Source organism: Mesorhizobium ciceri biovar biserrulae, from assembly GCF_001618845.1.
GTDB classification, from domain to species: Bacteria; Pseudomonadota; Alphaproteobacteria; order Rhizobiales; family Rhizobiaceae; genus Mesorhizobium; species Mesorhizobium ciceri.
On sequence record NZ_CP015064.1, the window covers coordinates 6,175,921 to 6,231,282 of the forward strand.

The 55,362-nt window shown below is 63.6% G+C and carries 56 protein-coding genes (2 of these 56 cut by a window edge); 29 read left to right on the forward strand and 27 right to left on the reverse strand.

The genetic code is table 11. The features are described 5' to 3' along the window. The 5 genes from A4R29_RS29205 to tauA form a co-directional block, all read right to left on the reverse strand. On the reverse strand, nt 1-601 hold the 5' portion of the coding sequence (locus A4R29_RS29205; RefSeq protein WP_145923790.1) for a sulfonate ABC transporter substrate-binding protein. The gene continues 353 nt to the left of window position 1, outside the view; 601 of the gene's 954 nt are visible here — the first part of the coding sequence; its start codon is at nt 599-601; the stop codon falls past the left edge of the window. A 242-nt stretch (nt 602-843) separates the two neighbouring features. Continuing rightward, a complete protein-coding gene (locus A4R29_RS29210; RefSeq protein WP_013528709.1) occupies nt 844-1,029 on the reverse strand; it encodes a hypothetical protein in 186 nt (61 codons plus the stop codon). A gap of 31 nt (nt 1,030-1,060) precedes the next feature. Continuing rightward, the gene (locus tag A4R29_RS29215; RefSeq protein ID WP_063173429.1) at nt 1,061-1,921 is read right to left on the reverse strand and encodes an ABC transporter permease subunit; all 861 of its coding nucleotides are present in this window, start codon (nt 1,919-1,921) and stop codon (nt 1,061-1,063) included. Then, nucleotides 1,918-2,709, reverse strand: a complete 792-nt coding sequence (locus A4R29_RS29220) for a taurine ABC transporter ATP-binding protein (RefSeq protein ID WP_013528707.1) — start codon at nt 2,707-2,709, stop codon at nt 1,918-1,920. The genes A4R29_RS29215 and A4R29_RS29220 overlap by 4 nt, the downstream gene beginning before the upstream one ends. A gap of 159 nt (nt 2,710-2,868) precedes the next feature. Next, nucleotides 2,869-3,882, reverse strand: coding sequence for a taurine ABC transporter substrate-binding protein (gene tauA / locus A4R29_RS29225; RefSeq protein ID WP_063173430.1), 1,014 nt, complete (start codon nt 3,880-3,882; stop codon nt 2,869-2,871). A 643-nt stretch (nt 3,883-4,525) separates the two neighbouring features. On the opposite strand from tauA, the gene A4R29_RS29230 reads away from it, so the two are divergent. The 9 genes from A4R29_RS29230 to A4R29_RS29270 all read left to right on the forward strand — a co-directional run bounded on the left by A4R29_RS29230 (nt 4,526) and on the right by A4R29_RS29270 (nt 15,817). Further along, nucleotides 4,526-4,996, forward strand: coding sequence for an RrF2 family transcriptional regulator (locus tag A4R29_RS29230; RefSeq protein WP_013528705.1), 471 nt, complete (start codon nt 4,526-4,528; stop codon nt 4,994-4,996). 31 nt (nt 4,997-5,027) lie between these two features. After that, nucleotides 5,028-6,362 (forward strand): FAD/NAD(P)-binding protein, encoded by a 1,335-nt coding sequence (locus A4R29_RS29235; RefSeq protein WP_063173431.1) that lies wholly within the window; start codon nt 5,028-5,030, stop codon nt 6,360-6,362. A gap of 286 nt (nt 6,363-6,648) precedes the next feature. Next, on the forward strand, nt 6,649-8,088 hold the full coding sequence (locus A4R29_RS29240) for a pyridoxal-phosphate dependent enzyme (RefSeq protein WP_063173432.1): 1,440 nt from the start codon (nt 6,649-6,651) through the stop codon (nt 8,086-8,088). Next, complete coding sequence (locus A4R29_RS29245) at nt 8,085-9,266, forward strand: trans-sulfuration enzyme family protein (protein WP_063173433.1); 1,182 nt, start codon at nt 8,085-8,087, stop codon at nt 9,264-9,266. Before A4R29_RS29240 ends, A4R29_RS29245 begins: the two co-directional genes overlap by 4 nt. Nucleotides 9,267-9,601: 335 nt before the next feature. Then, nucleotides 9,602-10,570 carry a GlxA family transcriptional regulator gene (locus A4R29_RS29250; RefSeq protein WP_024504110.1) on the forward strand — a complete coding sequence of 323 codons (969 nt, stop codon included), beginning with the start codon at nt 9,602-9,604 and terminating at the stop codon, nt 10,568-10,570. Nucleotides 10,571-10,715: 145 nt separating this feature from the next. Continuing rightward, nucleotides 10,716-12,020, forward strand: a complete 1,305-nt coding sequence (locus A4R29_RS29255) for a M24 family metallopeptidase (protein WP_027161258.1) — start codon at nt 10,716-10,718, stop codon at nt 12,018-12,020. Between the two features lie 103 nt (nt 12,021-12,123). Next, nucleotides 12,124-12,804 carry an isochorismatase family protein gene (locus A4R29_RS29260; RefSeq protein ID WP_063173434.1) on the forward strand — a complete coding sequence of 227 codons (681 nt, stop codon included), beginning with the start codon at nt 12,124-12,126 and terminating at the stop codon, nt 12,802-12,804. Continuing rightward, on the forward strand, nt 12,801-13,748 hold the full coding sequence (locus tag A4R29_RS29265; protein ID WP_063173435.1) for an alpha/beta hydrolase: 948 nt from the start codon (nt 12,801-12,803) through the stop codon (nt 13,746-13,748). The genes A4R29_RS29260 and A4R29_RS29265 overlap by 4 nt, the downstream gene beginning before the upstream one ends. A 428-nt stretch (nt 13,749-14,176) precedes the next feature. Then, entirely contained in the window at nt 14,177-15,817 is a 1,641-nt protein-coding gene (locus A4R29_RS29270) for an ABC transporter substrate-binding protein (protein WP_063173436.1), read from the forward strand. A 511-nt stretch (nt 15,818-16,328) separates the two neighbouring features. Here the strand turns inward: A4R29_RS29270 and A4R29_RS34710 are convergent. The 3 genes from A4R29_RS34710 to A4R29_RS34335 form a co-directional block, all read right to left on the reverse strand. Further along, on the reverse strand, nt 16,329-16,841 hold the full coding sequence (locus A4R29_RS34710; RefSeq protein WP_063173437.1) for a hypothetical protein: 513 nt from the start codon (nt 16,839-16,841) through the stop codon (nt 16,329-16,331). A gap of 338 nt (nt 16,842-17,179) precedes the next feature. Then, nucleotides 17,180-18,046, reverse strand: coding sequence for a DUF3800 domain-containing protein (locus A4R29_RS29280; protein WP_063173438.1), 867 nt, complete (start codon nt 18,044-18,046; stop codon nt 17,180-17,182). Nucleotides 18,047-18,212: 166 nt separating this feature from the next. Beyond that, complete coding sequence (locus A4R29_RS34335) at nt 18,213-18,440, reverse strand: hypothetical protein (RefSeq protein WP_127296913.1); 228 nt, start codon at nt 18,438-18,440, stop codon at nt 18,213-18,215. A gap of 14 nt (nt 18,441-18,454) precedes the next feature. Between A4R29_RS34335 and A4R29_RS29285 the strand changes: the two genes are divergently transcribed. After that, nucleotides 18,455-19,174: a hypothetical protein gene (locus A4R29_RS29285; protein WP_145923791.1), complete on the forward strand. Its 720-nt coding sequence runs from the start codon at nt 18,455-18,457 to the stop codon at nt 19,172-19,174. Nucleotides 19,175-19,358: 184 nt separating this feature from the next. Here A4R29_RS29285 and lepA read toward each other — a convergent pair whose 3' ends face one another. Further along, nucleotides 19,359-21,164 (reverse strand): translation elongation factor 4, encoded by a 1,806-nt coding sequence (gene lepA, locus A4R29_RS29290; protein ID WP_063169622.1) that lies wholly within the window; start codon nt 21,162-21,164, stop codon nt 19,359-19,361. Between the two features lie 187 nt (nt 21,165-21,351). Between lepA and A4R29_RS29295 the strand changes: the two genes are divergently transcribed. The 5 genes from A4R29_RS29295 to msrA all read left to right on the forward strand — a co-directional run bounded on the left by A4R29_RS29295 (nt 21,352) and on the right by msrA (nt 25,148). Then, nucleotides 21,352-22,431 carry a TadE/TadG family type IV pilus assembly protein gene (locus A4R29_RS29295; protein ID WP_063173439.1) on the forward strand — a complete coding sequence of 360 codons (1,080 nt, stop codon included), beginning with the start codon at nt 21,352-21,354 and terminating at the stop codon, nt 22,429-22,431. A 108-nt stretch (nt 22,432-22,539) separates the two neighbouring features. Further along, entirely contained in the window at nt 22,540-22,911 is a 372-nt protein-coding gene (locus A4R29_RS29300; protein ID WP_063173440.1) for an endonuclease domain-containing protein, read from the forward strand. Nucleotides 22,912-23,183: 272 nt separating this feature from the next. Next, complete coding sequence (locus tag A4R29_RS29305; protein ID WP_063173441.1) at nt 23,184-23,882, forward strand: DUF1223 domain-containing protein; 699 nt, start codon at nt 23,184-23,186, stop codon at nt 23,880-23,882. Nucleotides 23,883-23,989: 107 nt separating this feature from the next. Beyond that, entirely contained in the window at nt 23,990-24,268 is a 279-nt protein-coding gene (locus A4R29_RS29310; RefSeq protein ID WP_063173834.1) for a hypothetical protein, read from the forward strand. A gap of 142 nt (nt 24,269-24,410) precedes the next feature. Further along, on the forward strand, nt 24,411-25,148 hold the full coding sequence (gene msrA, locus A4R29_RS29315; protein ID WP_063173442.1) for a peptide-methionine (S)-S-oxide reductase MsrA: 738 nt from the start codon (nt 24,411-24,413) through the stop codon (nt 25,146-25,148). Nucleotides 25,149-25,209: 61 nt separating this feature from the next. Here the strand turns inward: msrA and A4R29_RS29320 are convergent, their stop codons facing one another. From A4R29_RS29320 to A4R29_RS29325, 3 genes are all read right to left on the reverse strand, one after another. Next, nucleotides 25,210-25,710 (reverse strand): hypothetical protein, encoded by a 501-nt coding sequence (locus tag A4R29_RS29320; RefSeq protein WP_063173443.1) that lies wholly within the window; start codon nt 25,708-25,710, stop codon nt 25,210-25,212. 72 nt (nt 25,711-25,782) lie between these two features. Beyond that, the gene (locus A4R29_RS33515) at nt 25,783-26,070 is read right to left on the reverse strand and encodes a hypothetical protein (RefSeq protein WP_082827512.1); all 288 of its coding nucleotides are present in this window, start codon (nt 26,068-26,070) and stop codon (nt 25,783-25,785) included. Continuing rightward, complete coding sequence (locus tag A4R29_RS29325) at nt 26,048-26,320, reverse strand: DUF4242 domain-containing protein (RefSeq protein WP_063169628.1); 273 nt, start codon at nt 26,318-26,320, stop codon at nt 26,048-26,050. Before A4R29_RS29325 ends, A4R29_RS33515 begins: the two co-directional genes overlap by 23 nt. A gap of 222 nt (nt 26,321-26,542) precedes the next feature. Here A4R29_RS29325 and A4R29_RS29330 point away from each other — a divergent pair, with 222 nt between their 5' ends. Continuing rightward, nucleotides 26,543-29,131, forward strand: coding sequence for a helix-turn-helix transcriptional regulator (locus A4R29_RS29330; protein WP_063173444.1), 2,589 nt, complete (start codon nt 26,543-26,545; stop codon nt 29,129-29,131). Nucleotides 29,132-29,186: 55 nt separating this feature from the next. Here the strand turns inward: A4R29_RS29330 and A4R29_RS29335 are convergent, their stop codons facing one another. After that, nucleotides 29,187-30,191, reverse strand: a complete 1,005-nt coding sequence (locus A4R29_RS29335) for a cytochrome d ubiquinol oxidase subunit II (RefSeq protein ID WP_013528683.1) — start codon at nt 30,189-30,191, stop codon at nt 29,187-29,189. Between the two features lie 9 nt (nt 30,192-30,200). Further along, nucleotides 30,201-31,562, reverse strand: a complete 1,362-nt coding sequence (locus tag A4R29_RS29340; protein WP_063173445.1) for a cytochrome ubiquinol oxidase subunit I — start codon at nt 31,560-31,562, stop codon at nt 30,201-30,203. A 261-nt stretch (nt 31,563-31,823) separates the two neighbouring features. Here A4R29_RS29340 and A4R29_RS29345 point away from each other — a divergent pair, with 261 nt between their 5' ends. Together A4R29_RS29345 and A4R29_RS29350 are read left to right on the forward strand one after the other, a co-directional pair. Then, nucleotides 31,824-32,750, forward strand: a complete 927-nt coding sequence (locus A4R29_RS29345; protein ID WP_063173835.1) for an ABC transporter ATP-binding protein — start codon at nt 31,824-31,826, stop codon at nt 32,748-32,750. After that, entirely contained in the window at nt 32,747-33,508 is a 762-nt protein-coding gene (locus A4R29_RS29350; RefSeq protein ID WP_013528680.1) for an ABC transporter permease, read from the forward strand. The genes A4R29_RS29345 and A4R29_RS29350 overlap by 4 nt, the downstream gene beginning before the upstream one ends. A 155-nt stretch (nt 33,509-33,663) precedes the next feature. Here A4R29_RS29350 and A4R29_RS29355 read toward each other — a convergent pair whose 3' ends face one another. After that, nucleotides 33,664-34,701, reverse strand: coding sequence for a phosphatidylglycerol lysyltransferase domain-containing protein (locus A4R29_RS29355; RefSeq protein WP_063173446.1), 1,038 nt, complete (start codon nt 34,699-34,701; stop codon nt 33,664-33,666). 343 nt (nt 34,702-35,044) lie between these two features. Here A4R29_RS29355 and A4R29_RS29360 point away from each other — a divergent pair, with 343 nt between their 5' ends. Next, on the forward strand, nt 35,045-36,235 hold the full coding sequence (locus tag A4R29_RS29360; RefSeq protein ID WP_063173447.1) for a flavin-containing monooxygenase: 1,191 nt from the start codon (nt 35,045-35,047) through the stop codon (nt 36,233-36,235). On the opposite strand, the gene A4R29_RS29365 is transcribed toward A4R29_RS29360, so the two are convergent. Then, nucleotides 36,227-36,451, reverse strand: coding sequence for a hypothetical protein (locus tag A4R29_RS29365; RefSeq protein ID WP_013528677.1), 225 nt, complete (start codon nt 36,449-36,451; stop codon nt 36,227-36,229). The genes A4R29_RS29360 and A4R29_RS29365 overlap by 9 nt on opposite strands. Before the next feature lie 145 nt (nt 36,452-36,596). Further along, nucleotides 36,597-38,600 carry a PhoX family protein gene (locus A4R29_RS29370; protein WP_063173448.1) on the reverse strand — a complete coding sequence of 668 codons (2,004 nt, stop codon included), beginning with the start codon at nt 38,598-38,600 and terminating at the stop codon, nt 36,597-36,599. A gap of 562 nt (nt 38,601-39,162) precedes the next feature. On the opposite strand from A4R29_RS29370, the gene A4R29_RS29375 reads away from it, so the two are divergent. Continuing rightward, nucleotides 39,163-39,666 (forward strand): hypothetical protein, encoded by a 504-nt coding sequence (locus A4R29_RS29375; RefSeq protein WP_024502212.1) that lies wholly within the window; start codon nt 39,163-39,165, stop codon nt 39,664-39,666. Between the two features lie 307 nt (nt 39,667-39,973). Here A4R29_RS29375 and A4R29_RS29380 read toward each other — a convergent pair whose 3' ends face one another. Then, nucleotides 39,974-40,633 (reverse strand): response regulator, encoded by a 660-nt coding sequence (locus tag A4R29_RS29380; protein WP_063173449.1) that lies wholly within the window; start codon nt 40,631-40,633, stop codon nt 39,974-39,976. Next, nucleotides 40,630-42,024 carry a sensor histidine kinase gene (locus A4R29_RS29385; RefSeq protein WP_024502211.1) on the reverse strand — a complete coding sequence of 465 codons (1,395 nt, stop codon included), beginning with the start codon at nt 42,022-42,024 and terminating at the stop codon, nt 40,630-40,632. The genes A4R29_RS29380 and A4R29_RS29385 overlap by 4 nt, the downstream gene beginning before the upstream one ends. A 169-nt stretch (nt 42,025-42,193) precedes the next feature. On the opposite strand from A4R29_RS29385, the gene A4R29_RS29390 reads away from it, so the two are divergent. The 4 genes from A4R29_RS29390 to A4R29_RS29405 all read left to right on the forward strand — a co-directional run bounded on the left by A4R29_RS29390 (nt 42,194) and on the right by A4R29_RS29405 (nt 45,626). After that, the gene (locus A4R29_RS29390; RefSeq protein WP_013528672.1) at nt 42,194-42,535 is read left to right on the forward strand and encodes a hypothetical protein; all 342 of its coding nucleotides are present in this window, start codon (nt 42,194-42,196) and stop codon (nt 42,533-42,535) included. 14 nt (nt 42,536-42,549) lie between these two features. Continuing rightward, a complete protein-coding gene (locus A4R29_RS29395; protein WP_027161239.1) occupies nt 42,550-43,263 on the forward strand; it encodes a phosphatase PAP2 family protein in 714 nt (237 codons plus the stop codon). A 269-nt stretch (nt 43,264-43,532) separates the two neighbouring features. Then, entirely contained in the window at nt 43,533-43,811 is a 279-nt protein-coding gene (locus A4R29_RS29400) for a helix-turn-helix domain-containing protein (protein WP_063169634.1), read from the forward strand. A 69-nt stretch (nt 43,812-43,880) separates the two neighbouring features. Beyond that, on the forward strand, nt 43,881-45,626 hold the full coding sequence (locus A4R29_RS29405) for a SulP family inorganic anion transporter (RefSeq protein ID WP_082827513.1): 1,746 nt from the start codon (nt 43,881-43,883) through the stop codon (nt 45,624-45,626). A 701-nt stretch (nt 45,627-46,327) separates the two neighbouring features. On the opposite strand, the gene A4R29_RS29415 is transcribed toward A4R29_RS29405, so the two are convergent. Further along, nucleotides 46,328-47,188, reverse strand: a complete 861-nt coding sequence (locus tag A4R29_RS29415) for an SMP-30/gluconolactonase/LRE family protein (protein WP_063173451.1) — start codon at nt 47,186-47,188, stop codon at nt 46,328-46,330. Nucleotides 47,189-47,301: 113 nt separating this feature from the next. Between A4R29_RS29415 and A4R29_RS29420 the strand changes: the two genes are divergently transcribed. Then, nucleotides 47,302-48,102 carry a helix-turn-helix domain-containing protein gene (locus A4R29_RS29420; RefSeq protein ID WP_063173452.1) on the forward strand — a complete coding sequence of 267 codons (801 nt, stop codon included), beginning with the start codon at nt 47,302-47,304 and terminating at the stop codon, nt 48,100-48,102. Between the two features lie 21 nt (nt 48,103-48,123). Here A4R29_RS29420 and A4R29_RS29425 read toward each other — a convergent pair whose 3' ends face one another. The 4 genes from A4R29_RS29425 to A4R29_RS33520 are packed head-to-tail and all read right to left on the reverse strand — an operon-like array spanning nt 48,124 to nt 49,597. Next, nucleotides 48,124-48,564 carry a hypothetical protein gene (locus A4R29_RS29425; RefSeq protein WP_167355192.1) on the reverse strand — a complete coding sequence of 147 codons (441 nt, stop codon included), beginning with the start codon at nt 48,562-48,564 and terminating at the stop codon, nt 48,124-48,126. A gap of 22 nt (nt 48,565-48,586) precedes the next feature. Continuing rightward, nucleotides 48,587-49,105, reverse strand: coding sequence for a hypothetical protein (locus tag A4R29_RS29430; RefSeq protein WP_063173454.1), 519 nt, complete (start codon nt 49,103-49,105; stop codon nt 48,587-48,589). Beyond that, nucleotides 49,098-49,442 carry a hypothetical protein gene (locus tag A4R29_RS29435; protein WP_013528664.1) on the reverse strand — a complete coding sequence of 115 codons (345 nt, stop codon included), beginning with the start codon at nt 49,440-49,442 and terminating at the stop codon, nt 49,098-49,100. Before A4R29_RS29435 ends, A4R29_RS29430 begins: the two co-directional genes overlap by 8 nt. Before the next feature lie 11 nt (nt 49,443-49,453). After that, entirely contained in the window at nt 49,454-49,597 is a 144-nt protein-coding gene (locus A4R29_RS33520; protein WP_082826609.1) for a hypothetical protein, read from the reverse strand. Between the two features lie 178 nt (nt 49,598-49,775). Between A4R29_RS33520 and A4R29_RS29440 the strand changes: the two genes are divergently transcribed. Next, nucleotides 49,776-50,747 carry a helix-turn-helix transcriptional regulator gene (locus tag A4R29_RS29440; protein ID WP_063173456.1) on the forward strand — a complete coding sequence of 324 codons (972 nt, stop codon included), beginning with the start codon at nt 49,776-49,778 and terminating at the stop codon, nt 50,745-50,747. 65 nt (nt 50,748-50,812) lie between these two features. On the opposite strand, the gene A4R29_RS29445 is transcribed toward A4R29_RS29440, so the two are convergent. The 3 genes from A4R29_RS29445 to A4R29_RS29455 form a co-directional block, all read right to left on the reverse strand. Further along, nucleotides 50,813-51,619, reverse strand: a complete 807-nt coding sequence (locus A4R29_RS29445) for a C40 family peptidase (RefSeq protein WP_013528661.1) — start codon at nt 51,617-51,619, stop codon at nt 50,813-50,815. A gap of 91 nt (nt 51,620-51,710) precedes the next feature. After that, nucleotides 51,711-52,643: a CHAD domain-containing protein gene (locus tag A4R29_RS29450; RefSeq protein ID WP_013528660.1), complete on the reverse strand. Its 933-nt coding sequence runs from the start codon at nt 52,641-52,643 to the stop codon at nt 51,711-51,713. Continuing rightward, on the reverse strand, nt 52,640-53,113 hold the full coding sequence (locus A4R29_RS29455) for a CYTH domain-containing protein (protein ID WP_013528659.1): 474 nt from the start codon (nt 53,111-53,113) through the stop codon (nt 52,640-52,642). Before A4R29_RS29455 ends, A4R29_RS29450 begins: the two co-directional genes overlap by 4 nt. Before the next feature lie 90 nt (nt 53,114-53,203). Between A4R29_RS29455 and A4R29_RS29460 the strand changes: the two genes are divergently transcribed. The 3 genes in view from A4R29_RS29460 to A4R29_RS29470 are tightly spaced (each overlapping or abutting the next) and all read left to right on the forward strand, a layout consistent with a single transcriptional unit that may run on beyond the window. Then, nucleotides 53,204-53,902, forward strand: a complete 699-nt coding sequence (locus A4R29_RS29460) for a CerR family C-terminal domain-containing protein (RefSeq protein WP_027161229.1) — start codon at nt 53,204-53,206, stop codon at nt 53,900-53,902. Beyond that, entirely contained in the window at nt 53,899-54,852 is a 954-nt protein-coding gene (locus A4R29_RS29465; protein ID WP_027161228.1) for an HlyD family secretion protein, read from the forward strand. Before A4R29_RS29460 ends, A4R29_RS29465 begins: the two co-directional genes overlap by 4 nt. Beyond that, on the forward strand, nt 54,849-55,362 hold the 5' portion of the coding sequence (locus A4R29_RS29470; RefSeq protein WP_013528656.1) for an ABC transporter ATP-binding protein. It continues 407 nt past the right edge of the window; the window shows 514 of its 921 coding nt (coding positions 1-514); its start codon is at nt 54,849-54,851; its stop codon lies beyond the right edge, outside the window. The genes A4R29_RS29465 and A4R29_RS29470 overlap by 4 nt, the downstream gene beginning before the upstream one ends.

A 55,362-nucleotide genomic window follows, 5' to 3' on the forward strand; every position in this document is an offset into this window, starting at 1 on the left:
GCGGCTGGTAGCGGGTTTCGGCGATGGCGAAGAACGGATCCCAGACGGTCCAGGCATCGATCTGGTCGCTGGCAAAGGCTGCGGCCGCATCCGCCGGGCTGAGATAGACCGGCGTGATCTGGTCGAACGGGATGCCGGCCTTCTCCAGCGCGGCGACGAGCAGATTGTGCGCGCTGGTGCCCTTGCCGACACCGACGCGCTTGCCCTTGAGATCGGCGACCGACTGGATCGGCGACGCCGGCTTGACGAAGATCGCCTCGCCCTCGCCATTCGACGGCAGCGCTGCGGCATAGACGAGGTTGGCACCGGCCGACTGGCCGAAGATCGGCGGCGCGTCGCCGGTCCAGCCGACATCGATGGCGCCGACATTGAGCGCCTCGACCAGCGGCGGACCGGCGGTGAACTCGACCCACTTGACCGTCACGCCCTTGTCTTCAAGTGCCTTCTCGATCACCTGCTGCTGCCTGGCGATCACCGGCAGGCCGGTCTTCTGATAGCCGATGCTGAACTGCTTCAGCTCCTGCGCCGTGGCGCCGAACGACACGGCAACCGTCGCTGCCAGCAGGCCGATGCCGAAAACACGTCTCGTTAGATTGAACATTGATCCCTCTCCTTCGCTGCGGATCGGCGCCGGAAATGGCCTCGCCGGTTGGAAGATGGATGAGGCTAGGTAATTCTATAAATTTAGTAGAGGAATGATTTTGCGAGTTAGAGGGGAGAATGGGAATTATCTTCTTTGGCTACCTGGAATTCGCCATCCTGGGGTCTGCGCTGCGTCGCTTCGCTCCTTGCTCCGCCCTAGGATGACGAAGACGCGGGGGCTAGTGCCAATCGCCAATCCCCTCATTGCGACCAGTACTGCCAGGCCCAGTAAAAACTCTCGTCGCGTGGCGGCAGGCGGTCGCGCTCGGCGTCCCAGCGGACCGGCGTTGGCGATTTCGGTTGCTGTTCAAGCGGCTGGCTTTCCCTGGTCCAGGCGAGAAGCCAATTGCCGGCTTGGGCGAACAGCACGGCGGTGGAATGGGTCATCGGCATTCTCTCCTGCTCTTCTGGTTCCCAATCATTCGCGTCCCGCCCACGGGACGAGCACGCGCTCGATCCTGCGGAGGGTGAATTCCAGCACGAAGGCAATGGCCGCGATCACCAATATGCCCATCACCACCACGTCGGTGACGAGGAACTGGGCGGCCGACTGGATCATGAAACCAAGCCCGCGCGTCGCCGCCACCAGTTCGGCGGCGACCAGCGTCGACCAGCCGGCGCCGAGCGCGATGCGCAGGCCGGTCAGGATCGCCGGCAGTGCGCTCGGCAGGATCACATGGCGGACCACTTGGCGCTGAGTAGCACCCAGTGAGCGCGCCGCATTGATGCGTTCCTGCGAAACGCCGCGAACGCCGGACGCGGTCGACAATGCCACCGGCGCCAGCATGGAAATAGTGATCACCAGGATCTTCGACGGTTCGCCGATGCCGAACCAGATGACGACCAGCGGCAGGTAGGCGAGCGGCGGGATCGGCCGCAGGAACTCAAGCAGCGGATCGAAGATGCCGCGCCCGATCGTGCTGATGCCGATGGCGAGCCCAACCGGCACGCCGACGAGGATGGCGGCGACCAGCGCGGCGAAAACCCGGCCCAGGCTGGCGATCGCATGCTGCAGCAGCGTCGCATCGACGAAGCCGTCGCGGGCGACGGTGATGAACTTGTTCCACACCGCAACCGGCGAGGGCAGGAACACTGGCGACACCAGTTGCAGGCGGGCCGACAGCGCCCACAGCGCCAGCACCACCAGCATGGTCATCACGCTGACCGCGCGCGCGGAAACGCCTTTGCGTTTCGGGCTGGACCGCGACCACGGCACCGACAGGCCGTCGGCCTCGTCGACCTTGTGTCCCGGCCGCTCGGTGTAGGAGGTAACGGTCATGCCGCCTCTCCTTCGAAGATCGCGTCGGTTAGTTCGCCGCGCGCCGCGGCGAAGGCCGGGTCGGCCTTGATGGTGCGGATGGCCTCGCCCGATGCGTAGCGCCTGGAGAAGCCGGGTTCGAAAGTTTGCACCACGCGGCCCGGGCCAGGCGCCAGCACGACGATGCGGGTGGCCAGCACCAGCGCCTCCTCGATGCCATGCGTCACCATCAGCACGCCGACATCGCTTGCCGTCCACAGATCGAGCAGCGTCGTCTGCATGCGCTCGCGCGTCAGCGCATCGAGCGCGCCGAGCGGTTCGTCGAGCAGCAGGAATTCGGGTTCGGCGGCGAGCGCCCGAGCCAGGCCGACACGCTGGCGCATACCGCCGGAAAGCTCCCAGATGCACTTGTCGCCGGCGTCGGCGAGCTTCACCAGCGCCAGCAACTCATCGGCGCGCCGCGCCCGCTCGGCCGGAGCGACACCGCGCAGCCTGAGCGCGAAGGCAACGTTTTCGCGCGCCGTCAGCCATGGGAACAAAGCATCGTTCTGGAACACCACCGCCCGGTCCGAGCCAGGGGCTGTGATCGGTTTGCCGTTGATTGAAGCCGTACCGCGCGCCGGCGCGACAAGGCCGGCGGCGACGTTGAGCAGCGAGGTCTTGCCGCAGCCGGAACGGCCGACCAGCACGACGAAATCGCCCTTGGCGACATCGATCGACACCCGCTCGACGGCAGGCGCTGCCTGGCCGTCATAGTGGATCGAGACCTTGTCCAGTACGAGATGCGGGTCGAGCACGAGATGCGGCATGGATGCCTCGCGGTTCGTTGAAATCCGACTGCCCCGGCCCTCGTCAGCGGTTCCGGGGCAGTCAGCACGCGGCGTTAGGGAAAAAGATCCGCGCGCGTTCAGAGCAATTCCAGGAAAAGTGTGAAGCGGTTTTCCGTCCGGAATTGCGTTAAGCGAGTACTAGTTCGAGGCGAGCGCCTCGGTGACGTATTTCGACGATACGTATTTCGAATAGTCGGGAAGCACGGCGTCGATCTTGCCTTGCTCCTTGAGGAAGGTGGATGTCGCTTCGACCGCCTTGACCGTGCCGCCGCCGAGGAATTTGTCGGAGGCCTGCTCTTCCAGCGTCGGGAAGACATAGCCCTTGAGCAGCTGCGGCACTTCTTCCAGCTTGGCGCCGGTGAGTTTGGCGATCGCGGCCGCCTGCGGCGACGATACCGACCAGGCTTCGGGCTTGGCGAGGAACTCGGCATATGCCGCGCCCGTCACCTTGACGAAGTCGCGCACCGCTTCCGGGTTCTTTTCGGCGAAGTCGGTGCGCACGATCCAGGCGTCGAAAGTCGGCGCGCCCCAGGCGGCGACCTGCGAGGAATCCACCACCACCTTGCCCGTCGTCTTGATCTGGCCGAGCGCCGGATCCCAGACATAAGCGGCGTCGATGTCGCCGCGCGAAAAGGCGGCGGCGATTTCCGGAGGCCTGAGATTGAGGATCTCGACCGACTTCGGATCGACGCCCTCATGCTTCAGTGCCGCGAGCAGGCTGTAATGCGTCGTCGAGACGAACGGCACGGCGACCTTCCTGCCGGCGAGGTCGGCTATTTTCTCGATGCCGGCGCCGTTGCGTGCCACCAGCGCCTCGGATTCGCCGATCAGGCCGACGATGAAGATGGTCTGGATCGGCAATTCGCGGCTCGCCGCCGCCGCCAGCGGACTCGAGCCGACATAGCCGATATCGACCGAACCGGAAGCGACCGCGGCGATGACATCGGCGCCGGAATCGAATTTGCGCCAATCAATGGTGGCCTTCATCGCCTTTTCATAGGCGCCGTCGGCCTGCGGCACTTTCGAGGGTTCGACCACCGTCTGGTAGCCGATGGTGATCTTGAGGTCGTCGGCCAGGGCCGGGCCGAGGAAGGCCGCGCCGGCAAGTGCCGCTGATGAGAGGAGAACAATGCGTCGCGAAATGATGGACATGAAGGGCTCCTGAAAAGAGAAAAACCGGAATGCTTCATAATAGTCAGCTAATTCTATGGTTCTTGTAGAGTTAAATCCTTCCAACCAAGGCGGGCTTGTTAGAAAAAAGCTGTCGATGGTGAGGTGGTGAGGCGGATAGGGTGGTTGCGGTGAGGCAGAGTGTCGCCACAGGGCAGGCCTTTCGACGCCGGCGGGCCAGCGCCCCCCTCTGTCCCATCGACCTTTAACCTCCTGAACTGCGGTGATGGCTCCGCCTACGCCCACCGCGAACTAGAATTCCCGCTTCCGGCCTCTTCCAGGCAAATTCATGCCTCAAACAACCGCCGATTTGACAACCCATTCCGCGTGTTCGAGGGTAAGTATAGTAATCTTATCGACATTGAGACTGGAGGCGACGATGAGCAGTCACCATATCGCGATGATCGCGCCCCCAAACTCGTGCGCTTTTGTGTCCCTGTGGGCACAAAGGCTAGTCAAAATGGCCGGCGCGGCTTGAAAACGAAGCAAAATCAGCAGTTCTCGGCTTGTACATCATGTCACTAGAATTTATGTGTCATGCGGGCTTGGACGCGGCGGCAACGCACGCCAGGCGTTTTGCAACCGATGGTTCCATGCCGTCGCATGCCAGAGAAATTTTGATCTCATGCTCACCAAAAAAGGTAAGTACGGCCTCAAGGCGCTTGTCCACCTCGCGCGATTGCCGGCCGGGCAGCTCGCCTTCGTCAACGACGTCGCCACCGGCAACAACATCCCGAAGAAATTTCTCGACGCCATCCTGGGCGAGTTGCGCAATGCCGGCTTCGTCCAGAGCCGCAAGGGCAAGGATGGCGGCTATCGCCTGGCGCGGCCCGCCGACGAGATCAAGGTCGGCCATGTCGTGCGCGTCCTCGACGGTCCGCTGGCGCCGATCCCCTGTGCCAGCCGCACCCAGTACCAGCGCTGTGAAGATTGCAACGAGGCGACATGCCAAGTCCGACATCTGATGCTCGAGGTCCGGCAGGCGATCGCCGAGGTGCTCGATCAGCGCAGCCTCGCCGAAATGCGCGATATCTCTCTCGACGACCTGTCGGTCGGCATCGGCGATCTGCCGGTCGCGGTGAAGGTCCAGGCCTGACACTGGCGCTGCGCAGAGCGAAGGCATGCCTATGACCGGGCGCGCCAACTCCATCATCATTGTCGGTGGCGGCGCCAGCGGCGTCGTGCTGGCCGCGCATCTCCTGAAGTCGTCCAATCCCGACCTGCGCGTCACGCTGATCGAAAGGCGCCCGCATTTCGGCCAGGGCATCGCCTATTCGACGCTGCTGTCGGCGCATGTACTGAATGTCAGCGCCGCCGGCATGAGCGCCTATGCCGACGATCCCGGCAATTTCTGGCGCTGGCTTCAGGAACGCGGCCTGGCAACGGCTGAGGAGGCGCCCTTCTATGCGCCACGCAGCATCTATGCCCGCTATCTCGGCGAGTTGCTGGTCGATCTGGAAGCGCGGGAAAAGCAGAGCGGTCGGCTTCGGCTGATCCGCGAGGAAAGCCTCTCGATCACGCCCACCGCCTCCGGCGTCGAAGTGGCGCTGGCCAACGGCACCAGCGTCGTTGCGCATCTCGCCGTGCTGGCCACCGGCCACGACGAGGAGCCGGCGCAAGGCCATGCCATCAGGATGGGATCGGAAGCCGACACAGCACTTCCGCCCGGCGCCGGCGTCATGGTGCTGGGCACCGGCCTCAGCATGGTCGATGCTTTCCTGGCGCTGGAGCAACGCGGCCATCGCGGCGACATCATAGCTGTGTCCAGGCGCGGCCTGCTGCCCTCGCCGCATCGCAAGGGCAATCCGATCAAGCTCGACGTCGCCGACATTCCGCTCGGCACGCAGCTCTCCTATTTCGTCGGCTGGTTCCGCGACCTGATCAAGGAAAACCAGAAGGCCGGCATCGACTGGCGTGACGTCGTCGACGGGCTGCGGCCGTTCAACCAGAAGATCTGGCAGAACTGGCCGGCTTCCGCCAAACGCCGCTTCGTCGAGCACACCAAGGCCTGGTGGGACATCCACCGCCATCGCATGGCGCCCGAGGTCTACGCCCGTGTCACCGAGGCCGTGCAATCCGGCCGCATCCGCCTGGTCGCCGGCCGCGTCGTCGACATTGCGCGCAACGGCGAATTCACCGTCCAGGTCCACTCGCGTCACACGCAGCGTCTCGAGACCTTCGAGGTTGCCCGCATCTACGATTGCTCTGGCATCGTGAGGGACATCTCGACCTCGTCGAACAGCGTCGTGCGCTCGCTGGTCGACCGCGGCCTGGCAAGGCCGGATCCGCTGCGCATCGGCCTCGACGTATCGACCAAATGCGAGATCATCGCCGGCGACGGAACCGTTTCGGCCAAGATCCTCGCCGTCGGCCCGCTGACGCGCGGCACCTTCTTCGAGATCGACGCCATTCCCGATATCCGCGTGCAGTGTGCGAGGCTGAGCAAGCAGCTGCTGGGCTAGGCTGTGTCGTAGATGATGCCGGCCTGCAAATGGCGGCTTCCTGTGCTTCCGGTGCTCACGTACCCAAAAGTACGCTCCGCTCCGGTTCTCGGAATCTGCCATTTTCGGCTCGGCCTGACCTGAATCTCGACACACCCTCCAAGCCCTTGAGGCACAAACCGGAATTTCATTCCGCATCTGGCCGGTTGATTGGCACGATCTATCTTCTTTCCGACTGCAAAGGGCTGGAAAAGAGGCTACGCTGCCGCCCTGCCCAGAGGCGGTCGCTTGGTCATGGAGCATCGATATGAGCGAGCATGAGATCGCCGCACTGGACAGTGCCCCCTCGGAAGCCGAATTGTCCCGCCTGCGTCCGCCCTACAAGTCGGTGCTCGACCTGATCGGCCAGACGCCGGTGGTCGAGCTGACCAAGTTCGACACCGGCAAATGCCGGCTGTTCATCAAGCTCGAAAGCCAGAATCCCGGCGGCTCGATCAAGGACCGCATCGCGCTGTCGATGATCGCCGCGGCTGAAAAGCAGGGCAAGCTCAAGCGCGGCGGCACCATCGTCGAGGCGACCGCCGGCAACACCGGGCTTGGCCTCGCCCAGGTCGGCATCCCCAAGGGCTACCGCATCGTGCTGGTCGTGCCCGACAAGATGTCGCGCGAAAAGATCCAGCACCTGCGCGCGCTCGGCGCCGAAGTGCGCATGACGCGCTCCGATGTCGGCAAGGGCCATGCCGAATATTACCAGGACATGGCCGAGAAGATCGCGGCGGAAACGCCCGGCGCCTTCTATGCCAACCAGTTCGCCAACCCGGCCAATCCGCTGGCGCATGAATCCACCACCGGCCCCGAGATCTTTTCGCAGCTCGACGGTAACGTGGATGCCGTGGTGGTCGGCGTCGGCTCGGGCGGCACGCTGACCGGGCTTGGCCGCTACTTCGCAAAAGTGTCGCCGAAGACCGAAATGGTGCTGGCCGATCCGGTCGGCTCGGTGCTGGCGCCGCTGATCAAGACTGGCAAGATGGAAGAGGCCGGCAGCTGGACCGTGGAAGGCATCGGCGAGGATTTCGTGCCGCCCAATGCCGATCTGTCGCTGGTCAAGAAGGCCTATTCGATCCCCGACAAGCAGAGCATGCTGGCGGTGCGCGACCTCTTGTCCAAGGAAGGTATTCTTGCCGGCTCATCCTCGGGCACGCTGCTGTCGGCGGCGCTGCGCTATTGCCGCGAGCAGACGGTGCCCAAACGCGTCGTCACCTTCGTCTGCGACAGTGGCAACAAGTACCTGTCGAAGGTGTTCGACGATTTCTGGCTGGCCGAGCAGGGGCTGGCCGAGCACGAGCAGCATGGCGATCTGCGTGACCTGGTGATGCGCTCACACCGCACCGGCGACACCGTCTATGTCGGCCCGGACGAAAGCCTGCTCAATGCCTATGGCCGCATGCGCCGCTCCGATGTCTCGCAGCTGCCGGTGCTCGACAATGGCAAGCTCGTCGGCATCGTTGACGAAAGCGACATCCTGGCCAAGGTCGACGGCCCTTATGACGGCCGCTGGGAGCGCTTCAACGGCCCGGTGCGCACGGCCATGACCTCCAACCTGCACACGCTGCAGGCCAGCCAGACGCTGGACGCGCTGCTGCCGGTGTTCGACCGCAACGAGGTCGCCATCATCTTCGACGGCGACGAATTCGTCGGCCTGATTACCCGCATCGATCTGATCAACCATCTGAGGCGCGCACGATGACCAGCAATACTCCGCCAGCCGGGAAAAACCGTCTGGCTTTCTCGACGCGCACCATCCATGGCGGCCAGAGCCACGACCCGCTGACCGGCGCGGTGATGGTGCCGATCTACGCCACCTCGACCTATGGCCAGCAATCGCCCGGCGTGCACAAGGGCTTTGAATATGCCCGCAGCCAGAACCCGACGCGCTTTGCTTTCGAGCGCGCGGTGGCCGACCTCGAAAGCGGCTCGGCCGCGTTCGCCTTCGCGTCAGGGCTGGCGGCGATCGCCACCGTGCTGGAGCTGCTCGATTCCGGTGCGCATATCGTTGCCACCGACGACATCTATGGCGGTTCCTTCCGGCTGATGGAGCGGGTGCGCAAGCGCTCGGCCGATCTGCGGGTCTCGTTCGTCGACTTCACCGACCTTGCCGCCGTCGAGGCCGCGATCCGGCCCGAGACGAAAATGCTGTGGGTCGAAACCCCCACCAACCCGCTGCTGCGCATCGTCGACCTCGAAGGCGTCGCCGCACTTGCCAGGCGCAAGGGGATTCTCACGGTCGCCGACAACACCTTCTGCAGCCCCTATATCCAGCGGCCGCTGGAGCTTGGCATCGATATCGTCGTGCATTCGACGACCAAATATCTCAACGGCCATTCCGATATGGTCGGCGGCGTCGCCGTGATCGGCGATAACAAGGATCTGGCCGCCCAGCTGAAATTCCTGCAGAACGCCATCGGCGCCATTTCGGGCCCGTTCGACAGTTTTCTGGCGCTGCGCGGCCTCAAGACCTTGGCGCTCAGGATGGAGCGCCATTCCGCCAACGGGCTGAAGATCGCGCAATGGCTGGAAGCGCGCCGCGACGTCCGCCGCGTCATCTATCCCGGCCTCGCCAGCCACCCGCAGCACGCCGTCGCCGTCCAGCAGATGCATGCCTTCGGCGGCATGATCACAGCCGTGCTCGACCGCGACCTAGCCGGCACCAAAAAGTTCCTCGAACGCACGCAATTGTTCACGCTCGCCGAAAGCCTCGGCGGTGTGGAGAGCCTGATCGAACACCCGGCGCTGATGACGCATGGCTCCATACCGGCGGAGAAACGGGCCGAGATCGGCATATCGGATTCGCTGGTAAGGTTGTCGGCGGGGATCGAGGATGGCGATGATCTGATTGCGGATCTGGAGCAGGCGCTGGCGGGCTAGAAGCTCAATCAACTTGCAACTTCAGCGTTGCCCCTCATCGCCCTGCCTTGGCTCCTTTCCTTTCCCTCCGGAGGGGGGGAGAGGTGGCTCGGCGAAGCCGAGACGGAGTGGGGGAAGGCGTTCGCAGGCGCGCAGTCGCCGCAAGACAGGCACAATCTGACGAGCAAGAGACCTCAGGGCGCGCGGCAGGGTCGACCCCCACTCCGTCGAGCTTCGCTCGACACCTCTCCCCGATCGACGGGGGAGAGGAAGGGCAAGGGGCGGCGCGCCGACGTCTCATGATGATGGACCGGCCAATTGACCCCGAACCCCATCTGCCCGAAATGTAGCGCCCCATGGCCACGCGCGAACCACCCAAGCCCACTGAACCCCTCACTTTCGCGGTGCTGGTGTTCCCAGGTTTTCCGATGATGGCGTTCAGCTCGGTCATCGAGCCGCTGCGCGCCGCCAATGTCCTGGCGAAACGGCAATGCTATCGCTGGATCATCGTCGGCGGCACGAAAGGTGCGGTCGAGGCGTCGAACGGCGTCGTCATCCAGCCGGGCTTTTACGCCGAGGATGCCCCGAAGGTCGACCGCATCGTCGTCTGCTCGGGCGGCGATGCCGATCATCTCGTCGCCGAGGACGCGGCACACTGGATCCGCAAGAGTCTGCGCAATGGCGCCCATATCGGTGCGGTGGCGGATGCCGCGTTCTTCCTGGCGCGCGCCGGCCTGCTCGACGGCCATGCCTGCACCTTGCACTGGACCAGCCAGGCCGCCTTCACCGAAGCCTTCCCCAACATCGAGCTCAGGCGCGACCTCTATGTCATCGACCGCAAGCGCTTCACCTCGGCCGGTGGCGTCGGCAGCCTCGACATGATGCTGGAGATCATCACCCGCGACTACGGCGCCGAGCTTGCCGCCGGCGTCGCCGAATGGTTCGTGCACAGCCAGCTGCGCTCCAGCATCGACCGCAAGATGATGCCGCTGCGGCTGCGCACCGGCGTCCAGAACGAGCTGGTGCTGTCGGCCATCGCCATCATGGAGGATGCGGTCGAGGAACGGCTCGGCATGGCCGAGCTGACCGCGAAGCTCGGCGTGTCCTCAGACAAGCTCGAGCGCTCCTTCCGCTCCGAACTCGCCATCTCGCCCAACGGCTATTACCGGCGCCTGAGGCTCAAACGCGCCGCCGACCTGCTGGCGCACTCGACGCTCGCCGTGCGCGACGTGGCGCTGGCATGTGGGTTTGCCTCGATGTCGAGCTTTGCCCGGGCGTTTCGCGAGGAGCATGGCCACCCGCCGAAGCTGGCGCGACGGCATTAGGCTTGGCGCTCGCTGACGCTGTGAGAGGTTAGCGCATCTCTTGTTAGGCCAGCGGCATCCCGCACAACACATGCGGTTCTCCGCACAATCCTCCCGCCCCTCTTGCGCCATGCTCCGACCTCGCAACCCAGCCAAGGCCGAGCCCATGAGCATCGTCGTTTTCGACCCCGACAGCACCGAGGACGTGGACTTCAAGGACCGCATGCGCCACCCCGCGGCGGCCGATCCGGCCGGCGGCATGTGGCTGTCGGACACCGAACCGTCCTTCATCGATGCCGACGCCTTGCGCAAAGGCCGGCTGGCCAAGCTGCGCGGCTGGATGCGCAAGGCCGGCTATGGCGGCGTGGTGCTGTTCGATCCGTACAACCAGCGCTACGCCACCGGCTCGCGCAACATGTTCGGCTATTTCCTGCGCAACTCGACCCGCTATTTCTTTATCCCGACCGACGGGCCGATCGTGCTGTTCGAATACCCGCAGAGCTATCATGTCTCCATGGTACTCGACACGATCGACGAGGCGCGGCCTTCCAAGTTGGTCTGGTCGTCGGTCTCGGGCCGCGACGACGAGACCGCAGGTCCGTTCGCCGACGAGATCGCCGAGCTTTTGAAAAAGCATGGCGGCGGCTCGATGAAGCTCGGCCTCGACCGCTGCAGCCATCTGCAGGCGCTGGCGCTGGAAAAGCGCGGCTGTGAGGTCAGGGATTGCCAGGGCGAGATTTTGGCGGTGCGCGCGGTGAAGACGCCGGAAGAGGTCAAATGCCTGCAGGTGTCGATGGCCGGCGCTGAGGCCGCCGTCTATGCGGTGCGCGAGGCGATCAAGCCCGGCGTTTCCGAAAACGACCTGTTCGCCATCATGTATGGCGAGGTCATCCGCCAGGGCGGCGAGTTCATCGAGACGCGGCTGCTGACATCAGGCCAGCGCACCAACCCGTGGTTCAACGAGGCCAGCGGCCGCAAGATCCGCCCCGGCGAACTCTTGGCGCTCGATACCGACACCATCGGCTGCTACGGCTATTATTCGGATTTCTCGCGCACCTTCCGCTGCGGGCCAGGCAAGCCGACCCCTTACCAGAAGTCGCTCTACCGCATGGCGCACGATCAGGTTCAGCACAACATTTCGATCGTCAAGCCCGGCATGGCCTTCCGCGAGATCGCCGAGCAGGCGTGGAAGATCCCCGACCGTTTCGTCGACCAGCGCTACACCTCGGTCATGCACGGCGTCGGCATGCATGGCGAAACGCCGTTCATCGCGCATGCCATGGATTACGAGACCTATGGCCGCGACGGCCATATCGTGCCAGGCATGGTGGTGAGCGTCGAAAGCTATATCGGCGAAAAGGGCGGCCGCGAGGGCGTCAAGCTGGAGGACGAGATCCTGATCACCGAGACGGGCACGGAGTTGCTGTCGCGCTTTCCTTATGAGGACGAGTTTCTGGAGACGCAGGTTTGATACGGGCAACCAATGAGCGCCTCGTTGCCTGGCGCCCCCCTCTGTCCCGCCGGCATACGGAAGGGTCTTTGACTGCCTCGCCCATGCATCACGCAGGCGACGCATGAAAACGCCCATCTCCATCAAGCGCGGCACCGTGGCCGCGATCTTCATCGACCTGCAGGAAGAGCATCGGCAGGACCCGCGTTATCTGGTTGAAGGCTTCAGCAGCATCCTCGCCAACGTCCTGCGCCTGCAGGCGGCGGCGCGGCAGAACCATGTGCCGCTCTACCACTGGGCCTACATCGTCGATCTCGACAGCCAGGACCGCCCGTTTCATCCGCTCGGCGAGGACGGCAAGTCGGCCTTTTCCGACAAGAGCGATCCGCTGACCGAAATCTGCCATGAGGTGGCGCCGGCCAAGGGCGAGGCGCTGCTGATCAAGGCCGAGGCCAGTGCCTTCCGCACCGGGCCGGCCGCGCGCGACATCAAATCCGCCGGCATCGAGTGGCTGGTCATATCAGGCGTCTGGACCGAGGCCTGCATCGACGCCTCCGTCAAGGATGCGGTGGCAAAAGGCTTTCGCGTGCTGCTGGTCAAGGATGCCTGCGGCAGCGGCAGCGCCGCCATGCACCAGACCGGTATCCTCAACCTCGCCAACCGGCTCTATGGCGGCGCCGTCACCGACACCGACGGCGCCTGCCGGCTGCTGGCCGGCGAAACCGTCACCGTCTGGCAGGTCGAGGGCTCGGTGCCGCTGCGCTTCTCCTTCGACAACGCGGCCGCGCTCTACGCCGATCTATGACGCGCGGCCCCTACAAAACACGGCTCGACCCGGCCCTTTGGGCCTATATCGACGCCGTCAACGCCTGGTATCCGCCCGAAATCATCGGCCTGCCGATCGACAAGCAGCGCGCTGTCTACGACAGGATGAGCCGGGCTTTCCACCAGGGCCGCCCGGCTGGCGTCAAGGCCAGCGACGGGCTGATCGCCGCCGCCGGCCGCGACATCCCGGTCCGGCGATACCGGCTCGAGGGCAACGCCGCCCAGGCGATGGTGATCTACTACCACGGCGGCGGCTTCATCCTCGGCGGGCTCGAAAGCCATGACGACATCTGCGCCGAGCTCTGCGCCGGCACAGGTTTCGACGTGCTGTCGGTCGATTACCGGCTGGCGCCGGAGCATCTTCATCCCGCCGCCTTCGACGATGCGGTGGCCGCCTTCGAATGGGCAGCGGCGAGATCAGGCCTGCCGCTGGTGCTGTGCGGCGAAAGCGCCGGCGGCAATCTCGCCGCGGCGGTGGCGCAGGCGACGCGCCGCCACGCCGGCGCCGCGATCGGCCAGGTGCTGATCTACCCCGAGCTCGGCGGCGACGAGCGCGCCGGCTCCTACATCGAACGCGCCGACGCGCCGCTGCTGTCGGTGGCCGACGTCGCCTTCTACCGCGACGTCCGCTCGGCCAGGCGCCAATCGCTGGACGATCCGACTTTTGCGCCGCTGCGCGACAAGGATTTCACCGGCCTGCCGCCGACGGTGATCGTCACCGCCGAATGCGACCCGCTGTCGTCGGATGGCGAGACCTATCGCGACCGCATTGTGGCCGCCGGCGGCAAGGCGTGGTGGCACGAAGAGCCGAGGCTGGTGCACAGCTTCCTGCGCGCAAGGACGACGGTGCCGGCGGCGGCGGAAGCGTTTGCGCGGATTGTCGGCGCGGTTGGCGCGCTGGGTAAGGGCGAGTGGCCGTATTGAACGTGGCGAAGGCCCCCTCATCCGGCGCGCTTCGCGGCCACCTTCTCCCCGCTGGGGAGAAGAGAGAAGCGCCGGCGCTGCAAGTCTCCTCTCCCCTCGGGGAGAGGTCAGCCGAGCGAAGCGGAGGCTGGGTGAGGGGGCTTCGTAGAGCGGTCCCCTCTCCGTCTCGGCTTCGCCGAGCCACCTCTCCCACTTTCGTGGGGCGAGGAACCCAAGCCTCCCCTGCGGAGCGCCGCACAATCACTGCGGAAAAGCGAACACTCCGCAGCGTCACCCCGCTCTATCATTCCCCCTCAGGCAACGGCGCCCCGGCGGTCGCGTCCGCCCCCGCGCCTGTCGATCGGCCGGGGCGATTTTTCTGTGCATGCCATTGTCCCAAAACCGCTGGGCACCTTTGGGCGGCATGCATCAACAACAGGGGAACGACGATGAAATTCATGCTGACCGACCGCAAACTCCACCCGCAGGCCAAACCCGTCGCCGACGATTTCAAGGCCGGCGGCATCAACCGCCGCGAATATCTGGCGCTGATGGCCGGGCTCGGCGTCAGCGCCGCCGGGGCGCTGGCGCTGGGCGGACTTGGCACCATCCCTGCTCGCGCGGCGGAACCCAAGAAGGGCGGCGTCCTGCGCGTCGCCATGAACGTCAAGGGTTTCAAGGACCCGCGCACCTTCGACGGCGTCGAGATGTCGAATGTCGCCCGCCACTGCAACGAATATCTGGTGCGCTGGAACACCGACTTCTCCTTCGAGCCCTGGCTGCTCGAAAGCTGGGAGGCGAGCGACGACGCCAGGACGCTGACCCTGCATGTGCGCAAGGGCATCTCATGGTCGAACGGCGATGCCTTCAACGCCGACGATGTCATCCACAACCTCACCCGCTGGTGCGATGCCTCGGTGCCCGGCAATTCGGTCGCCGCGCGCATGGGCGCGCTGGTCAATGCCGACACCAAGAAGGTGGTCGATGGCGGCATCGAAAAGGTCGACGACTTCACCATCAAGCTGAACCTGCCCAAGCCCGACATCTCGCTGATCGCCGGCATGGCCGACTATCCCGCACTGATCATGCACCGCTCCTATGAGGGCGACGGCGATCCCCTGAAGGCGCTGGCCATCACCACCGGTCCCTGCGAGCTGGTCAGCTGGGATGCCGAGACCGGTGCCGAGGTGAAGCGCAAGGATAAGCCCTGGTGGAAGGGCGAATTCCATCTCGACGGCATCAAATGGGTCGACTACGGCTCCGACCCCAACGCCATGCTCTCGGCCTTCGAATCCGGCGAGATCGACACCGACCACGAGACCGCTTCCGATGCCGTCTCGCAGACCGAGACGATGGGGCTGATGAATTCCGAGATCGCCACCGGTTCGACCATCGTCGCCCGCTTCAATGTCGCCAACGCGCCCTATGACGACGTCAAGGTGCGCCGCGCCGCCCAGCTCGCCGTCGACAATGCCGCCGTGCTGGCGCTCGGCCTCGGCGGCCGCGGCAAGCCCGCCGACAACCACCATGTCGGCCCCATGCACCCCGAATATGCCGATATCGGCCCGGCGAAGCGTGACGTCGAGCAGTCGAAGAAGCTGTTGGCCGAGGCCGGCAAATCAGACCACGAGTTCGAGCTCATCTCCGTCGACGTCGAATGGCAAAAGAGCACCGGCGACGCCATCGGCGCGCAGATGCGCGAGGCCGGCCTCAAGATCAAGCGCACCGTGCTGCCCGCCGCCACCTTCTGGAACGACTGGAGCAAATACCCCTTCTCCTGCACCGAATGGCTCGGCCGCCCGCTCGGCGTCCAGGTGCTGGCGCTGGCGTATAAATCCGGCGCCGCCTGGAACGAAAGCGCCTATGCCAATCCCGAATTCGACACGCTGCTCGACAAGGCACTGGCGACACCGGACGCCAAGGCGCGCAAGGAGATCATGGCCGGCATCGAGAAGAACCTGCGCGATTCAGGCATCATCATCCAACCCTACTGGCGCTCGGTCTACCGGACGTACCGCAAGGGCGTGGAGGGTTGCGAACAGCACCAGGCGCTGGAGCAGCACTTTGAGAAGGTGTGGATTGAGAGTTGAGAGGCGGTCCGCGCTAGCGGACGTAAAGCCAATTGCTTGGCTTTACGAGCCTCGAACGCTCTGAGCCTGCGAAGGGCCGGGCGACGGTGATGCGCCGGCATTTCTAACCTTCTCCCCTTGTGGGAGAAGGTGGATTGCCGCGCAGCGGCAAGACGGATGAGGGGTGTTCCAGCTTGGCGATACGCCAACAGTAAACGCCCTGAACCAGAGCAGAACCTTCACCGCCTCACTCCGTCACGCACCCCTCATCCGTCTCGGCGCTGCGCGCCGATCCACCTTCTCCCACAAGGGGAGAAGGTCAGAAGCGTCAGCGCCCCTTCAAGTGCAGGGCTAGCCGGTGGATCGCTGCGATCATCTGCGGGTTGAAAATGGCCGGCGCGAATGCCGGTGAGGCAGTTGCCTGAGCCCGCGCCGGCCACTGGCGAACCTGGGTCCGCCGCCCGGATTTTTTACCGCCCCGCCGATGCCCGATCAACCAGGCCGGACGCTTGGTACGCAAGCGAACAAAGCTTCACCGCTCCGCCCTCAGCAGCGTCCAGATCCAGCCGACAAAGGTCAGCACCAGGAACGGATAACCGGCGGCGGGCAGCGGTGCGGAGGTCGGCAGCAAGGGCGCGCCCCACAGGATCATGCAAGCCGAGACGACAAACAGCGCGGCGGCCACCAGCGCGGTGAGCCGCATCCAGAGCGCAAAAGTTTTCGGCACGCTGACCATGACCAGTGCCGCCGCCCAAAGCGAGATGCCGCCGACATAGGACGGCACGCTGGCCTCAAGCCCCGCCGCATTGCCGGCCATCAGCAGCGTCTCGCCGGCCAGGAAGGTCAGGAATCCGGCAGCGATGCAGTCATGGCCCAGCCGCTGGTATTTCATCGTCAACAGCGCCGTCGCCACCACGAGCGCCGCGCCGTCGATCGTCCAGAGCGTTTCACGCTGCGGGGCGCTGGCGACGAAGGTGCCGGCCAGGCCGAAGGCACCACCGATGGCGAGGCCGAGAGCGGCGATGGTGTCTGATGTGGTGCGCATGTGATGTGTCCCCAAGCCGTCGCAACGACACGTCGTGTCGGAGACCTATTGACGTCTAGGCAGGAGCATTATTGCAAGCCTGCGCAGTCAATTTTTTGCTGTGGCGATACGAGAGGCGAAAGAAAAAAGCGAATCCCCATCAATGGGTTACGCGGAATTGTGAGTAACCTTTTGATTCCGTTTGAATTTTTTACCAAATCAGAATAATATCTGTGTCGGCGGGGTACGCCGGAACCCCCTTGGGCGGTATCGTAGATGCTGCAGTCGGACGGACGGTCGCCCACTTTGGATGGTGGCCTACAAGCCCCCGATGGCAACGAGGCCGGGACCCGCCGCTTTCATATCGCGTAGCCGTAAAACCGGAAGACTTTCTTCTGCGCGTCCGTAAGTTTCAGTGTCCAGTTCTTCCACGGAAGAAGCGTGACCCCGCACCCTGCGTAGTGGCCGTCGCCACGAGACGCCATGCGATCTCGCAGAGCTTCCGCGTACTCTGTATTCCACTTTTTGGTTCCGGCGTTTGCTGCTTGGTAAAAGGCGCTGGCAACCACGTCTGCAATCTGACAGCCCGCGTTTTTGTTGTGTTCGATAACTTCAATCAAACGATGGTCGATGACCCTGAAATCGGGGACGTTAGCCGTCTGGTAAATCCGCCCATTTTCTGATTGTTTCGCCAGCAGGTGTATATACGTTTCAACGTGTCGATACGAGTGCCCACCCCGTTTCGAAAACACCAGCTTTACGTGTCTAGGTTCGCCGGTCTCGCTGATCGACCGGCGCGCGCACCACTGGCTGACACGTTCGAGTAAGACGCGGATGCAGTAGTTGTAAAAGTAGTTGTGTTTGTGAAGAGTGACCGCTTCGGCTTGGGGATTGCGATACCCACGCATATTCTTTTTGTTCGACGCTACGACAAAGAAGCGCAGATTTTCGGCGGCTAGAGCTTGGCAGACGGGTAGCTTTTTGTGTTCGACCAGATTGCGAAAATGCAGGTCGGGGCTTTGCGTCGAAAAAACGGATTTCTTGATTGTCTGTATGAGCGGCACCAATTCAGGCTCACTGGTGGCGCGCGCCACGGCGCAGCCGACCGTGAACCATTCACTCGCGCCATTCGGATCTATCGGTGCAACAGTTTTGATACCAGGGTCGCCAGCTTCATCAAAATAGGCAACGAAGTACGGGTCTGGTACACTTCCCTCAGAAGCCATTCGATATGAAGGCGACCGACAAAGAAAAGAGTCAAGTTGAGAAGTTTCGTGACGCCGCCCGTGAGCTGGAAACAGACCAGCAGGGGAAGCCTTTGACCGGGTCTTGAAAGAAGGTGGTTAAATCGCCGCCTCCGAAGGACGGTTAGCGCAAAGACGAAAAGTCGAGCTAGCTCAAACCCAGCAATCGACCGAGCTCAAACGCAGCATCTTCAGACGGAAGCTTCGCGAGTATGCACACGTCTGAATTATGAGAATTTGCTGGTTTCTGGTAAAGAAAGTAACCGATCGATTCTGAGTCGGCAATATTGTGCGCCGCAGCAACATCTGAAGTGATCGGGGCGATAAATAGCTTTTCGCCGGTTCTTGATTCGCCACTAAAGAAATAGTCCGACACCTGAGGCTCCTTCCATGTCCGTCAAGACTCATAGGGAAGTCAAGAACCCACGTCTTTCCGACAATAAACTTGCCGACTACATGAATGCTTCAGAACAAGCCCGACGGAGCATATTACGCAGTTGCAAATATCAGCCGAAAGCGGCTGTTATCCAGCATCACGATGCTAAGAAAATGGTAGCAGAATCAATGGTTAATGGCAAGATTAACCATGATATGTTAACGCAAAAACTTGGTCTCTATGGCGGTAAGATCACAGATACCGACTTTGAAGCGGAAGTTAAGCAGCACAATATCGATTACGTTAATTGTGTGTTAACGATGGGGTGTCAGCCAATTAAGGGTACGGACTTCGACCGGTGCAAAATATCGAAGAAGCTGGACTTCAACGGCACAGAGATATCCTTTTTCCCGGATTTGCTTGTAGCGAGGACAAATCAAAAGAATAACCGCAAGATCGGCGCTATCAATTTCCGATACAGTAAATCGGCCAAGCTACCGGAGAAAACCGCAGGCTATCAGTCGGCATTGATGTTTGGGGTGTTTCGCGACGAGCCGTTTGAACCCGAGGCGATGGCCGAGCGGGATCTTTGCCAGACTCTGGATTGCTTCAACGGTAAGGTCTATGTCGCCCCGACGAACGCCGTCTACCTCTACAATGAGATGAAGGCGGCTTGCGGCGCTATCGCTTATCAATGGCCGAACATCGAGCCGCCAACTGGGGCGATCTTCTAGCGGCTGACCCTTTACCCGATCCCGACGACCGTTCAGCGGGTATCCCGGATAATAATCTCCACCGCGCAGCGTCAGCGCCGCGCTGGCGGGGGGCCCGCTGCCTCCGGCAGCTCCCCCGCTTTCGAAGCCTGCCATCGATCCACCGGATCGATGACTTGGCGCGCTATGCGCGCCAACCGGCTTCTCAATCACCCATCTTCAGCGCCTGGATAAACGCCTCCTGCGGAATATCCACCTTGCCGAACTGGCGCATCCGCTTCTTGCCTTCTTTCTGCTTGTCCAGCAGCTTGCGCTTGCGTGAGACGTCGCCGCCGTAGCATTTGGCGGTGACGTCCTTGCGCAGCGCCGAGATGGTTTCGCGCGCGATGACCTTGCCGCCGATGGCGGCCTGGATCGGGATCTTGAACAAATGGTTCGGGATCAGCTCCTTGAGCTTCTCGCACATCTGCCTTCCGCGCTTTTCCGCCGCCGTGCGGTGCACCAGCATGGAGAGCGCATCCACCGGCTCCTCATTGACCAGGATCGACATTTTTACCAGGTCGCCTTCCCGGTAGTCGGTGAGGTGGTAGTCGAAGGAGGCGTAGCCCTTGGAGATCGACTTCAGCCGGTCGTAGAAATCGAAGACGACTTCGTTGAGCGGCAGGTCGTAGATCAGCATGGCGCGCTTGCCGACATAGGACAGGTCGGCCTGGATGCCGCGCCGGTCCTGGCAGAGCTTCAGGATACCGCCGAGATAGTCGTCGGGGGTCAGGATGGTGGCGCGGATCCACGGCTCCTCGATCGCCGAGATCTTCACCACGTCGGGCATGTCGGCCGGGTTGTGCAGTTCCTTCATCGAGCCGTCGGTCAGAGCCAGCCGATAAACGACGCTGGGTGCCGTGGCGATCAGGTCGAGGTTGAACTCGCGCTCCAGCCGCTCCTGGATGATTTCGAGATGTAAGAGGCCAAGGAAGCCGCAGCGATAGCCGAAGCCGAGCGCGGCGCTGGTCTCCATTTCAAAAGAGAAGCTGGCGTCGTTGAGGCGCAGCTTGCCGACCGCGGCGCGCAGATCCTCGAAATCGGCGGCGTCGACCGGGAACAGGCCGCAGAACACCACCGGCTGCGCCGGCTTGAAGCCGGGCAGCGCCTTGGCGGTGGCGCGCTTGTCCTCGGTGATGGTGTCGCCGACGCGGGTGTCGGCCACTTCCTTGATCGAGCCGGTGAAGAAGCCGAATTCGCCGGGGCCGAGCTCGTCGACATTGATGCGCGCCGGCGTGAACACGCCGGTGCGCTCGACCAGATATTTGGCGCCGGTGCCCATCATGCGGATGGTCTGGCCCTTCTTCAGCACGCCGTCGATGACGCGCACAAGCACGATGACGCCGAGATAGGCGTCGTACCAGGAGTCGACCAGCATCGCCTTCAGGGGCGCCGTGGCGTCGCCTTCGCGCGGCGGCGGCAATTGGTGGACGATGGCCTCCAGGACGTCCGGAATGCCAAGGCCGGTCTTGGCCGAGATCAGCACGGCGTTGGAGGCGTCGATGCCGATCACCTCCTCGACCTGCTCGCGGATGCGCTCGGGCTCGGCGGCCGGCAGGTCGACCTTGTTCAGCACCACGACGATCTCGTGGTTGTTGTCGATCGCTTGGTAGACATTGGCCAGCGTCTGCGCCTCGACGCCCTGGGAGGCATCGACGACCAGCAGCGAGCCCTCGCAGGCGGCCAGCGACCGCGACACTTCATAGGCGAAGTCGACATGGCCGGGCGTATCGATCAGGTTGAGGATATAGTCCTCGCCATTGTTGGCGCGGTACTTCAGCCGCACCGTCTGCGCCTTGATGGTGATGCCGCGCTCGCGCTCGATGTCCATCGAGTCCAGCACCTGCTCCTTCATGTCGCGCAGCTCCAGCCCGCCGGTCAGCTGGATCAGCCTGTCGGCAAGCGTGGATTTGCCATGGTCGATATGGGCGACGATGGAGAAATTGCGGATGTGGTCGAGGGGCGTGCTCATGGCGCGCGTTTAGCAGGGGTGGCTTGCCCGAGCAAGCTGTGCGCCTTTGCCGGAGCAGGCAGCACGGGCACCTGTCGCTTTTTTCGCGCTTTTCGCGAAAAATCTATAAATTTTAACCAAGCCCGTTAGAGCATAATTTGCGAACGGGATGTTAGCGGAGGGAAATATCTGATGTAAGGACGAAGGCATGCGGGGGCTTGCAGGCAGTTTTATCGAGTCGCGGAGCGGCTCGTTCGCACCGATACTCATTCTTGCCATGATACCGTTGATCACCGCGATCGGCTTTTCCGTCGACTACACCTCCGCTGTCCAGACCAGGTCGACCGAGCAGGCGGCACTCGACGCCGCGATCCTGTCGATCACCACGATGGATACGGCCTCGACGAAGCCGCAGCGCCAGGTGGCGATGCAGGCTTCCTACGTGGCCAATGGTGGACAGGGCACCGCGACGCTGAACAGCTTCGACGTCAGCGCCAACGGCACCGCCACCGCGCAGGCCTCGGCAAGTTTCGCCATGCCGACCGTGTTCATGCAGATCGCCAGGATTCCTTCGGTCGCAGTCGGCGTTACGTCGGCGGTGAACAAGGCGCCGGCTTTGGTGGAGGCCACCTTCAAGGTCACCGGCGTTTCGGGCTACTGGAACAAGAAAATGACGCTCTACGGCACGATGTTCGGCGCCGCAGCGGGCAAGCCGCTGATGACGATCGACTATGCCTATGGCAAGACTGGCGATCCGAAAGGCTACGGCACCACGACCGTCAGCGTTCTCACCACCGATTCAGCCGGCAAGACGGTCACCACGGTGGCCCAGAAGCAGGTCTGCAAGCTCGTCGATTCCAGCACGCCCGCTGGCGCGGTGATCCAGACCGACGGGTTCCAGACGAAATATTACTGCGTCGATACGATGTATCCCGCCGATGGCGCCGGCGCGCAGATCAATGTCAGCCAGATGGCCGGCCTCTATCTGCAGATGGATGTGCCATCGGGCAACCCAAGCAAGCTCATGTCGAACGATCCGACCACGTCCAACAGGCTCTACAGCGGCCTCAAATCGGACCAGACGGGCGCTATCGACTACAACGAGATGGCGACCGGCCAGATCGTTGATATCTTCGGCCTCGTGCCTTGCGGCGCGACAGCCTACCAGGCCTGGGAAGACGGCGGCAACAAGGTGCCGGCGCCCGTCAGCAACGCCGACTTCTTCTACAACGTGACCGGCAAATGCGACTTCAACAAGCGGCCCAACAACACGCGGCTGACGCAGTAGATGCTGCTCCTCTTGCCTTCTCCCCTTGCGGGAGAAGGTGGATCGGCGCGTAGCGCCGAGACGGATGAGGGGTGCTGGACGGAGCGCAATAGCCGGCTAATCTAAGCCATGCCGCATCAACCTGTCCCGCCAGCCAAACGAAGCTTCGCCCGTTCGCTCCGGTGTGTAATGACGGAAGCGGAAGACCGGCTGTGGCATGAACTGCGCGACCGCAGGCTCGACCGGATAAAATTTCGGCGCCAGGTTCCCATTGGAAAGTACATTGCTGATTTCGTCTGCTTCGAAGCACGCTTGGTCGTCGAGATCGATGGCAGCCAGCATGCGGAGTTGGAGTCTGACAGCGTCCGCAAAACTCACCTGGAAGAGAAAGGCTTTCGCATTCTGCGCTTTTGGAACGATGACGTTCTGAAAGACATGAACGCCGTTTGCGATACCATCATCGCCTATGTACGGGATACCAGCCTACAGCCTTGGCGGTAGGGGCGCGTTCTTCCCTTCTCCCCCTGTGGGAGAAGGTGGATCGGCGCGTAGCGCCGAGACGGATGAGGGGTGTTCCAGCGGAGTGAGACGTTGGCTTTCCCTGGAACACCCCTCATCCGTCGCCTGCGGCGACACCTTCTCCCACAGGGGGAGAAGGGAAGAACGCCTGCGGCCCGATCACAAACCGGTGAGCGCTGTAACGAAGGCGCCGACAGCGGCGAAGTGGGGATATCTGCGGTGCTTCCAGGCGCCGCCGCCCACGGAGCAAGCCGATGTCAGGGTCCAGCACGTTCATCAAAGTGTCCAGCCTCTCGGCGATTGCGCTGGCAGCGTCGCTCGGTGCGGCCGCCGCCCAGCCGCTCAGCGTGGTCGAGCTGTTCACCAGCCAGGGCTGCTCGTCCTGCCCGCCGGCCAATGCCAATCTGATCAAGGTCAAGGACCAGCCCGGCGTGCTGGCGCTGTCGTTCAACGTCACCTACTGGGACTATCTCGGCTGGAAGGATATCTTCGGAAAACAGGAATTCACCCAGCGCCAGGTCAGCTACGAGCCGGCGCTCGGCCATGACGGGCCGTTCACGCCGCAAGTGGTGGTCAACGGCCATGCCGATGTCGTCGGTGCCGCACCCGGCGAAATCGAAAAGCTGATTGCGGCGAGCGGCCGGACAAGCGGCCCGGCATTGTCGCTCGATGGCGGCAGGATCAGCATCGGCGCCGGCGCCGCACCTGGCGGCCACGCCGATGTCTGGCTGGTGCGCTATGCCAAGGGCGTCGTCGAGGTGCCTGTGGCGCGCGGCGAAAACACCGGCCGCACCTTGCCGCACGCCAATGTCGTGCATGCGCTCGAAAACCTCGGCAGCTGGACCGGCGCGGCCGCGACATATCCTCTGCCCGCCGCGTCCGGCGGCATGAGCACCGCCGTGCTCGTGCAGTCGCCCGGTGGCGGACCGATCCTGGCTGCCGCGACCGACTAGATCGCGCTTCGACAAGAAATTGCGCAATGCCGCATGGAGCGGCGCCGCATAGCACGGCCGTCAAGAGGACGCGCCTTCAACGACCGACCAACCCCAAGGAGACCATCATGACCACTTCCCGCCTGACGCTGCCGGCGCTCGCTCTCGCTCTGTGCTCGACGGCGCTGTTTGCCGGCGGCATCGCCCGTGCCGACGACGCGACCAATGCGATGAAGCCCGCTGCAAATGCCATGAAACCGGCCGCGGATGCGATGAAGCCGGCCGCAGACGCCATGAAACCTGCAACGGAGGCGATGAAGCCTGCCGACCCGATGGCCACCAATTCCATGAAGCCGGCGGCTGACGCCATGAAGCCGGCAACGGATGCGATGGCTCCGGCCAAGTAAAGGCGGTGCTGTTTCCGGCTTCGGTCCCGCGGGTCCGAAGCCGGATGCACGTGAAAGTGAGGCTTCGGCCGCAACTCGCCCGTCGCATGATCGTATCTTATCCAATAGACTCCACATGATGGACGTCACAGGAGCTCAAGCCATGACCGACATTCAAAAACCAGTCATCAGACAATCGTCGAACGTCTTCCGCAGCGCGCTCGCCGCTCTTGCGCTGGCCGCCGCGGGCGCCGCCTTCTGGCTGACGCCGGCGGTTTCGGCCGAGGACGCGGTGAAGATCCCGCCGCCGGCACTCGACGAGAAGGCGGCCACCGGCACTGAAAAGGCAGTCTTCGCCGGCGGTTGTTTCTGGGGCGTGCAGGGCGTGTTCCAGCACGTCAAGGGCGTCACCAGGGCCGTCTCCGGCTACACCGGCGGCGACAAGGACACCGCCGTCTACGAGACGGTCGGCTCAGGCCGCACCGGGCATGCCGAATCCGTCGAGATCACCTACGATCCGTCGAAGGTGACCTACGGCCAGCTGCTGCAGGTCTATTTCTCGGTCGCCCACAACCCGACCCAGCTGAATTTCCAGGGTCCGGACTCCGGCACGCAGTACCGCTCGACGATCTTCGCCGAAAACGATGCCCAAAAGAAGATCGCGCAAAGCTACATCGCCCAGCTCGACCAGGCCAAGGTGTTCCCGGAGCCGATCGTCACCACGCTGGAAACCGGCAAGACCTTCTATCCGGCCGAGAACTATCATCAGGATTTCCTGACGCTGAACCCGACCTATCCCTACATCGTCTACAACGACCTGCCCAAGGTGGCGAACCTGAAGGCGCTGTTCCCGACGCTCTACAGCGAGAAACCGGTGCTGGTGCTGGCGGCAAGCAACTGAGAACGCGCAATCTCCCCCTCGCGGGGGGAGATTGCGCACTCAGCCGCCCCGCCTCTGCCGGCTACATGGCCTTCATCGCGTCACACGACACAGTCGGGTTCATGTCGGCGAAGGTACCGGCCGGGTTCTTCTTCCAGGCCCAGACATGCAGTTCATAGAACGGGCCTAGACCGTAGCGGTTGGGCGCGCTGTCGAAATTGAACAGCTGCCCTTCCAGCGAAGCCGGACCTTTCGAGGTGATGTACTCGACGGCCACCAGCCTCAGCTTGCCGTTTGCCATCGGCTCGTACATCACCGCCTCGGGCTTGGCGAGTTCGACCGCATCGTCCTTCAGATAACCGGCATTGACATAGTGGATGCCCATGGCGCCGCCGGTGATGCCGCTGGCGCAAGGGATCGGCGCATAGCCCTCGGCCGTCGCCATCGCCACGTTCTCGAAGCGGCTGTTGGCTGCCCGCACCTTCTCGTCCAGCGCGCCAGCGTTGTGAGCATTGGCCGCCGTGGCCGCGATCGACAGGATCGACAGGTTGATGAGGTGTTTGGTCCACAGATGGATGTTCATGTTCTCTCCTCCTTGTTGATGGCGCGCGGGAGCAGCCGCTCCCGCTGCGACGTCGGATCTCGGCTGCACGCATCATTGGTACCGGGTGAAGTCCCAGTAGTGCGGCAGCCCCTCGAGCTCCGGCAGGCCGATGTCGCGTCTCAGATAATCGTCCTGCGGAGGCAATCGACGCCGACTCTTGCGCAATGGCGCGAACAGCAGCGAGGCCAGCCGCCAGAAAGCCCGGCCCGGTAACGGGTCTCGTCCGACGGGTCTCGACGCCGCCGACGGCCCGCTGAACGATTCGTCAGGCACGCTGCCGTCGCCGCGAAGGGCAGTTTGATGCTCATCGATCGGGTCAACGGTAAAAGTAAGGGTCAAGAACCCGCACCTCCGTGATCTTGTCGACAGGCAGCGCGTTTTTCTGGGCCGTGCTGCGGATCGCTTCCGGCGAAGGCGCGTCATAGATGCAGAAGCTCTGCTTCTTGTCGGGCGAGACGAAGGACTGCACCCAGGTCACGCCTTTCTCCGCGTTGCGCATGATGACGCCGCCCAGCGCATCGGCGCCGGCCTCGTTCACCGGCACGCTGAGGCCGTTGGGAAATGTACGTTCAACCACATAGCGAGGCATATCAGGTTCCTTTTTTACTGTTTCACGCCCGGTTTTGAGCGCGGAGGACATTGATCACGCTCGCCAGGGGCGCGCATCGGAACCTTTCCCTATGTTTCGTGGGACGATTCCCCATGTTAACGGCGTTCACTGCTGGAGCCACAAAGCCGATACCGGGCCGCGCTATCCTGCCTGACGAAAGCGGGGTGCGGCAGCGACCCGGATCACGAAAAGCGGACGATCATGCTTCTGGAACGGCAGACACAGCTGGAGCAGCTTGACGGACTTCTCGCCGAAGCCGCGCGTGGTCGCGGCAGCGTGGTGGCGTTGTCGGGCGAGGCCGGCGCCGGCAAGACCGCACTGGTCGAGGCCTTCGTCGCCGGCGCGGCCAAGGCTACGCGCATCTTGCGCAGCGCCTGCGAGGACCTGTCGATCCCCGATCCGCTCGGACCGCTCTATGACCTCGCCCGCGAGGCGCAATGGGCGATGCCGCAGGCGATCGACGCCAGGCAGGGTCAGCGGCTGCCACTGTTCTCCGGTGCCCTCGACGTGTTCGAGACAAGGACCCAGCCGACGCTTCTGGTAATCGAGGATCTGCATTGGGCGGACGACGCGACGCTCGATTTCGTCCGCTTTCTTGGCCGGCGCATCGCCAACACCCACATCCTGGTCCTGTTGACGGCGCGCACCGACCGCAGCGAAGGACAGGCGCGTGTGCGCCGGGCGCTGGGTGAAATTCCGTCGGGCAACGTTGCCCGTATCGACGTGCCGCTGTTGAGCGAGGCGGCCGTCCTGTCGCTCGCCAGCGCTGCCGGCCGCGATGGCGACGCCATCTACCGGGTCACCGCCGGCAATGCCTTCTTCGTCACCGAGCTCCTGTGCGCCGACAATGAGATGACGCCGCCGGCCAGCGTGCGGGACGCCGTTGTGGCGCGGGCCGAACGGCTGTCCGCCGGTGCCCGCTCGATGCTCGACGCGGTGTCGGTGTTTCCCAGGCGGGCCGATGCTTGGGCTCTGCAGGGCCTGTGCGGCGTCGCCAGCGCCGGACAGCTGGCGGAATGTGTGTCGAATGGGCTGCTCGACGATCTGGGCGATGGCTATGCCTTCCGCCATGAAATCGCACGCCGCGCCATCGAGATGATGCTGACGACAAGTTACAGGAGACTGTTCAACCAGCGCGCGCTGTCGGCGCTGCTTGAAAACGGCGGCGTCGCCACCGCACGCCTGGTCCATCACGCCGTGGAAGCGCACAATTTCGAGGCGGTGCGCGAATTCGCGCCGATCGCCGCGCGCGAGGCTTCGCGTGTCGGCGCCCATCGCGACGCCGCCGGCTACTATGAGGTCGCCTTGCGGCAGGCCGACACCTTGCCCGTGGAAGAACGCGCCGGACTTTACGAGCAGTATGCCTTCGAGTGTCACTTGATCGCCCGCATTGACGAGGCCATCAAGGCGCAGGAACAAGCCCGCGCGTTGCAAAAGGCGCTTGGCAACACGCTGAAGGAAGGCGACAGCCTCAGGTGGCTATCGCGCTTCGCCTATCTGTTGGGCGACCGCCCGGCAGCCGACCTGTTCGGCGCCCAGGCGGTCGCGTTGCTGGAGGCAGTTCCCGCCAGTGCCGAACTTGCCATGGCCTATTCGAACCTTTCGCAGCTGGCGATGCTGGCCGAAAGGCTCGACGAGACCCTGTCGCTGGGCGGCAGGGCGATCGAGCTTGCCGAGCAGCTGGGCCGGCAGGATGTCGTTTGTCACGCGCTCAACAATGTCGGCGCCGCCGAGCAGTGGCTGGATCTGGCCAGCAGCCGGCTGCATCTCGCCCGCAGCCTCGAAATCGCGCTGGAGCAGAATTTTCAGGAGCACGCCGCGCGTGCCTTCACCAATTGCGCCTGTGGCGAGATCAACCAATTGAGCTACAGCCAGGCTCAATCCTTTCTCGATCGCGGCATCGACTATTGCGTCGACAACGATCTGGCGACTTGGCGTGACTATATGCGTGGGGTTCGGGCACAGTTGTTGTTGCGTCAGGGATACTGGAACGAAGCTGCCGCCGAGGCTCTGGATGTCATAAGCAATGACCAGGCGACGGCGCTGGTCCGCTATCCCGCTTTGGTGGCCCTGGTGAAACTGCGTCTTCGGCGCGGAGATCCTTCGGCCGAGCCGCTGCTGGCGGAAATGAATCGGTTCCTGGAAAGGGGAGCCGAATTGCAGCGGCTGTTGCCGTACGCCGCCATCGTCGCCGAGCAGGCATGGCTCGGCGAGGCGGAAATCGCCGAGGCGCTGCGGCTGATCGACCTTGCCGAGACCCTGTCGCCGACGCGGGCTATGTTTGCCGAACTGGCCAGCTGGCGCCAGATCCTCTCCGCCGGTAGCGACGCGGGGGATACGGCCGGCATGGCCGCGCCGTACCGAATGCTCCTGGCTGGCGACTGGCAAGGGGCGGCCGCGGTCTGGGCGGATCTCAACGCACCTTATGAACGTGCGCTCGCGCTCGCCCAGGGCGATGAGCCGGCGCAGCGTGCGGCACTCGAGATATTCGAGACCCTTGGAGCCAAGCCGGTTGCGAGCCATGTGCGCGAAATCATGCGGCGCAACGGCGTCATTCGCATCGCCCGGGGGCCGCGCCAGACCACGCGCGCCAACAGCGCCGGCCTGACCCAACGCCAGATGGAAGTGCTGCAACTGATCGAGCGCGGCTTCTCCAACAAGCGGATCGCAGAGCATCTGACCATTTCACCAAAAACCGTCGATCACCATGTCTCCGCGGTTCTGGGTAAGCTGGATGCCATCTCGCGTGGCGAGGCCACAGCTGCCGCGCGCGATTCCGGGCTGATCTGAAAGCAGCCCTTCCTGAGAAAGCCCATGGCGCTTTGCGTCAAAGAGATGGAGCGGATCAATCGTAGGTCAGGTCGGTCGCCTTGCCGCCGAACACCCGGTAGGCATAGAAGGAATAGAAGATGATGATCGGCAGCACGACCACTGTGCCGGCCAGGATGATGGCCAGGCTTTCCGGTGCCGAGGCTGCCTGCCAGATGGTCAGGCGATCCGGCACCACGAACGGGTAGAACGACCAGGCGAGGCCGGCAAAGCCAAGCGCGAAGATGGCCGCCAGCGTCAGGAACGGCGTCAGTGAATGGCGGTCGTCGGGCTTCGGCAGATGGAAGGTCTGCCGCCACAGCCACAGGAACAGCAGTGCCGACAGGATCGGCAGCGGCGACAGATAGAGCATCTCCGGCCAGACGAACCATTTGTCGAAGATGCGCGGGCTGGCGAAGGGCGTCGCCAGCGACACTGCCGCCATGCCGAGCGCGGTCAGCACCAGCGTCGTGCGCAGCCAGCGCACCGCCTTCTTCTGCAATTCGCCTTCAGTCTTGTAGATCACCCAGGCGGCGCCCATCGCCGCGTAGGCGGCGGCAAGGCAGAACGCCACCAGCACGCCGAACGCCATGCCGCCGAGGCCGACATCGAGGCCGAGCACATAGACACCCAGCATGTAGCCCTGCGCCAGCGAGGCGATGAGCGAACCCAGGAAGAAAATACGGTTCCAGCGATGCTTCCGGCCAGCTGGCACCTTGGCGCGGAAATCGAAGGCAACGCCGCGCAGGATCAGCCCGAGCAAAAGCACGAAGACCGGAATGTAGAGCGCCGTCAGGATGACGCCATGCGCCAGCGGGAAGGCGACCAGCAGCAGGCCGACGGCCAGCACGAGCCAGGTTTCGTTGGCGTCCCAGAACGGGCCGATCGCGGCGATCATCGTATCCTGTTCGGCGTCTTCGGCGGCGGCGAACAGGATGCCGATGCCGAGATCGAAACCGTCGAGAATGACGTAGATCAGGATGGCGAGGCCCATCAGGCCGGCGAAGATGAGGGGAAGCGCGGTTGGCCAGTCGAAGCTCATCTTCTTCTCCTACTCGCCAGCCGCCGGCTGTGACATGGCGGCGTTCATGACGCCCGGCAGCGGCGATGAATCGCCGTCCTTCGCCGCCTTCAGCGCCAGGTGCACCAGCACGCCGAGATAGGCGATCAGCAAAAGCACATAGAGAACGAGGTAGATCGCCAGCGTCAGCGCGACATGGCTGCCCGCCACCGGGCCGACCGCGTCTGCCGTTTTCAGCACGCCCGTCACCAGCCAGGGCTGGCGGCCGATTTCGGTGGTGTACCAGCCGGCCAGCGTTGCCAGCCAGCCCGACAGCGCCATCGGTACCATCAGCATGGCGAGCGGCTTCGGCAGGCTGTGCCGGCGCTTGAGGAAGAAGGCGGCCGACCACGAGACGAGCAGCATCAATATGCCTGTGCCGACCATCACGCGGAAACCCCAGAACACCGGAAAGACCGGCGGATGGTTGCCGGGATAATCGTTCAGTCCCGGCACGACACCGCTGGTCGAGTGCCGCAGCACCAGGCTGGCGCCGTCGGGAATGGCGATCTCGAATTTGTTTTCCTTCGCGGCCTCGTCGGGAAGCGCAAAAAGCACCAGCGGCACGTTGGGGCCGGTGTTCCAGTTGGCTTCCATGGCGGCGACCTTCTGCGGCTGGTGCTCCAGCGTGTTCAGCCCATGCTGGTCGCCGGCGAAGATCTGGATCGGGATCAGGATCGCGGCCGTGAAGACGCCGGTGCGCAGCGCCTTCCACATCGATTCCGAACGGTCGCCGGTGAGATAGCGCAGCGCCGACAGGCCAGCGATCAGGAACGACACCGTCAGCCCGGACGCCAGCAGCATGTGGGTCAGCCTGTAGGGCATCGACGGGTTGAAGATGATTGCCCACCAGTCGACCGCGTGCGCCACGCCGTCGCGCATCTCGAAGCCGGCCGGCGTCTGCATCCAGGAATTGAGCGCGATGATCCAGAACGCCGAGACGGTGGTGCCGCCGGCGACAAGCACCGTCGCCAGCGTGTGGATGCGGTTGGAAACGCGGCGGAAGCCGAACAGCATGATGCCGAGGAAGGCCGCTTCGAGGAAGAAGGCGGTGAGGATCTCGTAGGCCAGCAGCGGCCCGGCGATGTTGCCGACCTTTTCCATGTAGCCTGGCCAGTTGGTGCCGAACTGGAAGCTCATGGTGACGCCCGAAACCACGCCCATGGCAAAGGACAGCGCGAACACCTTCACCCAGGTGAAATAGGCGCGCATCCAGGCGGAATCGTTGGTCGCGTTGTAGCGCAGCTTGAAGAACAGCAGCACCCAACCCAGCGCAATGGTGATCGTCGGAAATAGAATGTGGAATGAAATATTCGCGCCGAACTGGATACGCGAAAGTATGAGCGGGTCCATGATGGGCTCCGGCTGCTGCAAATACTCGCGAAGAATAGGCCCGAAGCGAGTTCAGGTCAAAGCGGCGTCCTGCCGCGAGGCTGAACGCCACAGGACAATTTTCCCGGTTGCATGCCGCGCAACTCCGGGCCTGTGCGCCGCACCTGCAATGGCCGGCCGGCAACGATTGTCGAGAACTGTCAGCAGGGCATTGACTTGCGGTTGCAAGCACCGACATTCGGCCTATATCAGGGGACCTCTTTCAAGCAGCCGTTTTCATCCATGCCTTCCATCCTGTCCATTTCCGGGGTCTCCAAGACCTACGCCACCGGTTTTACCGCGCTCAAGGAAGTCAATCTCGACATTCAGCGCGGCGAAATCTTCGCGCTGCTTGGGCCCAATGGCGCCGGCAAGACGACGCTGATCTCGATCGTCTGCGGCATCGTCAACCGCTCGTCGGGCACCGTCACCGTCGACGGCCACGACATCAACAAGGATTATCGCGCCGCGCGCGGTCTGATCGGGCTTGTGCCGCAGGAACTGACCATCGATGCCTTCGAGAGCGTCTGGGCGACGGTCAATTACAGCCGTGGCCTGTTCGGCAAGCCGGCCAACCACGGCTTTGTCGAGAAGGTGCTGCGCGATCTCTCACTGTGGGAAAAGAAGGACGCCAAGGCGATCACCCTGTCGGGCGGCATGAAGCGCCGGCTGATGATCGCCAAGGCGCTGTCGCATGAGCCGCGCATCCTGTTCCTCGACGAGCCGACCGCCGGCGTCGATGTCGAGCTGCGCCAGGACATGTGGGCGATGGTGCGCCGGCTGCGCGAGGACGGCGTCACCATCATCCTCACCACGCACTATATCGAGGAAGCCGAAGCGATGGCCGACCGCGTCGGCGTCATCAACCGCGGCGAGATCATCCTGGTCGAGAACAAGGCCGAACTGATGCGCAAGCTCGGCCGCAAGCGGCTGGTACTGGAACTGCGCAATCCGCTGACGGCCATTCCCGAGGCGCTCTCGCGCTATGCGCTGGAATTGTCGCCCGATGGCGGGCAGCTGACCTACACCTATGACAACCAGGCCGAGCGGCCCGGCGTCGCCTCGTTGATGCGCGATCTCGAGGCCGGCGGCATCCAGTTCCGCGATATCGACACGCAAAACTCTTCGCTCGAGGAGATCTTCGTCAATCTGGTGAGGAGGGAGCCATGAACCTTCGCGCAGTATGGGCGATCTACCGGATGGAAATGGCACGTGCTTTCCGCACCGTGCTGCAGAGCATCGTCTCGCCGGTCATCTCGACGTCGCTGTATTTCGTCGTCTTCGGCTCGGCCATCGGCTCGCGCATCACCGAAATCGACGGCATCAGCTATGGCGCCTTCATCGTGCCGGGTCTGATCATGCTGTCGCTGTTGACGCAGTCGATCTCCAACGCCTCCTTTGCCATCTATTTCCCGAAATTCGTCGGCTCGATCTACGAGCTTCTGTCGGCGCCGGTCTCCTATCTGGAGATCGTCATCGCCTATGTCGGCGGTGCCGCGACCAAGTCGATCATCCTCGGCCTGATCATCCTGGCCACCGCCTCGCTGTTCGTGCCGCTCACCATCCTGCATCCGTTCTGGATGCTCGCCTTCCTGGTGCTGACGGCGGTGACCTTCAGCCTGTTCGGCTTCATCATCGGCATCTGGGCGAAGAGTTTCGAGCAGCTGCAACTGGTTCCGCTGCTGATCATCACGCCGCTGACCTTCCTCGGTGGCAGCTTCTATTCGATCAACATGCTGCCCGAGGTCTGGCGCACGATCACGCTGTTCAACCCGGTCGTCTATCTGATCAGCGGTTTCCGCTGGAGCTTCTACGGCAAGTCCGACGTCTCGGTCGGCGTCAGCCTCGGCATGACGGTCGTCTTCCTGCTGATCTGTATAACGATCGTCGCCTGGATCTTCAGGACAGGGTATCGGTTGAGGAATTGACGGCAGAACGCCGCCAGGTCTGTTGAGATTCAGGTCAGGCCGAGTCGAAAATGGCGGATTCCGAGAACCGGAGCGGAGCGTACTTTTCGTACGTGAGCACCGGAAGCGCAGGAAGCCGCCATTTGCAGGCCGGCCTCACCTGAATATCGATAGATCTAGATCGCCTTGACCAGCCGCAGCAACCCCAGCATCTCGACATACGTCCCCTTGCGGAAGGCGATGTAGACCGGCTCCTCGACACCGTGGAAGCGGCGCTTGAAGGCCGCCTGGCCCTGCAGGTTGAACCTGCGGCGATTGACCCAGGGCGAATCGTAGGCGCGCTGGAAGGCATTGCGCCAGAAATCGCTTTCGGCAAAGCCGCTTGGCCCGATATCGAGCATCGGCGACAGGCCGAGCGTGACCACCGAGATGCCCTCTTCGCGAAAACGATCGACGGCGAATTTGGTCAGGCCGACCTCGGCATGCGGCGAAGCGTCGATATGCTTGCGCTTGAAGGCCGTCGTGTAGCCGATGACCTTTCCGTTGCGGCACAGCGGGTCGAAGTCGAGCAGAGCGACCAGTCCGCCGTCGGGACCGTGCAGGACGAAACGGCGCATGTCGGTGCCGAGATGGTCGGCAAAGTTGCGGTTGAGAAAGCCCATCTCCCAGCGCTTGACGATGCGGTCGCCGCGCCAGTTTTCCGAAAGCCGGGCAATTTCATCCAGAAAAATCGTGCGCTTGTCCTCGTCGAACGAAAAGCCTTTCTTCAGCAGCCAGCGCTCGGAGTAGCGCACGGTCTCGTTGCGCTTCCCGGAAAAATCATGCTCGGGCAGGGTGAGGCGGGTGTCGATGCCGAGGCGATTGACCTTGTAGCCAAGGTCGGCCAGCACGCGTGCGGTTTCCTCGCCGACCTGCACGAACCACGGGCTGCCGGCGGTCTCGACGAAGCGCTTGATGTAATCGGCCCGACGCGCCGGAGCCGCCACCGGGTCGCCGAGCGCGAAATGGTGCTTCATCTTGGTACCGAAGGCGATGTAGCCGTCGGCGTCGCCGAAATAGGAGAGCTTGCCTTGCACGGCGGTGGAATAGGCGAGCGAGAAGTCGCCATAGCGGCGCACCAGTGCCAGGCGTTCGACATGGGTCAGCGCCTGCCGCTCGACCTCGGGCGCGGCGGCCTCAAGGATCTTGTCGAAATAGAACCGCAAGGAGGGCATGGTCGAGATTCCGCGTGCCGCCTACAGCGCCGGCCGTCCAGGACGCGCCAAGGTGCTGTAACACTTTGATTCTGCGCATGGCTCGAAAATCGGAGTCGATTTCGGGCATGCGCGTGGGGATAACCGAGACCCGCCAGCCACCCCGAGCCTCGAATCAATCACATTGCCGCGACCTGATTACCGTTGATATCGCGCATATGCCATATAGAGCGCAACCGCGGCCCGGCGTACGGAGCTAATTCGCATCGCTCGAAATTTCGGCCGCGGTTTGCTGCAGGGATCCTGCGCGGGATCAAACGGTTACAGCGTCCTGCCAGCCTAGCGTCGAACGGGATTCGAGTGAATGACTGATACGACAATCAGATCGGTTGTGGATCTGCCGGCCAAGGTCGAGCCGGCAATCGTCGTCGGCGCCGGTGCTGCCGGGCTGGCCGTCGCGCACGCCTTGATGAACGCCGGCGTGCCGACGGCGATCCTGGAAAAGGAAAGCCGGTTGGCTGAGCCATGGCACCGGCGGCACAAGCAATTGCATCTCAACACCCACCGCGATCTTTCTTCGCTGCCTGGTCTCCCCTATCCCCCCGGCACCCCCGCCTTTCCGCACCGGACGGTCGTCATCCGCCACATGAATGATTTCAGGGAGGAAAACCGGCTGCCGGTGCAGTTTGGCGTCGCTGTCGAAGAGATTGCCTTCAAGGGCGATCACTGGGCGGTACGGACCAGCGCTGGCCTGCGGCTGGCCCGCAATGTCGTCGTCGCCACCGGCCGCGACAGGCAGCCGTCCATTCCCGAATGGAAAGGCATGAAGGATTTCGTCGGGCGCATCATCCATTCGGCGGATTTCGGTGACGCACAGGCCTATGCGGGCCAGAAAGTGCTGGTCGTCGGCGCTGGCAATTCGGGTTTCGATGCGCTCAATCATCTGGCCGGCATAGACACGGCCGCCATCTGGCTGTCGGCCCGCAGCGGTCCCGCCCTGCTGCCCAAGCGCATCGGCAAGATCGCCGTGCACCGGCTTTCGCCGTTCATGGCTCGCTTGCCGTTGCGGGTCGCCGACGCGGTGATGTCGGCGACGCAGCGCCTGGCTTTCGGCGACCTGACCAAATTCGGCCTGCCGCCCGCGCCTGCGGGCGGCGCCAGCCGCCTGACCTCGGATTACACCGCGATCGCCGCCGACGACGGCGCCGTCAGCGCCATAAAGGCCGGCAAGATCACCGTCGTACCCGGCATAAGGGAATTCACCCGTGACGGCGTGATCCTGGCCGATGGCAGCCTGATCTATCCTGACATCGTCATTGCCGCGACAGGCTACCGCACCGGGCTGGAGCCGATGGTCGGCAAGCTCGGCGTGCTCGACGCCAAGGGCGTTCCGCTCTTCAACGGCGGGCAAGCCGATCCGAAATTGCCCGGTCTGTGGTTCACCGGCATGCGGCCGAGCATTCGCGGCTGCTTCGCCAATGCCGGCATCCTGGCCAAGGCGATCGCCAAACGGATTGCGGGGTCGGCCTCGCACCAACCCGGCGCATCACGCTGATTTGGGTTCCAGCCGCCGGAAACCGACGGCCTCCATCAGCATGTCCTCTTCCACCATGCCGGCATTGTGCAGGGCGAGCAGGTTAAGCGCGATTTCCCGCGCGTCGGCGGAATCGGGATGTGCCTCGCGCCGCCGGCAGGCCTCGTCGAACACGCGCTGCAGCTTGGCGATATCGGCTGGCTTGAGCAAGCCACGGTCATAGACGGACTTCGACATGGCGATCTCCTGATAAAGACCTAGGGCGCCATGCTTAAATTGCCAATCTTTCCCGAGGCTTGACCGACTTCACCCCATGCCGCGACTTCAAAGGGCGGCAGCGGTGCAAATCTGCTCCGCTGCTGCGCCTCACGCTAGAGGACAATCAGACCGCGATCTTGCCGCCGCCCCGTCTGGTGATGGCGACCACCGACGGCCGCACCGGCATGTCGGGCTTGAAGTCGGGCCAGCGCGTCGACAGATCCTCATAGTAGGACGGGCGGCCGAACGCTTCCCAGTCCTCGCCGCCATCGCCCGGATGCTGGACGGCGACGAAGGCGGTCTGGTCGTCGGGCGCAAACAGCGGACCGCACATTTCGGCGCCGATCGGCACGCGGAAGAACAGTTTCGAGGTCGCCCGCGCCGCCCCCTCCGTGTCCACCGCCCACAGACCATCCGTGCGGCCGGTGGCTTTCGGGCCCTGGCCGTCGGTCGCGACCCAGAGACGCCCGGCCGAATCGACCGCGCAATTGTCGGGCATGCCGAACCAGCCATTGGCCGTCGTTGCCGTTGAGAAGGTGGCGCCGACATCGGCAACCGCCGGATCACCGCATTTCAGCAGCACTTCCCACTTGCCCTTGGCGGCGGTGAAATCACCGCCGTCCTCGGCGATCTCGATGATGTGGCCAAAGGCGTTTTCGGCGCGCGGGTTGGCGGCGTCTACCTGATCGGCCTTGCGCTTCGAATTGTTGGTCAGCATGACATAGACCTTGCCGTTGACGGCATTGGGCTGGATGTCTTCGGGGCGGTCCATCTTGGTGGCACCGAGCAGGTCGGCGGCGCGGCGCGTCTCGATCAGCACGTCGGCCTGGCCAGTGAAACCGTTTTCAGCCGTCAGCGGTCCCTGGCCGAAGACGATCGGCAGCCATTCGACCGTGCCATCTTCGGCGAACCTGGCGACATGCAGCGTGCCATCATCGAGCAGGTCCCTGTTGGCGGCATGATCGTTCGGATCGAACGCGGCCTTGGTCACGAACTTGTAGACATAGTCGAAGCGCTCGTCGTCACCGAGATAGAAGACGACGCGGCCGTCCCTGGCGACAATCGATTCGGCGCCCTCATGCTTGAAGCGGCCCATGGCGGTGCGCTTCCTCGGCGTCGAGGTCGGGTCGTTGACATCGACCTCGACGATCCAGCCGAAGCGGTTGGCCTCATTGGGCTCCTTGGCGAGGTCGAAACGCTCGTAATGCGCCGCCCATTCATAGGCGCCTTCGGGAATGCCGAGACGCTTGTAGTTCGCGGCTTCCTTGTGGCCTTCCGGCAACTCGCCGGAGAAATAGCCATGGATGTTCTCCTCGGCCATCACATAGGTGCCCCAGGGCGTGACGCCGCCGGCGCAATTGTTGAACGTGCCGAACACCTTGGTGCCGGACGGATCGGCATTGGTCTTGACGCGGTCATGGCCGGCAACCGGACCGGACAGCGCCATTTCGGTGTTGGAGGTGATGCGGCGATTGAGCTTGCCGTCGCGCACCACCTGCCATTTGCCTGATGCCTTGCGGATCTCGACGATGGTGCCGCCGTGAGCTGCCATCTCGACATCGACCTGCTCCTTCGAGAGCGGTGCGACTTCGGCCGACTTCTTGCCGTCCTTCTCGACGATCTTCACGATGCCGGGGAACATCAGATGCGGATTGGTGTATTCGTGGTTGACCACCAGCAGGCCATGTTCGGCCGAGCCGTCGACCGGGATGTAGCCGACATAATCGTTGTTGTAGCCGAACTGTTTCGCCTGGGCCTCGGCCGACTGTTTCGTCGGGTCGAAGTCGGGCGAATCGGCAAACAGCGGATCGCCCCAGCGCAGCAAGACATCAGCGTCGTAACCCGGCGCGACATGGTGCTTGTCGTCGATGCCGGCCTCGAGTTCGTCGAACGTGAAGGCCGAGCCTTCAGCGGCCCGGGCCTCGTCGGCGCTGATCAGCGCCAGCGGGCTGACGGTGGCGGCGATGGCCGAGACAGCCAGCGAACCCTTGAGGAAGCCGCGGCGCGAGAACCGCGCGGCGATGATCTCGCCCATGGTGCGGTTGTCGGAAGCGTTGATGGCCGGGCCGTCGTTTTCCTCGAGCAGGCTGGTGCGGAATCGAGTGTCGGGGGAGCGAAGGTCAGTCATGGCTTGCCTCTGGCTGTTGGATTGGCTGGAGCGTGGGTACCTGTTTGACCCCCTTATAATCGCCGGATCACATTTTCGTGACATCGGGAGACCTTTCAGACGCGACAGGCATTGCGCGCAGCGCTGGCTAAGCATTCCCGCAGACCGTGAACTGCTCCAGAATCGCCGGTTCGAGATGAAAGGAGACCTTAGGCGGCATCTTGGCCGCGCATCCTGCGACGGCGGACGACATCAGTCGTTTGCAAAAAACAGATCAACGGGCAACTGCACCCTCGACAAGTCACCTCCGCCGCCCCCGGCGGAGGTGACTTGATGTTCGGCGTCTGCGGTCGTCAGGCATCGGGAAAGCCAGTCTCCCGTTTAGCGATGGCGGTCACGGCGCCGTTCATGCGAAGCTAATGTAGCATACACTTGGGACTTTAGTCCAACCTTGCGCTTGCAATGGTCCTGGTTGACAACCGCAACGGTCGGAGGTCGCTTCCGGGCGCCGCGTCTTTCGGCAATGTTGGTTGCACTGCAACGTTGGGGTGGGGCGCGCCGGGCTCAGTCGTCGGAGATCAGAATGCACAGATCGGTCACGACCCGTTGTTGCCGGCTGGCGCTCAAATCGGCAGCGGCGCTGGTGTTGACGATTGCGCCCTATCAAATTGTCCTGGACGGCTCCGTTTCCGGCATCCACACCGTCAGCGCATACGCCAAGGGTGGCGGTAACAGTGGTGGCGGTGGTGGCGGAGGCAACAGTGGGGGCGGCAACGGCGGCAATTCCGGCGGAAGCAATAGCGGGAACAGCGGCAACGGCAATGGGAATAACGGCAACAGCGGCAATAACGGCAACAGTGGCAACAACGGCAAATCAGGATCCAGTCAGGGTAAGAGCGGGAGCCATGTCAATGCAAAGACCGGTGACAAGGTCGACGTGACCGGCAACAAGATCACAGTCAGGCATCCCGACGGCATAACGGAAAAGCTCGAGAACGGTCGTTTCAGCATGAAGGACGCTCTCGGTCGCACGATCATCGACCGCCAGGCCACGCCGGCCGATGCCAATCGTCTCAAGGCCTTGTGAAGCTGGCCAACAGGCAACGGTCAGCTTTGCACGTCACCTCCGCCGCCCCCCGGCGGAGGTGACCTCGTTTCCGGCCGGCGTCGTCCCGGTTTTCGGCACCGCAATGGCTGCGGTCCCGAGGCGCGACGCGCTTTTGCGCAATCCGGGACGGGAAACCGCTGCGCATTTCTTCGGACCTGCCCAGAGCAATTCTAGAAAAAGTGTGAAGCGGTTTTCCCGGGAAATGCGCGTAGCGCTTTTCCCTTGGGAATTGCGTCAAAACAAAGAGTTAGAGCAGCTCGCCGTTTCCGTGAAACGGTGAAATGCTTTAGGAGGGCCTGTCGCGGTCGCGCCACTCACGCATCATCAAGGCCGCTTCGGTGCGATTTCGCACATTGAGCTTCGACAGCACTCCGGTCATGTGATGTTTGACGGTCTTCTCCTGCAACTCAAGCCGCAAGGCGACTTCCTTGTTGCTCAGCCCCTCCGCCACCAGCCGCAGGATTTCCGTTTGCCGATCGGTGAGCTGCCGCAGCCGTTCCGCCAAGCCGTCGGTCGGCTGCTGGGACTGGAGATCCGAAAGCAGCCGGGCCGATAGTGTCGGCGAGAGATAGCTTTCGCCGGCTGCGACATTGCGCAGGATGTCGGCGAGGCCGCGTGACCCGACGCCTTTGAGGACATAGCCATTCACCCCTGCGTTCAGCGCCTTGGTTACATCGGCATTGACCTCCGAAACGGTCAGCATGACGATCTTCTGGGCGGGATGGTTGGCGAGGATGCTTGCGACCGCGCTCAGCCCGCCGCCCGGCATCGAGATGTCGAGCAGCAAGATGTCGGGCCGCATCGTCGCGGCGAGGCGTTCGGCATCCTGCGCCGTGGCGCCCTCGCCAACCATCTCGAAGCCTCCGATCTCCGACAGGCTGCGCGTCACACCTTCGCGAAAGAGGGGATGATCGTCGACAATGGCAATGCGAATGGTCCCAGTCATGCTTGCTCCTCGACCGACAGACGGATCACCAAACGCGTACCTTGCGGCCCGGTCAAGGTTTCGAACTGTCCGCCAATGCTTTCGACCCGTTCCCTGAGGCCGGCGAGCCCGAGGCCCTCGACCCGTGCCGTCGGATCGAAACCCGGCCCGCGGTCCGACACTTCGACAAAAAGCCTGCCACCTTTCATCCCGGCACTCACCGCCTGATCCTTGCCTAGCCCGTGGTGATAGGCATTGTTCAGCCCTTCCTGGACGAAACGATAGATGCTGATCTTCTCGGAGGCGCCGGGTTCAGGCAACTGTCCGGCCAGCGTCAGCGTCACCGACGTTCCCGTCCTCTGTTCGTGTTCCTTGACGGCCAGCCGCAGAATGTCGGTTGCGGCAGCCGTCTCGATCTGCGGCAGGACAAGGCCGGTGCAGATGCCGCGTATTTCGCGCATCGCATCCTCCAGCGTCTTGCGAATCATCGTGACCTCGGTCGAGCGGCTTGCGCCCGAATGGCCATCGCTGGAAAATATCGGGCTGTCCATGCGCAGCGCCGCCAGGGCAACGAGTTGGGCCGGGCCGTCATGCAGGTCGGCGCCGATGCGGCGCAGATATCTTTCGTTGAGCGCGGTGGCGCGGCGCGAGGCCTGTTGCACGCGCAGTCGCAAGGCACTGTTTTGCGCCACCAGGCCCTGCAGCTCCGACACCTGGCGGCGCAGCGCCCCACGCTGGTCGTCGATGGTGCGGCTGCCGCGCAGGACGATGCCCGACAGGAGCAGGAATGCCGCCAGGGTCGCGCCGGCCACGATCAGCCAGCTCGACCACAGAGCGGAAGCCAGGGTGGCCTGGAAATCGTCGGCGATCTCATAGAACTCGGTAACCGCCACCACCTCGCCCGACCAGGGCTCGCGCACGGGATTGTAGATCTCCAGCAATGGCAAGCCGGTCGCCTTCTCCTCGCTCTCATCCTCATCGAAAGTATTGAATTCAGCGACGACATTGCCTTGGAAAGCGGAACGCAGATTGTCGCTCGGAGCGAAGCGGCGGCCGATCAGGGCCGTCTCCTTGGCATAGAGGACCGTTCCGTCGCGGCGCCAGAGCATGAACGATTCGAGGCGCTTGCCGAGCGCGCCCTGGCCAAGCGTCTCGTCCAGCGCCTGCTTGACGGAATCGCTGAGCTCCTGCTCCTTGCGCAAGTCGGGAAGCAGCGGCGCAATCACGCTGTCGACATAGAGCGCCGTCGTGGCGGCCGAATTGCGGATGACGCCCTCTCTGATCTGCGCCGTCACCCAGGCGCCCACCACCAGCATGACGGCCAGCAGGCCAAAACCGCCGGCAACGACGAATTGCAAGGCAAGAGAGAGTTCGCTCCAGCGTCGCGTCAAGTTCTGCAGAATACGAATCATGAACCCCTGACCGCCCTTCAATCGACTGGCTGGACGATGTCGGTACATTGAGCCTCCGTCTTGCCATTGCCAAGAGCTTCGTTTGGTCGAGCGCTTGACGTCCCGGCGCGCTTCGGAAACAACGTCCGCGACACATGCGGCGGGAGCCGCTTCGAGAGGGGACGGAACGTTGAGTTTTTCGGGACTGCTGCAGCTCGGCTTTTCAACGGTCATTTTCCTGCTGGCGGCGACAGCCGCCAAGCAATGGGGGCTGGCGCCGAGCCTTGGCAAGATCGCGCTGACGCTGGCGCTCTATTCGCTGGGCAATCTGATCATGCTGCGGCTGATCCGCGAATTCGGCATGTCGGTGTCGTTCAGCCTGTCTGCCGTCATCCAGCTGGTCTCGGTGAACGTCGTGGCACTGGTCTTCTTCGGCGAGCGCGTCAACGCGCTGCAGGCGACCGGCATCATGCTGGCGATCGCCGCAGTGGCGCTGATCACGCTCGGACCCTATCTGCAAGGCCGGCTGTAACGGGCGGATTGCCGATGAAGAATGCCGCGAACGCTTTGCTCAACCGGGTCGAATTCCCGGTGCTGCTGGCCGGCCTGGTCATCGCGGCCGGCCTTTGGGGATTCGAGGAGCTGATGGAGATGGCGCGCGCCACCACGCCGCACGCCTTCGACACCGAAATCCTGCTCGCCTTCCGCCAGGCGGGGCGGCCTGACAGCCCGATCGGCCCGCTGTGGCTGCAAGGGGCGATGCGCGACATCACAAGCCTTGGCAGCGGCAGCGTGCTGGTGCTGATCGTGACGGCGGTAATCGTCTATCTCCTGCTTATCCGCAGGCCGGCGACCGCCCTTTTCATCTTCGTGGCGGTGGCCGGCGGTCAGGTGCTGTCGAGCCTGCTGAAAGCCGGAATCGACCGGCCGCGCCCCGAACTCGTCTCGCATCTCGTCAACGAAACGACGCTGTCTTTTCCCAGCGGCCACGCCATGCTGTCGGCGGTGACCTATCTGACGCTCGGCGCGCTGGCGGCACGCTTCCTGCCCGGTCGAACGACGAAGATCTATGTGCTGTCGCTGGCGGTGCTGACGACGCTGCTGGTCGGCATCAGCCGCGTCTATCTCGGCGTCCACTGGCCGTCGGATGTGCTGGCCGGCTGGTGCGCCGGCTTCGTCTGGGCGATGCTGTGCTGGCTCGCTGCCCGGACGTGGCAGCGATGGCGTGGGCAGCACCCGGACGGCGAGACTGGAGACTAGATCAGCCGGTTGATCAGCCCGTGCCCGCAGCCGGCCAACAGGAAAACCGCCGACAGCAAGGCTGCCGATGTCATGAAAGTCTTGAAGATATTCAACCGCGTTACTCCCTGCCCAGATGGAAGACCTTAGCGCGCAATCCCGGGAAAGTATCTAAAAAATGGCCAGTCAGGCGCCGCTACTTACGTCTCAAACATTCATCCTAATGCTTGAAACATCAGAATGATGATATTATACCTTACTCCTGCAGACTCAGACGGGGATTCCGGCCGATGATCACTGCCGCGCAGATGCGCGCCGCAAGGGCGCTGGCCGGCATCGATCAGAAGACGCTCGCCGAGCGCGCCGGCGTTTCGCTTCCGACTATCCAGCGCATGGAGGCGAGCGATGGCGTGGTCAGGGGCGTGGTCGACACGCTGATGAAGGTCATCCAGGCCCTCGACGAGGCCGGGGTGGAGCTGATCGGCGAGAATCAGGCCAGCGAGCGCGGCGGCCGGGGCGTGCGCCTCAAGTCTGCCGTGCCGCCGGATCCCAAGGCTGAGCCGGCATAAAGTCGCGACGGCGACCGCCGACAGCCCTGCCGACGATCCCGCCGCCTTTCAGGGTGCGAAAGGCAGTCCATGGATCAGACGCAGCGGGCAGTGCATGAACCGGCCCCCAGATCGGCCCAAAGGTCGGCCCACCAGTCGGCAAAGCCGACATTTTCCGAATTGTTCACGCCAAAACTCGTGACGGTCTGGCGCGAGGGCTACACGTTCGCCGACTTCAAGGCGGACGCCATTGCCGGGCTGACGGTGGCCATTGTCGCGCTGCCCTTGTCGATGGCCATCGCGATCGCCTCGGGAGTCACGCCCGAGCGCGGCCTCTACACCTCGATCGTCGGCGGCTTCATCATTTCGGCGCTCGGCGGCAGCCGCTTCCAGATCGGCGGCCCGGCCGGCGCCTTCATCGTGCTGGTGGCCGCGACGGTTGCCCGGGTCGGTATCGACGGGCTGCTGCTGGCAACGATGATGGCAGGGGTCTTCCTGCTCGCCATAGGCTATCTCCGTCTCGGCACCTACATCAAGTTCATTCCCTATCCGGTGACGGTCGGCTTCACCGCCGGCATCGCCGTCATCATCTTTTCCGGACAGATCGTCGAACTGTTCGGGCTGAAGCTTGCCGGCAAGGAGCCCGGACCGCTGGTGCCGAAGCTGATCGCGGTCGGCGAGGCGGCCGGCACCATCAACCCGGCGGCGATCTTCGTGGCGGTGTTGACCGTCGCCACCATCGCCGGCCTGAAGCGCTGGCGACCGACATGGCCCGCAATGCTCATCGCCATCGGGCTGGCATCGCTGGTCGTGGCGCTTCTCGCGCTGCCGGCGGAGACGATCGGCACCCGCTTTGGCGGTATACCGCGCAGCCTGCAAATGCCCGCTTTGCCGCCGATCAGCCTGGACAGGATGATTGACGTGCTGCCGGATGCGATTGCCTTCGCCTTGCTGGGCGCCATCGAATCGCTGCTTTCGGCGGTGGTCGCCGACGGGATGACGGGCCGCCGGCATCGTTCCAACTGCGAACTGGTGGCGCAAGGCTTCGCCAACATCGCATCCGCCCTGTTCGGCGGCATTTGCGCCACCGGCACCATCGCCCGCACGGCGACCAATGTGCGGGCCGGCGCCCACGGACCGGTTTCGGGCATCGTCCACGCCGCCATCCTGCTCGCCTTGATGCTGGTGGCGGCGCCGCTCGCCAGCTATATCCCGCTCGCCGCCCTGGCCGGCGTGCTGGCGGTCGTGTGCTGGAATATGTTCGAGAAACAGGCCTTCGCCACCTTGCTGCGTGCCTCGCGCGGCGATGCGCTGGTACTGATGGCGACCTTTCTGCTCGTCATCTTCCGCGATCTCACCGAAGGCATCGTCGTCGGCTTCGTGCTGGGGTCGATCCTGTTCATCGACCGCATGGCCAAGTCGATTGCGGTCGAGGCCGATCAGCCGCTGGTGCAGGAGGATGTCGCCGACAGCACCAACGCCTACGATGCCAGCGAGGCAACCGACGCCGACACCGTCGTCTATCGCATTTCGGGCGCCTTCTTCTTCGGCGCCGCATCGACCGTCGGCACCGTGCTCGACCGCATAGCCGACCAGCGCAGGAACTTCATCCTCGACTGCTCGGCCGTACCGTTCTTCGATTCGACGGCGGCCAACGTCATCGAAGGCGCCGCCCACAAGGCGAAACGCGCCGGTGTCCGCTTCATCATATCGGGTGCCGCGCCGCAGATCCGACGCATGCTGATCACCCACGGCGTCAAGCGCCCGCTGGTGACCTACGCCGCCTCGATCAAGGATGCGCGGGCGCAGCTGAAAGGGAAGATCGAGGCGGGGTAGGGGCCGGGATTTGCCGGCCGGTGGCCATTGTCAGGACAAGGTGTCCACCTGTTGAATGCCAACTTCTTGACGTTGAGCTGACTCACGCACGGCCCGACGTGAACACCGCTTTGCGCCGCTCCTCGCGGTTTGTCCGATACCATCGCCCGCGCCTTCGAAATTGATGCGGTGACGAAATGGGCGTCGGAAAGAATACGAGATACTCTCGCAATCTTCACACCTGTCCTATATAGCCGCTGCACTGACGATCTTGTCCGGAAAGCTCGGTCAAGAAGAGGTGTTCGCACCCGCCATTTTCGAACTAGCCTCAGTGCACTCGCCTCACACGATCTTCTACGCTGCGGCTACTACATGGTATTTTTCGCGGCTTAGCAACTCGGTCCTGCTAGGGAAAAAGGCGGGTGAATGTGCAATCGTCCTCGACAAGGAGAACGACTGGCATCAGCGAATGGTAGCAGCACGCGACACCCTATCTGACGTGATGCTGAAACATTGGTCGACCCAAACCGGTGGTCACGTCGAGGTTTAGTTTCGGTGAAGAACATCCTTTGGGTCGTCGCATGACAGACGACCGCAACGGGCCAGACGTCGTTAATAGCCGCACTGCGAGTTCGAGTTGGTGATCATCGCCGACGAACGAGCTTTCCCCTCACGGCTGCGAACGTCTCGCAGCTCTGCCCTGAGGCGCCCGATCATGGCTCTCAATCGAGCTTCAGCGCTACAACCTCGCCTTCGTTCATCAACGGCACATAAAGGATCGACTTGCCATCGGTGCCGATGTCGGCGCTGCCCGGCTTGAACTGCGCCACCACCTCCGGCGCGCCGCCCGCATGATAGCGGTAGAGCGTGCCGGTCATGTAGGCGGTGGTGTAGATGGTGCCGCCGATGGCTACGACGCCGTCGAGATCGGCGAATTTCTGGGCACCCGGCAAGGGCGAAACCACCTTGCTGGCTAGGTCGACCGACTGCAGGCCGCCAAGCTCCGTCGTGCTGAAGTCGGGCTTGATGCCCTTGCCCCAGGAGGCGACGATCAATCGGCCGCCATCGGCGAAGATGCCGTTGGGCGAAGCCAATGCCCCGTCCTTGACGAACAGCTCCGGCCGGTCGCCATCGATGCGGTAGATGGCGTCGGCCAGCATGTCGGTGACGTAGACCTTGCCGGATTGGTCCGATGTCATGTCGTTGAGGAAGACCGCGTTCGGCACCGCGATGCTGGCGACCAGCTTGCCGCTGGCGAGGTCGACGACGCGGACTTTCGTGATGTCGGCGACATAGAGCTTGCCGCCCGAGATCGCCATACCCTTGGGTGCGTCCATGCCGTCGGTCCAGTGCTGGGTGACCGTCTTGCCGTCCAGCGACAGCACGGAGAGATAACCGTTGCCGTCGGCCTCGCCGGGATTGCCTGATATGTTGGAAACGATGATGCGATTGTCAGCGGCGTCGAACAGGGCCGATTCCGGCTGTTCGAGCCCGGTGGCGCGCCAGAGTTCGCCGGCCTCCGCGGCGGGCACTGCGGCAATGCCGATGACGGCGATAAAGGCTGAGGGGATGAGGGTGTTCATGACTGCTCTCCTGAGATGACGAGGCAGAGCTATGGCTTTCGATACTTTTCGGAAAGGCCTGACACCGCTAGTATCGAATATCGATACGAAACTAGCGGCAAGAGGTGCATCCAATGAACGGTCTGATCTTCCAGGCGCTGAAGCGGACGTTGAAGGCGAAGGGCGTCACCTATCGCGCGCTTGCCGAACGCATGGGCGTTTCCGAACCGACGGTGAAGCGTATCTTCCATGAGCGCAATTGCAAGCTCGACCGGCTGATGGAGATTTGCGCTGCCGCCGGTGTCGAACTGGAAAACGTGCTCGGCTCGATGAACCGGGGGCCTGGGCCGGTCAACCACATCGCGCCGGAGATCGAGCGCAAGCTCGCCGGCCGGCCGGCGCTGCTGTTCATCTTCGTCATACTGTCAGAAAAGTTCACGCCCGAAGGCATCATGCGCTCGCAAGGCCTGAGCGAGGCTTCGATGTTCCTCTATCTGCGCGATCTCGAGGAACTCGGCCTGATCGCGCTCGGACGGGGTCTTTCGGCGAGACTGCTGGTCGAGACGCCGATCCAGTGGAACTTCGAAGGGCCGCTCAGGCCGCTGTTCGAGATGACCAACAAGAATTTCATCGGCTGGGCCATCACCCATATCGACAAAGAAGCGACCTTCGTCAGCTTCTCCAGGCGGATGCGGCCGGAGACGGCTGAAATGGTGCGGCGCGAGGCGGAGGATCTCGCCGACCGCGCCAAGCTGCTCGCCCATCACGACCAGCACACGACGCCGGAGGATGGCCTGATCGGCTACAAATGGACGTTTGCCTTTGGCGCGACGCCATTTCCGGCAATCATGCCGATCGGGCCCCACGCGCGAGATGCCGGGGCGAGGCCTGATACGCCCGCCGCCGCGAAAGGACGGCGGCCGCTGCCGGCCTGACCAGGCACCGCGTCAATCGTCTCAGCACGATTGCATCTGGCGGCTGAGCTTGCCGCGCACGACCCTGGCAGTGCCGACCGCCACCATTTTTGCCGCTGTCTTGCCCCCCGGACCCGCCATGCGACCGGCGACGCCGACCGCGCCATTGACGGCGCCCATCGTCTTCATCTGCCCGACCGTCTCGTTCATCCGCGCCCGGCAGTCCCGCATTTTCCTGGTCGCCTCGACTGCAGCCAGGGCCTCGCCAAGGCCTGCCGGCGAGTCCGGGCCGGCCGCCAACTCCGCCAATTGCGCATGCTGGTCTCGCGTGATCGGCGGGCTGGCGGCCGTCTGGCTGCAGCCGGAGGCCAGCAGGCAGATCAGCATCGCGATCGGGCTGCCTCGCCCGGCACGTGCCGTGGCTGGAAAAATATCGCGATGTTCGGCCTCGAGGCTCCCGCCCGGAGTTGCTTTTCCGGCCACCCGTTTCCTGTTGCCCAACATCCTATTGCCCCACCGCCGGGCCGAGGATGAGGCTGCGGATTTTTGGCGTCAGCGGCCTGACGACATCGGCGAAGGGGTCACCCTCGGCCCGCAAGGCCATCAAGCCTTCGACCTCTTCGTCGATCGCGGCGATGGTCTCCGTCTTCTGTGCCTCGGTCAGCTCCCTCATGCCGGATATGGCATTTCTGAGCTTGGCGAAAATGGCATCGAGTTCTGCGACCGGCATCGTCGCCAGGAACCCGCGCATGGTCTCTCCAAGCGCGACCTTCCAGCTGTCGGCGGTGAAACCGGCGCTGCCGATCAAGCCCTTGTCCGCGGCATCGCGCTCGTACCAGTCGGCGGCGATCTCCTCGTCATAGGCGAACTGACCGAATTCGGGCTGCAGGGCCTCGATCAGGCCGACGACCGCCGACGCATCCCGCGCTGTCAGCGCCAAGGCAGGCGGGCTGTCGAAGATCATGCCGGCAAGTGCGAGCGCGCCGGCCAGCCGGCGCATGGCTGCGAAACGCCGCTCAGCCATAACAATCCTCCGCAATGCCGGCCCGGGCACTGCTCGTTGCCTGGGACTGCAGAACCGAGCCGCCGATCGAGGCGGCCTGGCCGGCAATGACCCCACCATTGCCAGCCAGACCGCCAAGACCCCCCGCCATCGACAGCACACCGCCGAGCAGAGCCGCATTGGTCTGCGCCTTCGCCGCCTTCTTGGCCGCATCGGCGCATGCCGTTTCCGTCGTCGGTTCGTTCCGGGCCTTCTTGCTGCCGGCCGCGCTCGCGATCGATGCCGGCCTGTCGTCGACCTGGCCCGTTTGGCAGCCCGCAAGGGCAATGGTCAGGGCCAGGAAAATGCTCTTTTTCATGGTGCGGCTCATCATCGGGCAGCGCGCGGCGGCAGCTTGGCCTCGCGATGATCGGTCACTGCGTTGCCCAAGGCGATCGACAGCAGATAGATGCGCGGATTGAACCCTGCCGCAGCCAGTGCCGACAGCGTCTTGAACAGTTGCAAATGAAACATCGTGCCCCCTTTGGATTGCCGCCAATGCGGTTCCGGTTTCGGAATCGCGCCGCAAACTAGGGGCATAAAAGGGGGGCAGCTTGGACAGAACGGCACTGAAAGCGGCCAAAACGGCCCGGGATTGACGTTTTGCAGGCTCCGGCGCATATGACCGCGCTCTTGGGCATGGGGGGTGTCGATGACTGCGACGATGGGGACGTCAGCCTCATTCAGGCTGGCGACGGAGATGTTTCCGGAGCGGGATCGCGTCGAGATCACGCGTGAGGTTTACGGCCGCACGGTTCTGAGGGTGGACCTCGATCCGCTGGCGCCGGCGCAGATCGACATGCGGGTGCGCGTGTTGGCAGGCCTCGGCATCGCCACCGGCAGCTCATCGGAATTCCGGGTGCATCGTACGTCGTCGCTGATCGACAATGACGACTTCGTTCTTCTGGCGGCCCTCGACGGGGGCAGTGTGATGAAGCATCGCGGCCGCGAGGAGGCGGTCGGCAACGGCCAGGCGCTGATGATGAGCGGTGAAGAGGTTGGCCTCAACCTGATCGGCGCCGGCGGGTTTCGCTTCGTCAATCTGAGTTTTTCGCGCAAGCAGCTTTCGCCTCTGATCGGCGATCCGGCCGCGGTTCTTATGCGGCCCTTGCCGACCCAAAGCGGGGCGATGCGGCTGTTGCTCGACTATATCAGCTCGATCCAGGAGGTCGGAGACGAGTTGACTGCGGAGGCCTGCCACCTTGCGGCGGCGCATGTCTTCGACCTTGCCGCACTCGCCATGGGCGCGACCAGGGATGCGGCCCAGATCGCACGCGGCCGCGGCGTCAGCGTTGCCCGCTTGCGCGCCATCAAGGCCGATATCGTCGCGCATGGTGGCCATGTCGACCTGTCGGCGCAGGACGTCGCCGCCCGCCACGGACTGTCGGCCCGCTACGTCCGCAAGCTGTTCGAGAGCGATGGCACATCCTTGATTGATTTCATGATGACCCAACGGCTGGCGCGCGCCCATCGCATGCTCGGCGATCCGCGCCATGCCGGACGCAGCATCACCGCGATCGCCTACGAGGCCGGCTTCAACGACCTTTCCTATTTCAACCGGGCGTTCCGTCGCCGTTATGACGCCACACCCTCGGACGTGCGGGCCGCGGCTTGCAAGCACTGACGCCCGGCCGCCGGCCAGCGCTCCTGTGCCGGGCCATGCACGCGGCTGGACTCATTTGATCGCGTTTACTCGGCGGCCTTGGCCCCGGGATCGGCAAGCTTGTCGTCCCAGGTCACCGCCCGGTAGTCGAAACCATATTCCAGCGTCGGCTTGACGATGCGGAAATAGGGCGACAGGTCGAAATCGCGCGGCGTGTAGAGCGAGTGGTGGCGGATGTGCAGGATTTCCTTGCGCGAATAGTTCGACTGCGCCGAGGCGCGGCCGGGCGCACGGGTGATCTCGGGCAGGATCGGATAGCGGATCTGGCCATAGGCCTCGGCAATCAGCGTCGAGCAGATCGCCCGTGTCGGATCGCCGGAACCGAAGGCCAGCATGCGGCGGCGCCAGCGTACCGGCACCGGCGGTGTCGGGAAGAAAAAACGCAGCATGTCGAAAATGTTCTTGAGGTCGTATTTCAGGCCGAGCTTGCCGATCATGAAGGCGACGACCTTGTCGCGATCCTCCGGCGCCAGCCCACTCGCCCGGCAGATGCGGGTGTTGTAGGTGCGGTAGCGCGACAATGGAACGGCGACGCAGCCTTCGCCGATCGTGACCTCGATCAGGCGCGGCCGCTCCGAGCCGTCCGCCGGCGCGGGCAAGGCATCGCCGATATAGAAGGCCGCATGCGACCAGGTCGACTGGGTCAGGTACTTGATCGCCGCCGAGATCTTCTGGTTGCCCTCGATCAGCAGGATGTCGCCGGGCTCAAGCGTGCGACGCAGCGTTTCGGCATCGGATGGGGTGTAGGGCTCGTAGCCGGACGATTCTTCCTGCAGCCGGCCGGCAAGCCAGCGGCCAAGTCGATCCAGAAGCGTGTCGCCGGGCTCGGTCATACTCCATGGCGATTAGCATGGGCGGGTAATGAGGGCTAGCGCACGCCTTTCTTCCCCCCGTCCGGACCGAGAGGAAGAGCGCCAAGTCATCCTACGATGCCGCGGCCTCTTCCGGCGGCGCAGCCAGATCGTCGCGCGCCTTGCGGGCCAGTTTGCGTGTCGAGCGTTTGGGACTGTCGCCGAACAGCTCGGCCGCCTCGGCAATGCAGCTCTTCTTCAGCTGCTTTTCCGACCGCTTCAAAAGCTTGGCCAGAAGTTTCGTGTCCTCGGGCGGCCCGAGCAGCTGGTCGTCGGCCTCGAGCAGGGCGCGCATCACCAGCACATCGTGCAGGTCGCCCAGCCGCTCGCCCAGTTCGTCGACCGCCTTGCGCCTTGCCTTGATCGGTGTCGGCCACAGCCTGCCGAGCAGCGACAGATGCATGCCGTGGGTCTTGGCCGCCTTGCGCAGATCGTGGAAATCATCGGCCGCTCCCCGCGATCCGGCCTTGTCGAGCGCCTTCCTGGCGCGGCGCAGCGTGACGCGGGCGCCTTCGGCAAGCACGTCGGCCGCCTGTTCCGGCTGGTCGGGCAAGGCCAGCGTGCCGATGCGGTGCAGGCCCTCCTCGCAGGCGGCGGTCGCCGCGCCGATCGCCGCTTCGAGCCCTGTACCTTCATGCAATTCATGCTGGCGCGCGATCAGCCTGTCGCGAACCGCGCCCAGCCCATCGTCGGCGCTCTCCTTGGGAAAGCTTGCCGCCAGGCGGTCGATGGTCTCGATCAGCGCTGTCGCCTCGCGCGGGCCGGCAAGCAGGGCCGCCACGTTGCGGTAGCACTGGTTTTCTGTCTCACAGAATGTTTCGTCACCGGAACGAACAAGCCGCAACAACGCGCGAGCGCTCTTCAGCCGCTTGCGGCATTTGTGCAGCGCCTGTTCCGGCCGGCTCCGTGCGGCGTCAAGATGATGCAGCGCCTTGCCGATCTCCTCGGCAAGGATTCTCCTGACCTCGCCGGTCAGCGGCAGGCGCGGATCGATGCGAAAGCTCATGCGGCGATCTCCGGAATCCCACCAAGGGCGAGCGACGCGTTGTAGAATTTCTGCTCGCCGGTGACTTCACGGCCGAGCCAGTCGGGCAGCATTTCGTCCGGCACGTCCTCCGGCGTCTCAAGTTCGGCGACCACAAGTCCCGCAAGCGGTCCGCCAAAGACATCGACTTCGTAGAGATAGCCACGGTGCCTAACATGGTGACGTGTCTTCTCGATGACACGTCCGATGGCGAAGTCCAGCATCTCCACCGCCTCCGACAGCGGGATCGGGTATTCGAATTCGTCGCGCTCGCGCGCTTTGCTGCCGAATTTGAGCGTCAGCTTGGCGGAAGTGCCGTCGCTGATGCGGATGCGCACTGTGCGCCCGGGGCCGGCAGCGAGATAGAACTGGAGAATGCGGATATTGGCCTCGGCCAACTCCCGCCATGCGGTGCTGGTGACCAGGAATTTTCGTTCGACTTCCTTGCCCATGGCCGCGCACTAAAGCGTTTGCCGCCGTCGATGGCAAGACAATGACGAACAGAAGTTGACTTTAATCAATCGATTGATTAAAGTGCGCTCATGATCAAACTACCTGAGCCCAAAGTTCTTCGTCGCGAGCCCGCCGAGATGACGCGCGCGGCGCTTGTCCAGGCGGCACTGAAGCTGTTCGGACGGCAGGGCTTCGACGGCACCTCGACGCGCGAGATCGCCGCCGAGGCGCAAGCCAATATCGGCTCGATCGCTTATCATTTCGGCGGCAAGGAGGGTCTTCGCACGGCCGCCGCCGACTTTATCGTCGAGACCATCCAGACGGTCGCCGGACCGGCGCTCGGCAATGCACAGGCGCCCGCGCCGGTCGGTCCGGAGGCAGCGCAGGCGCAGCTCTTCGCGGCGCTGGAGCGAATGGTCGGCTTTGTCGTGGCCAGTCCGCAGGCCGGTGAGATCGTGCAGTTCATCCTGCGCGAACTTTCCCATCCAACGGCAGCCCTCGATCGTATCTATGACGGTGTCTTCGAGCCGAGCCATCGCCGGCTGTGCCAGCTGTGGGAACAGGCAACTGGCGAGCCCGCCGAAAGCGAGGCCACAAGGCTCACCGTGTTCACGCTGATCGGCCAGGTCATCTATTTCCGCATCGGCCGTGAGGCGGTGATGCGCCGCATGGGCTGGCCCGATATCGGCGCCGCGGAGGCCGCCAAGGTGGTGGCGGTCACATCGGGCAATCTCAAGGCCATATTGGCCGCCAGAAAAGGGGCAAAGACAAAGGGGCAAAGACCATGAGCTTTCTGTGTTCGCTGCCGCTCGCCGCGCAGCTCTTCTCGGCCTGTGCCCCGGCAGCACCGCTGGCCGTCGGCTATGTCGAAGGCGACTACGTGCTGCTGGCGCCGATCGAGGTGGCGCAGGTAGAGACCGTCACGGTCAAGCGCGGCGACCGTGTGGTGCCTGGCACGACCGTGGTGACGCTGGAAAGTGCCGACGCAAAAATCGCTGTCGCGCAGGCGCAGGCCGGCCTTGCCCAGGCGCAGGCGCAATTGGCCGACCTGCAGATCGGCAAGCGGCCGGAAGAGATCGCCGTGCTGAAGGCCGAGGTCGATATGGCCAGCGCCCAGGCCGCCGACGCCAAGCGCAAATACGACCGCGCCGCCGATCTGTTCAAGCGCGGCGCCGGCACGCAAGCGGATTTCGACACCGCGTCGGCCACGCTCGAAACGGCCAATGCGCAGGTCGGCCAGGCCAAATCCAATCTCGCCGTCGGCGGCCTGCCGGCACGCCCCGAGACGATCAAGGCCGCCGACAATCAGGTCAAGCAGGCGCAGGCCGCGTTGGAGCAGGCGCAGTGGCGGCTGTCGAAACGGGTGCTGGCCGCCCCTTCGCCCGGCCGCGTCAACGACGTCATCCGCAATCCGGGCGATACATCAGGTCCGACCGCGCCTGTGATTTCGATCCTGCCCGACGGCGCGGTCAAGCTCAGCGTCTATATCCCGGAGAGCGCCTTCTCCTCGGTCAAGGTCGGCACCTTGCTCGGCGTCCATTGCGACGGCTGCGGCCCGGATGTTAAGGCGCGCGTCAGCTACGTCTCGCCAGATCCCGAGTTCACCCCGCCGGTGATCTATTCGCTTGAGAACCGGCAGAAGCTGGTCTACTTGGTCGAGGCGCGGCCGGAGGGCGATGCCGGCCCGCTGCAGCCCGGCCAGATCGTCGATGTCGATCTGGCGGACAGCGCAAGATGAACGCCATCGACGTCCACGGCCTGGTCAAGCGCTTTGGCGACAAGACCGTCGTCGACCATGTGACGATGTCGGTTGCCGAGGGCGAGATCGTCGGCTTTCTCGGCCCCAACGGATCGGGCAAGACGACCACCATCCGCATCATGTGCGGCCTGCTGACCCCGGACGAGGGCGAAGGCACGGTGCTCGGCTTCAACATCCGCACCGACAGCCTGCGCATCAAGCGCGAAGTCGGCTACATGACGCAGAAATTCTCGTTCTACGAGGATCTGACGATCGGCGAGAATCTCGAATTCGTGGCGCGGCTCTACCGGCTGAAGCCGGTCGAGGAGCATGTCGCGAGCACGTTGGAGGACCTCGGCCTGACGTCGCGCCGCAACCAGCTGGCTGGCACCTTGTCGGGCGGCTGGAAGCAGCGGCTGGCGCTGGCCGCCTGCATCATGCACAAGCCGAAATTGCTGCTGCTCGACGAGCCTACGGCCGGTGTCGACCCGAAGGCGAGGCGCGAGTTCT

Coding starts and splice junctions, on each gene's coding strand:
- A4R29_RS29210 (WP_013528709.1), bottom strand. CDS start 1,029: ATGACCCATTCCACCGCCGTGCTGTTCGCCCAAGCCGGCAATTGGCTT.
- A4R29_RS29215 (WP_063173429.1), bottom strand. CDS start 1,921: ATGACCGTTACCTCCTACACCGAGCGGCCGGGACACAAGGTCGACGAG.
- A4R29_RS29220 (WP_013528707.1), bottom strand. CDS start 2,709: ATGCCGCATCTCGTGCTCGACCCGCATCTCGTACTGGACAAGGTCTCG.
- tauA (WP_063173430.1), bottom strand. CDS start 3,882: ATGTCCATCATTTCGCGACGCATTGTTCTCCTCTCATCAGCGGCACTT.
- A4R29_RS29230 (WP_013528705.1), top strand. CDS start 4,526: ATGCTCACCAAAAAAGGTAAGTACGGCCTCAAGGCGCTTGTCCACCTC.
- A4R29_RS29235 (WP_063173431.1), top strand. CDS start 5,028: ATGACCGGGCGCGCCAACTCCATCATCATTGTCGGTGGCGGCGCCAGC.
- A4R29_RS29240 (WP_063173432.1), top strand. CDS start 6,649: ATGAGCGAGCATGAGATCGCCGCACTGGACAGTGCCCCCTCGGAAGCC.
- A4R29_RS29245 (WP_063173433.1), top strand. CDS start 8,085: ATGACCAGCAATACTCCGCCAGCCGGGAAAAACCGTCTGGCTTTCTCG.
- A4R29_RS29250 (WP_024504110.1), top strand. CDS start 9,602: ATGGCCACGCGCGAACCACCCAAGCCCACTGAACCCCTCACTTTCGCG.
- A4R29_RS29255 (WP_027161258.1), top strand. CDS start 10,716: ATGAGCATCGTCGTTTTCGACCCCGACAGCACCGAGGACGTGGACTTC.
- A4R29_RS29260 (WP_063173434.1), top strand. CDS start 12,124: ATGAAAACGCCCATCTCCATCAAGCGCGGCACCGTGGCCGCGATCTTC.
- A4R29_RS29265 (WP_063173435.1), top strand. CDS start 12,801: ATGACGCGCGGCCCCTACAAAACACGGCTCGACCCGGCCCTTTGGGCC.
- A4R29_RS29270 (WP_063173436.1), top strand. CDS start 14,177: ATGAAATTCATGCTGACCGACCGCAAACTCCACCCGCAGGCCAAACCC.
- A4R29_RS34710 (WP_063173437.1), bottom strand. CDS start 16,841: ATGCGCACCACATCAGACACCATCGCCGCTCTCGGCCTCGCCATCGGT.
- A4R29_RS29280 (WP_063173438.1), bottom strand. CDS start 18,046: ATGGCTTCTGAGGGAAGTGTACCAGACCCGTACTTCGTTGCCTATTTT.
- A4R29_RS29285 (WP_145923791.1), top strand. CDS start 18,455: ATGTCCGTCAAGACTCATAGGGAAGTCAAGAACCCACGTCTTTCCGAC.
- lepA (WP_063169622.1), bottom strand. CDS start 21,164: ATGAGCACGCCCCTCGACCACATCCGCAATTTCTCCATCGTCGCCCAT.
- A4R29_RS29295 (WP_063173439.1), top strand. CDS start 21,352: ATGCGGGGGCTTGCAGGCAGTTTTATCGAGTCGCGGAGCGGCTCGTTC.
- A4R29_RS29300 (WP_063173440.1), top strand. CDS start 22,540: ATGCCGCATCAACCTGTCCCGCCAGCCAAACGAAGCTTCGCCCGTTCG.
- A4R29_RS29305 (WP_063173441.1), top strand. CDS start 23,184: ATGTCAGGGTCCAGCACGTTCATCAAAGTGTCCAGCCTCTCGGCGATT.
- A4R29_RS29310 (WP_063173834.1), top strand. CDS start 23,990: ATGACCACTTCCCGCCTGACGCTGCCGGCGCTCGCTCTCGCTCTGTGC.
- msrA (WP_063173442.1), top strand. CDS start 24,411: ATGACCGACATTCAAAAACCAGTCATCAGACAATCGTCGAACGTCTTC.
- A4R29_RS29320 (WP_063173443.1), bottom strand. CDS start 25,710: ATGAACATCCATCTGTGGACCAAACACCTCATCAACCTGTCGATCCTG.
- A4R29_RS29325 (WP_063169628.1), bottom strand. CDS start 26,320: ATGCCTCGCTATGTGGTTGAACGTACATTTCCCAACGGCCTCAGCGTG.
- A4R29_RS29330 (WP_063173444.1), top strand. CDS start 26,543: ATGCTTCTGGAACGGCAGACACAGCTGGAGCAGCTTGACGGACTTCTC.
- A4R29_RS29335 (WP_013528683.1), bottom strand. CDS start 30,191: ATGAGCTTCGACTGGCCAACCGCGCTTCCCCTCATCTTCGCCGGCCTG.
- A4R29_RS29340 (WP_063173445.1), bottom strand. CDS start 31,562: ATGGACCCGCTCATACTTTCGCGTATCCAGTTCGGCGCGAATATTTCA.
- A4R29_RS29345 (WP_063173835.1), top strand. CDS start 31,824: ATGCCTTCCATCCTGTCCATTTCCGGGGTCTCCAAGACCTACGCCACC.
- A4R29_RS29350 (WP_013528680.1), top strand. CDS start 32,747: ATGAACCTTCGCGCAGTATGGGCGATCTACCGGATGGAAATGGCACGT.
- A4R29_RS29355 (WP_063173446.1), bottom strand. CDS start 34,701: ATGCCCTCCTTGCGGTTCTATTTCGACAAGATCCTTGAGGCCGCCGCG.
- A4R29_RS29360 (WP_063173447.1), top strand. CDS start 35,045: ATGACTGATACGACAATCAGATCGGTTGTGGATCTGCCGGCCAAGGTC.
- A4R29_RS29365 (WP_013528677.1), bottom strand. CDS start 36,451: ATGTCGAAGTCCGTCTATGACCGTGGCTTGCTCAAGCCAGCCGATATC.
- A4R29_RS29370 (WP_063173448.1), bottom strand. CDS start 38,600: ATGACTGACCTTCGCTCCCCCGACACTCGATTCCGCACCAGCCTGCTC.
- A4R29_RS29375 (WP_024502212.1), top strand. CDS start 39,163: ATGCACAGATCGGTCACGACCCGTTGTTGCCGGCTGGCGCTCAAATCG.
- A4R29_RS29380 (WP_063173449.1), bottom strand. CDS start 40,633: ATGACTGGGACCATTCGCATTGCCATTGTCGACGATCATCCCCTCTTT.
- A4R29_RS29385 (WP_024502211.1), bottom strand. CDS start 42,024: ATGATTCGTATTCTGCAGAACTTGACGCGACGCTGGAGCGAACTCTCT.
- A4R29_RS29395 (WP_027161239.1), top strand. CDS start 42,550: ATGAAGAATGCCGCGAACGCTTTGCTCAACCGGGTCGAATTCCCGGTG.
- A4R29_RS29400 (WP_063169634.1), top strand. CDS start 43,533: ATGATCACTGCCGCGCAGATGCGCGCCGCAAGGGCGCTGGCCGGCATC.
- A4R29_RS29405 (WP_082827513.1), top strand. CDS start 43,881: ATGGATCAGACGCAGCGGGCAGTGCATGAACCGGCCCCCAGATCGGCC.
- A4R29_RS29415 (WP_063173451.1), bottom strand. CDS start 47,188: ATGAACACCCTCATCCCCTCAGCCTTTATCGCCGTCATCGGCATTGCC.
- A4R29_RS29420 (WP_063173452.1), top strand. CDS start 47,302: ATGAACGGTCTGATCTTCCAGGCGCTGAAGCGGACGTTGAAGGCGAAG.
- A4R29_RS29430 (WP_063173454.1), bottom strand. CDS start 49,105: ATGGCTGAGCGGCGTTTCGCAGCCATGCGCCGGCTGGCCGGCGCGCTC.
- A4R29_RS29435 (WP_013528664.1), bottom strand. CDS start 49,442: ATGAAAAAGAGCATTTTCCTGGCCCTGACCATTGCCCTTGCGGGCTGC.
- A4R29_RS33520 (WP_082826609.1), bottom strand. CDS start 49,597: ATGTTTCATTTGCAACTGTTCAAGACGCTGTCGGCACTGGCTGCGGCA.
- A4R29_RS29440 (WP_063173456.1), top strand. CDS start 49,776: ATGACTGCGACGATGGGGACGTCAGCCTCATTCAGGCTGGCGACGGAG.
- A4R29_RS29445 (WP_013528661.1), bottom strand. CDS start 51,619: ATGACCGAGCCCGGCGACACGCTTCTGGATCGACTTGGCCGCTGGCTT.
- A4R29_RS29450 (WP_013528660.1), bottom strand. CDS start 52,643: ATGAGCTTTCGCATCGATCCGCGCCTGCCGCTGACCGGCGAGGTCAGG.
- A4R29_RS29455 (WP_013528659.1), bottom strand. CDS start 53,113: ATGGGCAAGGAAGTCGAACGAAAATTCCTGGTCACCAGCACCGCATGG.
- A4R29_RS29460 (WP_027161229.1), top strand. CDS start 53,204: ATGATCAAACTACCTGAGCCCAAAGTTCTTCGTCGCGAGCCCGCCGAG.
- A4R29_RS29465 (WP_027161228.1), top strand. CDS start 53,899: ATGAGCTTTCTGTGTTCGCTGCCGCTCGCCGCGCAGCTCTTCTCGGCC.